Source organism: Coleofasciculus sp. D1-CHI-01 (assembly GCF_040218875.1).
GTDB lineage: Bacteria > Cyanobacteriota > Cyanobacteriia > Cyanobacteriales > Coleofasciculaceae > Coleofasciculus.
Genome location: NZ_JAVJQP010000125.1, coordinates 1 through 52,527 on the forward strand (window position 1 = coordinate 1; position 52,527 = coordinate 52,527).

43 protein-coding genes are annotated in these 52,527 nt (G+C 46.2%); 28 read left to right on the forward strand and 15 right to left on the reverse strand.

Annotated elements, in window-relative coordinates:
* On the forward strand, positions 1 to 460 hold a 460-nt coding region (locus RIB93_RS22240; RefSeq protein WP_446375713.1), incomplete at its 5' end, for an REP-associated tyrosine transposase.
* Positions 461 to 622: 162 nt separating this feature from the next.
* On the opposite strand, the gene RIB93_RS22245 is transcribed toward RIB93_RS22240, so the two are convergent.
* The 4 genes from RIB93_RS22245 to RIB93_RS22260 all read right to left on the reverse strand — a co-directional run bounded on the left by RIB93_RS22245 (position 623) and on the right by RIB93_RS22260 (position 4,608).
* Entirely contained in the window at positions 623 to 1,579 is a 957-nt protein-coding gene (locus tag RIB93_RS22245; protein ID WP_446375715.1) for a polyprenyl synthetase family protein, read from the reverse strand.
* A gap of 66 nt (positions 1,580 to 1,645) precedes the next feature.
* Complete coding sequence (locus RIB93_RS22250) at positions 1,646 to 2,758, reverse strand: WG repeat-containing protein (protein WP_446375717.1); 1,113 nt, start codon at positions 2,756 to 2,758, stop codon at positions 1,646 to 1,648.
* Between the two features lie 2 nt (positions 2,759 to 2,760).
* Positions 2,761 to 3,837 (reverse strand): eCIS core domain-containing protein, encoded by a 1,077-nt coding sequence (locus RIB93_RS22255; protein ID WP_446375719.1) that lies wholly within the window; start codon positions 3,835 to 3,837, stop codon positions 2,761 to 2,763.
* Positions 3,838 to 3,852: 15 nt separating this feature from the next.
* Positions 3,853 to 4,608, reverse strand: coding sequence for a hypothetical protein (locus RIB93_RS22260; RefSeq protein ID WP_446375721.1), 756 nt, complete (start codon positions 4,606 to 4,608; stop codon positions 3,853 to 3,855).
* Here RIB93_RS22260 and RIB93_RS22265 point away from each other — a divergent pair.
* The 3 genes from RIB93_RS22265 (at position 4,607) to RIB93_RS22275 (ending at position 7,329) form a co-directional block, all read left to right on the forward strand.
* Positions 4,607 to 4,750 carry a hypothetical protein gene (locus tag RIB93_RS22265; RefSeq protein WP_446375723.1) on the forward strand — a complete coding sequence of 48 codons (144 nt, stop codon included), beginning with the start codon at positions 4,607 to 4,609 and terminating at the stop codon, positions 4,748 to 4,750. The two genes, RIB93_RS22260 and RIB93_RS22265, sit on opposite strands and share 2 nt — an antisense overlap.
* Before the next feature lie 184 nt (positions 4,751 to 4,934).
* Positions 4,935 to 5,129: a hypothetical protein gene (locus tag RIB93_RS22270; protein ID WP_446375725.1), complete on the forward strand. Its 195-nt coding sequence runs from the start codon at positions 4,935 to 4,937 to the stop codon at positions 5,127 to 5,129.
* A gap of 88 nt (positions 5,130 to 5,217) precedes the next feature.
* Positions 5,218 to 7,329 carry an ATP-binding protein gene (locus tag RIB93_RS22275; RefSeq protein ID WP_446375727.1) on the forward strand — a complete coding sequence of 704 codons (2,112 nt, stop codon included), beginning with the start codon at positions 5,218 to 5,220 and terminating at the stop codon, positions 7,327 to 7,329.
* 536 nt (positions 7,330 to 7,865) lie between these two features.
* Here RIB93_RS22275 and RIB93_RS22280 read toward each other — a convergent pair.
* On the reverse strand, positions 7,866 to 12,731 hold the full coding sequence (locus tag RIB93_RS22280; protein WP_446375729.1) for a WD40 domain-containing protein: 4,866 nt from the start codon (positions 12,729 to 12,731) through the stop codon (positions 7,866 to 7,868).
* 490 nt (positions 12,732 to 13,221) lie between these two features.
* On the reverse strand, positions 13,222 to 14,550 hold the full coding sequence (locus RIB93_RS22285; RefSeq protein WP_446375731.1) for a P-loop NTPase fold protein: 1,329 nt from the start codon (positions 14,548 to 14,550) through the stop codon (positions 13,222 to 13,224).
* A gap of 126 nt (positions 14,551 to 14,676) precedes the next feature.
* On the opposite strand from RIB93_RS22285, the gene RIB93_RS22290 reads away from it, so the two are divergent.
* The 5 genes from RIB93_RS22290 (at position 14,677) to RIB93_RS22310 (ending at position 19,205) form a co-directional block, all read left to right on the forward strand.
* Entirely contained in the window at positions 14,677 to 14,811 is a 135-nt protein-coding gene (locus RIB93_RS22290; RefSeq protein ID WP_446375733.1) for a hypothetical protein, read from the forward strand.
* Between the two features lie 115 nt (positions 14,812 to 14,926).
* Positions 14,927 to 15,751, forward strand: coding sequence for a cell division protein FtsQ/DivIB (locus tag RIB93_RS22295; protein WP_446375735.1), 825 nt, complete (start codon positions 14,927 to 14,929; stop codon positions 15,749 to 15,751).
* A 190-nt stretch (positions 15,752 to 15,941) separates the two neighbouring features.
* Positions 15,942 to 17,210: a cell division protein FtsZ gene (gene ftsZ / locus RIB93_RS22300; RefSeq protein ID WP_446375737.1), complete on the forward strand. Its 1,269-nt coding sequence runs from the start codon at positions 15,942 to 15,944 to the stop codon at positions 17,208 to 17,210.
* A 149-nt stretch (positions 17,211 to 17,359) separates the two neighbouring features.
* Positions 17,360 to 18,160, forward strand: a complete 801-nt coding sequence (thiD, locus tag RIB93_RS22305; protein ID WP_446375739.1) for a bifunctional hydroxymethylpyrimidine kinase/phosphomethylpyrimidine kinase — start codon at positions 17,360 to 17,362, stop codon at positions 18,158 to 18,160.
* Positions 18,161 to 18,596: 436 nt separating this feature from the next.
* Entirely contained in the window at positions 18,597 to 19,205 is a 609-nt protein-coding gene (locus RIB93_RS22310; protein ID WP_446375741.1) for a hypothetical protein, read from the forward strand.
* Positions 19,206 to 19,279: 74 nt separating this feature from the next.
* Here RIB93_RS22310 and RIB93_RS22315 read toward each other — a convergent pair whose 3' ends face one another.
* Positions 19,280 to 19,684 carry an NIL domain-containing protein gene (locus RIB93_RS22315; protein ID WP_446375743.1) on the reverse strand — a complete coding sequence of 135 codons (405 nt, stop codon included), beginning with the start codon at positions 19,682 to 19,684 and terminating at the stop codon, positions 19,280 to 19,282.
* A gap of 70 nt (positions 19,685 to 19,754) precedes the next feature.
* On the opposite strand from RIB93_RS22315, the gene RIB93_RS22320 reads away from it, so the two are divergent.
* The 5 genes from RIB93_RS22320 (at position 19,755) to RIB93_RS22340 (ending at position 23,398) form a co-directional block, all read left to right on the forward strand.
* A complete protein-coding gene (locus tag RIB93_RS22320) occupies positions 19,755 to 20,354 on the forward strand; it encodes a thioredoxin family protein (protein ID WP_446375745.1) in 600 nt (199 codons plus the stop codon).
* A gap of 194 nt (positions 20,355 to 20,548) precedes the next feature.
* Positions 20,549 to 20,842: a hypothetical protein gene (locus RIB93_RS22325; RefSeq protein WP_044211150.1), complete on the forward strand. Its 294-nt coding sequence runs from the start codon at positions 20,549 to 20,551 to the stop codon at positions 20,840 to 20,842.
* A 925-nt stretch (positions 20,843 to 21,767) separates the two neighbouring features.
* A complete protein-coding gene (locus tag RIB93_RS22330) occupies positions 21,768 to 22,283 on the forward strand; it encodes a hypothetical protein (RefSeq protein ID WP_446375747.1) in 516 nt (171 codons plus the stop codon).
* Positions 22,284 to 22,425: 142 nt separating this feature from the next.
* Entirely contained in the window at positions 22,426 to 22,761 is a 336-nt protein-coding gene (locus RIB93_RS22335) for a hypothetical protein (protein WP_446375749.1), read from the forward strand.
* Between the two features lie 91 nt (positions 22,762 to 22,852).
* Positions 22,853 to 23,398, forward strand: coding sequence for an EF-hand domain-containing protein (locus RIB93_RS22340; protein ID WP_446375751.1), 546 nt, complete (start codon positions 22,853 to 22,855; stop codon positions 23,396 to 23,398).
* Between the two features lie 166 nt (positions 23,399 to 23,564).
* Here RIB93_RS22340 and RIB93_RS22345 read toward each other — a convergent pair whose 3' ends face one another.
* Positions 23,565 to 23,951 (reverse strand): hypothetical protein, encoded by a 387-nt coding sequence (locus RIB93_RS22345; RefSeq protein ID WP_446375753.1) that lies wholly within the window; start codon positions 23,949 to 23,951, stop codon positions 23,565 to 23,567.
* Between the two features lie 401 nt (positions 23,952 to 24,352).
* On the opposite strand from RIB93_RS22345, the gene RIB93_RS22350 reads away from it, so the two are divergent.
* The 3 genes from RIB93_RS22350 (at position 24,353) to RIB93_RS22360 (ending at position 28,010) form a co-directional block, all read left to right on the forward strand.
* Entirely contained in the window at positions 24,353 to 25,504 is a 1,152-nt protein-coding gene (locus tag RIB93_RS22350; RefSeq protein WP_446375755.1) for a nucleotide-binding protein, read from the forward strand.
* 268 nt (positions 25,505 to 25,772) lie between these two features.
* Positions 25,773 to 27,287: a glycerol kinase GlpK gene (glpK, locus tag RIB93_RS22355; protein WP_446375757.1), complete on the forward strand. Its 1,515-nt coding sequence runs from the start codon at positions 25,773 to 25,775 to the stop codon at positions 27,285 to 27,287.
* A 423-nt stretch (positions 27,288 to 27,710) separates the two neighbouring features.
* A complete protein-coding gene (locus RIB93_RS22360; RefSeq protein ID WP_446345749.1) occupies positions 27,711 to 28,010 on the forward strand; it encodes a ferredoxin in 300 nt (99 codons plus the stop codon).
* A 384-nt stretch (positions 28,011 to 28,394) separates the two neighbouring features.
* Here RIB93_RS22360 and RIB93_RS22365 read toward each other — a convergent pair whose 3' ends face one another.
* From RIB93_RS22365 to grxC, 4 genes are all read right to left on the reverse strand, one after another.
* Positions 28,395 to 28,652: a hypothetical protein gene (locus RIB93_RS22365; RefSeq protein ID WP_446375759.1), complete on the reverse strand. Its 258-nt coding sequence runs from the start codon at positions 28,650 to 28,652 to the stop codon at positions 28,395 to 28,397.
* Between the two features lie 686 nt (positions 28,653 to 29,338).
* Positions 29,339 to 30,466 carry a Gfo/Idh/MocA family protein gene (locus RIB93_RS22370; RefSeq protein WP_446375761.1) on the reverse strand — a complete coding sequence of 376 codons (1,128 nt, stop codon included), beginning with the start codon at positions 30,464 to 30,466 and terminating at the stop codon, positions 29,339 to 29,341.
* 91 nt (positions 30,467 to 30,557) lie between these two features.
* Complete coding sequence (gene gshB, locus RIB93_RS22375; protein WP_446375763.1) at positions 30,558 to 31,526, reverse strand: glutathione synthase; 969 nt, start codon at positions 31,524 to 31,526, stop codon at positions 30,558 to 30,560.
* A gap of 227 nt (positions 31,527 to 31,753) precedes the next feature.
* On the reverse strand, positions 31,754 to 32,032 hold the full coding sequence (gene grxC, locus RIB93_RS22380; protein WP_446375765.1) for a glutaredoxin 3: 279 nt from the start codon (positions 32,030 to 32,032) through the stop codon (positions 31,754 to 31,756).
* Positions 32,033 to 32,726: 694 nt separating this feature from the next.
* Here grxC and RIB93_RS22385 point away from each other — a divergent pair.
* The 5 genes from RIB93_RS22385 (at position 32,727) to RIB93_RS22405 (ending at position 40,241) form a co-directional block, all read left to right on the forward strand.
* Complete coding sequence (locus RIB93_RS22385; protein WP_446375767.1) at positions 32,727 to 33,632, forward strand: MBL fold metallo-hydrolase; 906 nt, start codon at positions 32,727 to 32,729, stop codon at positions 33,630 to 33,632.
* A gap of 116 nt (positions 33,633 to 33,748) precedes the next feature.
* Entirely contained in the window at positions 33,749 to 34,726 is a 978-nt protein-coding gene (locus RIB93_RS22390; RefSeq protein ID WP_446375769.1) for a bifunctional riboflavin kinase/FAD synthetase, read from the forward strand.
* 52 nt (positions 34,727 to 34,778) lie between these two features.
* Positions 34,779 to 38,315 carry an AAA-like domain-containing protein gene (locus tag RIB93_RS22395; RefSeq protein ID WP_446375771.1) on the forward strand — a complete coding sequence of 1,179 codons (3,537 nt, stop codon included), beginning with the start codon at positions 34,779 to 34,781 and terminating at the stop codon, positions 38,313 to 38,315.
* A 112-nt stretch (positions 38,316 to 38,427) separates the two neighbouring features.
* On the forward strand, positions 38,428 to 39,336 hold the full coding sequence (locus RIB93_RS22400) for an AAA family ATPase (protein ID WP_446375773.1): 909 nt from the start codon (positions 38,428 to 38,430) through the stop codon (positions 39,334 to 39,336).
* Positions 39,337 to 39,695: 359 nt separating this feature from the next.
* Positions 39,696 to 40,241: a cytochrome C gene (locus RIB93_RS22405; RefSeq protein WP_446375775.1), complete on the forward strand. Its 546-nt coding sequence runs from the start codon at positions 39,696 to 39,698 to the stop codon at positions 40,239 to 40,241.
* A gap of 287 nt (positions 40,242 to 40,528) precedes the next feature.
* Here RIB93_RS22405 and aroF read toward each other — a convergent pair whose 3' ends face one another.
* On the reverse strand, positions 40,529 to 41,371 hold the full coding sequence (gene aroF / locus RIB93_RS22410; protein ID WP_446375793.1) for a 3-deoxy-7-phosphoheptulonate synthase: 843 nt from the start codon (positions 41,369 to 41,371) through the stop codon (positions 40,529 to 40,531).
* Between the two features lie 607 nt (positions 41,372 to 41,978).
* Here aroF and RIB93_RS22415 point away from each other — a divergent pair.
* The 4 genes from RIB93_RS22415 to RIB93_RS22430 all read left to right on the forward strand — a co-directional run bounded on the left by RIB93_RS22415 (position 41,979) and on the right by RIB93_RS22430 (position 48,841).
* The gene (locus RIB93_RS22415) at positions 41,979 to 43,109 is read left to right on the forward strand and encodes a tRNA (guanine-N1)-methyltransferase (protein WP_446375777.1); all 1,131 of its coding nucleotides are present in this window, start codon (positions 41,979 to 41,981) and stop codon (positions 43,107 to 43,109) included.
* A gap of 255 nt (positions 43,110 to 43,364) precedes the next feature.
* The gene (locus RIB93_RS22420; protein ID WP_446375779.1) at positions 43,365 to 44,102 is read left to right on the forward strand and encodes a peptidylprolyl isomerase; all 738 of its coding nucleotides are present in this window, start codon (positions 43,365 to 43,367) and stop codon (positions 44,100 to 44,102) included.
* A gap of 57 nt (positions 44,103 to 44,159) precedes the next feature.
* Positions 44,160 to 47,210, forward strand: a complete 3,051-nt coding sequence (locus RIB93_RS22425) for a peptidase domain-containing ABC transporter (RefSeq protein WP_446375781.1) — start codon at positions 44,160 to 44,162, stop codon at positions 47,208 to 47,210.
* Between the two features lie 89 nt (positions 47,211 to 47,299).
* Positions 47,300 to 48,841 carry an HlyD family efflux transporter periplasmic adaptor subunit gene (locus RIB93_RS22430; protein WP_446375783.1) on the forward strand — a complete coding sequence of 514 codons (1,542 nt, stop codon included), beginning with the start codon at positions 47,300 to 47,302 and terminating at the stop codon, positions 48,839 to 48,841.
* 265 nt (positions 48,842 to 49,106) lie between these two features.
* Here RIB93_RS22430 and RIB93_RS22435 read toward each other — a convergent pair whose 3' ends face one another.
* The gene (locus RIB93_RS22435; RefSeq protein ID WP_446375785.1) at positions 49,107 to 49,397 is read right to left on the reverse strand and encodes a hypothetical protein; all 291 of its coding nucleotides are present in this window, start codon (positions 49,395 to 49,397) and stop codon (positions 49,107 to 49,109) included.
* Between the two features lie 344 nt (positions 49,398 to 49,741).
* Here RIB93_RS22435 and RIB93_RS22440 point away from each other — a divergent pair, with 344 nt between their 5' ends.
* Positions 49,742 to 51,598: a protein kinase domain-containing protein gene (locus tag RIB93_RS22440; protein ID WP_446375787.1), complete on the forward strand. Its 1,857-nt coding sequence runs from the start codon at positions 49,742 to 49,744 to the stop codon at positions 51,596 to 51,598.
* 227 nt (positions 51,599 to 51,825) lie between these two features.
* Here RIB93_RS22440 and RIB93_RS22445 read toward each other — a convergent pair whose 3' ends face one another.
* Positions 51,826 to 52,062, reverse strand: coding sequence for a hypothetical protein (locus tag RIB93_RS22445; protein WP_446375789.1), 237 nt, complete (start codon positions 52,060 to 52,062; stop codon positions 51,826 to 51,828).
* A gap of 248 nt (positions 52,063 to 52,310) precedes the next feature.
* Here RIB93_RS22445 and RIB93_RS22450 point away from each other — a divergent pair.
* The coding region (locus tag RIB93_RS22450; protein WP_446375791.1) for an ISAs1 family transposase at positions 52,311 to 52,527 on the forward strand (217 nt) is incomplete at its 3' end.

The following is a 52,527-nucleotide window of genomic DNA, read 5'->3' on the forward strand; positions in this document are numbered from 1 at the left end:
GATCGCGAAAATGCGTCAAGAAAAACCCTTTGACATCACCGCCGCCGTTGTTTTACCGGATCATCTTCATTTTATCTGGACGTTACCACCCAATGATTCTGATTATTCTCAGCGTGTGTCTCGATTGAAGGTGTTATTTACACGCTCTTTACGGGAAAAATCGGCATTTTCTGTCGAGATTTCTGCTTCTCGCCGTAAGCACCGAGAAAGTGATGTTTGGCAACGTCGGTTTTGGGAACATACGATTCGTGACGAGGATGATTTAAACAAGCATTTAGATTATATTCACTATAATCCGGTTAAGCATGGTTTGGTGACTTGTCCCCATTTGTGGACATATTCCAGTTTTGACAAATGGGTGAAAGCAGGTCGGTATCAAGTAGATTGGGGGTGTTGTTGTGGTGGGAATTTACCACAAGTTCCGGATTTTCGAGATTTAGAAGATAAAGTAGGCGAGTAGGGTGGGCAAATGGATATAATTTCTGGTGAAATTGTTAAATTAACGTAATGGGTCCCACCCTACCAGATCGGGCGATCACACTTGGAAAACCCAGAGCAGGTTAGTGGTGATCCAGAGTTATCCGGTTTCAGGTTGCTGATGGCAAAGATTTGGTGATTTGGGTTAAGTCTTGTAACCTTCTGGTTTTTCCAGTAATAAATCAATATCTCCAAACATCCCAGTTATATAGGATTCCAGAACTTCTCTTCCTTCAGCATTGGGACAAATTTTTATAGCTTCTAAGGCTTGTTCCCGTTCTTTTAAAGCTGCCCATATCAAGAAGCTTTTCGTGTCAATTTTGTCTAATATTTCTTTGATTCGTTCTGCATGAGTAGCGATTTCATTGTCTGTCACTAGGGACAATAGCTCATCTCGTTCTGAGTGATGAGATTCCAACCCATAGAGCAAAGGGAGAGTAATTTTTCCCTGCTTTAAGTCAGTTATACCATCAGGTTGCCAAATGGATTCCATGTCGTTAAGAATTTGTAGAGCAAGCCCCAGATGATGACCAAAAACACCACAAGATTGAATCAGTTCAGGGTTATCTGTTCCCACCATAGCACCAGTAGCACAAGCTGTAGCCACAAAGCCAGCACTTTTCATTTCTACGGTTAACCAATAGTCTTCAACAGTTCGAGTAGTTCCAACTAGCTCTCTATCCTGACCTACTGATATACGAAAAAAGGCATCAATATAGGACTGATTAATTTTGTGAAATATTTTGGGTTCAAGAGATGCTTTGCTCAGGATTTCAAAGGAAAGAATATGAATAGCTGAAGCATAATTCCAAGCTCTAGTGGCGCCGACCTCCTTCCATAGCTGTCCATCTCGATCTTGATCTTCCAAATCATCCAAAATGCGTAGGCATAGACCCAGAGCTAGAAGTGCAGCACAAACATGAATAGCCTCTTTGGCTTCTCCATCAACAGCTTGACAGGAAGCTAATGGTAATATCGCCTCTGGAATCATTGGTTCTTCAAACAATTTGGCTAGTACCACCTTCAATTCTGTCCAAAAATTGGGAATTGAGTTTTGAAAAACCTCTCTAATTTCTGGATATAATGATTTTAAAGAATCCATGTCAATTTACTCAAAATTTACGACCAATTGAGGCTGTGATGGAGCCCTCAACTATTGCATAATTCGTCAGTTTGTGGGATTCCAGACATACTTTCCCTTTTTGTCAATATAGCCTTGCTTTTCACCAATCTTTACCCATGCCAGCCCTTCGATGAAGATACTAGCCCAATCAAACTGGGGTTCTATAACTATCTGCCCAGTTTTGTTGATATAGCCCCACTTATCCTCAATCTTTACTGCTGCCAACCCTTCAGAGAAATTAATAGGTCGCTCCTTAAACTGTGGATCAATAACCATTTTCCCAGTTTTGTCAATATAGCCCCATTTGACATTAGTCATGTTTGGTGGTTTGCTCTCAGCAGAGATCATACCAGTTGCGACGACTGCAAGTCCTTCAGAAAAGTCATAACCTTCATCAAATTGGGGTTCAATAACTATCCGACCAGTTGTATCAATGTAGCCTACTTTGTCTCCAACTCTGACAGCAGCTAATCCTTCAGAGAATTCCCTAACCAAATTTGAAGATGGATTGATTACTATCTGCCCAATTTTGTTGATATAGCTTACTCGCCTATCGAGTCTCACCAATGCTAGCCCTTTAGAAAACTCCCTAGCCTCATTAAACTGAGGCTTGATGACTATTTGCCCCGTCTTATTGATATAGCCCATTTTGCCATCAATATCTACAGCAGCTAATCCTTCAGAGAACCTATATGTTAAATCGAACTGGGGAGGAATAACTAATTTACCCGTCTTATTGATATAGCCCATCTTGCCATCAATATCTACAGCAGCTAATCCTTCGTAAAAGCTATAAGCAGAATCAAAATCAGATTCAATAACAATTTGTCCAGTTTTATCGATATAACTCCACTTATCACCTATTCTGACGGTTGCTAGTTCTTCAGAGAACTGACCAGTTTCATCAAATTTGGGCTTGATAAGAATTTGCCCCGTAGAATTAATATAACCCCACTTACCATTCTGACTGATAGGAAACAGTTGGGAAGGCTCTGAGATTGGCATTTGTGAATGGTTTGATACCTGCATTGCCTGTGGAGAAGTACTCAATATGATTGTCGGACGTTGAGTGCTACAAGATAGCAAACCTAAAATAGCCTGGCATAAAAGCAAAAAAATGATTCGGTTCACCATAAAATTTTTGATATAAAACATCATTATTAGTGGTTGATTCTTTTAATTGTTCCTATATGTTGGGTGCCGCTCCGTTTGTTAATTAGATGTTTGTAAATAGATGGCCAACTGTTATCTGTAACACTTACGCATCCCCAAGAAACGTCTCCACGGTGTAAATACTCATCTCCTTGGGGTCCACCTTCAATTCTAAACCACGTTTTGGCATAATTTCCGTAATTATCACCCCCAGCATGAGGGTGATCAGGAAGCCGAAGAGGATATTCTCTATCAAGGGCTATTTTAGGAGCACTCGGATCGTTGGGATTAGTATCTATTGTTGCTCTGGCAGTGCCACCACCATAATCTAATATCCCAGTTTTTTCATTAAAAGTTACCGCTACGGCTCCTTCCCAATTTGTCAAACCAAGGTATCCTGGTTTCAGGCTTGCTTTTGTTCCCTCCCAGGGTCCTTCCAAAATAGTAAAATAATCTCGTTCCCCTTTTTGTTCTTGATATTCAACTTTCAATTCATCAGGAAAACTCCGCTGATTATTTCCTATTAGTCCAACCACCCAACCCTCTGTATTTCCAGAAGAGACACCCAGTATTTCCCCCTTCTTAAAAGTTGTTTGGGGAGTACATCCAGAGATACACCTTCTCAGGGTGTGGGAGTTATCTTTTTTCTGAATATCTACAGCCTTTGGTTCCTCCAAAACCTGTTGCTGAGAAGCTACAATTTTATCAGCCGAATTTTCCCGTTGAAACTGAAGAATCTCCTTGCGGTAAACCGAGGAATCATGACCAGTAGTTCCTCCCAAGGATTGCAGATGGCTCAATACATCACTCTTAGGTGCTATCCCTTCCAGAATCGGTACTTCTTTTAAATTGATTGCCGGTTTCTGAGGTTTCTGATTCTGCCGCTGCACAACACCTATTTGCTGCACCACATGAGTCAACTCATGCGCCGTCAACTCATTATTCCCTGGCTCTTTCCCCGCCCCAAAATACACATCACTCCCATGAGTAAACGCCTGAGCGCCCAACTCCTGATTCATCTGCACCGCTTCACCACCCGTATGCACCCGCACTCCACTAAAATCAGCCCCAAAGCGCGGTTCCATAAACCCTCTCACGCCCTACGATAACGGAGAACCCCCACCCTTAGACGCATTCAAACGACTCTCTAAATCCCCAGATGCTTGATTTCCATCTATTTGATGCGCCCGTTGTATCATCTGGCGCATTTGCACACGCGGATCAATTTGCCTCTGCACCACAGGTGTAATTGACTGCGCTCGTTTCCATATCTGATGGGGGTGATGGGGATGATTGGTGTCCAACTGACGCTGAACTGACGCTGAACTATCAGGAGGCGCTGACATTGACATTACCTGAGACGCTACTCGGTCAGCTTCTTGCTCGTAAGCATCTCCTGGCGCTCCTACCGTCAACTTGGTTTGAATGCCAATTTCCTCTAAATCTTTCCCGGCTTCTCCCGACTGTTCCTTCTCTTGGTTGGCACAATCAGCACATTGGCGTTGAATCGGGTTCTGTGATACTGGGGCAAAAGCACCTTTTAATTTGGAAGCAGGGCTTTGTGGTAAGGGTGGGGGTGGCTCAAACGTTGGTGCCCAGGGTGATTCAGATTTACGCTGTAGGGTTGACTCTTCGGCTTGCTCCTGTTCCTTGGCTTGGATTCCTCGCATCACATTCGCGGCGAGTCTATCGGCTGATGCTCTGGAATACTCCCCGATTTCTTGGGATGGGGCAGATGATGGGTTTGACTTAGGTTGAATCGAAGAATGTCCCATTTTACCGGGACTCTTACCCTTTTTCTGTACTGGGGTTGGAGTCCAGGACGAATTTTTCTTTTGTACGGGTTTATACTCCATGATGCCGCCTCAGTTGCCCGATAATGTTTGGAGCCGATTCCCTCAAGAATTCTGGGTGATTCTTCGAGAAGCCAATGCCTGTCCATTCCCAGAAAACGCTGGACAGCAGCTTGACCTAAGATATCTTGAGATTGTTGGCTAAATCATAAACTATTTTGTCTAAACCGAATTAAACCAGAAATATGTTTTAACATAAGAGCCAGAAAACGGGAGCAAGGGGAGAGACTGTTAAGTTTGGCGGTAAGCGTTAGCGTAGCCATGCCCGAAGGGCTATAGCTATCCCGGAGGGAATCGCTCTTCCCAACCCACTTGAGCATTAAGCTGTTATGCATTTAAATTGGGTATTAGTAGCGAGCAAGATGCTTGATGTAGCGAGCAAGATGCTTGATGTAGCGAGCAAGATGCTTGATGTAGCGAGCAAGATGCTTGATGTAGCGAGCAAGATGCTTGATGTAGCGAGCAAGATGCTTGATGTAGCGAGCAAGATGCTCGCACTACGGCAAGGATTGCGCCATTATTGATATTAAGGTTTAAATGCCGAACAGTTTACCCCCTTTCACGCTCCAAACAGACGATAAATTTTAACACCATTAAAACATATAAACCTATATGAATATTTACACACCCATCACCTGGTATCAAGCCAACTTTGACTATCTCCAGATAGCCGTTAATCAAGTTCGTCAGGTTTTGGAAGATTACCTCGCTTACCAGCAAAATCAGCCCAACTTAGCCAAATTGGAAACAACGTTATCCCCAGATGCCGCAGCCGTTCTCGACTATGCACCACCAGCCTTAGATAAACTCTGCGCTTTATTTCACCTCTCCCAATTTGATCGCTATATTCTCTTATTATGCGTTGGTATGGAGTTGGATAATGAGTTTGAAGTCTTATGTGCCAAAATTAACGGCAATCCTAAACAAAATTATCCCACGTTGAATTTAGCCTTATCTACGTTTCACCAGTCTGATCTGAGCATTCTTTCCTCCCAATCTCCCTTACACCAGTGGGAACTGATTGAAAGGGTGGAAGGATTATTCTTTACTCAATCACCTCTACGCATTAATCAGCGGATTCTCTGTTATCTGTTGAGTGAACCTTGCATCGATAAAGACTTGGCAGGTATCCTTTTACCTGTACCGCCTTCATCTTCCACTCCTCTGCCCCCTTCGTATCAACAAATCGCTGACCAAATTATCGCCACTTGGTCTACACCACTGGCAAATTTTGACGATCCCGTTGTTCAGTTATGTGGTTCAGATATAGGGGCAAAGCAATCCATTGCTACTGTCGCCTGTAGCGCAGTAGGCTGGAATATGCAGATGATATCAGCCTCTGTTATTCCCTTTAATCCCAATGAACTGTATCAGTTGATGCAACGCTGTTTACGGGAAACTTTATTAAACCACAGTTTCTTGTTCCTGAATGCTGATGAAATGACTCAAGGTGATCCTCGGCGAGAATGGGCAATTGCCGAGTTTGTTGAACAATTAAAAGTGCCATTAATTTTCAGCACCCAGGAACGACAACCGCAACATCAACGCCCGATGATTACCTTAGAGGTGGGTCAACTGAGTCATGCTGAACAACGGGATATCTGGAAGTCCCATCTCGGTTCACTAACAACAGAACTGAATGGACAACTTGATACCATTGTTTCCCAATTTAATCTAGATGCGGCGACAATTCAAGCTGCCTGTTTATCGCTGAATAGTAGTGACTATACGCCTACACCACCGGATAAACAACAGGAAGACAAACAAACCGATAAAGAACCAGCCAAAACATCATCATCCTCAACCCGTCGTCGCTCATCAAAAACTCAAAAGACTCAACCTAAAATAGAAAATCCCTTATCTCCCGTGCAAACTCATTTATGGGATTTCTGTAAGACTCAAGCACGTCCCCGTTTAGATGATTTGGCGCAACGGATTGATGCTGTCGCGACTTGGGAGGAGTTGATTCTACCCGAACGAGAAAAAGCTACATTACATGAAATTTCGACTCATGTGCGACAACGAGCAAAGGTTTATCATGAGTGGGGATTCGCGGGAAAAGGAGGACGCGGTTTAGGGATTAGCGCTCTTTTTTCCGGACCCAGTGGAACCGGAAAAACTATGGCGGCGGACGTATTGGCAAAGGAGTTACGCCTTGACCTTTATCGGATTGATTTGAGTGCAGTGGTGAGTAAATATATTGGGGAAACGGAGAAAAATCTGCGGCGAATCTTTGATGCAGCGGAAACAAGTGGGGCAATTTTATTGTTTGATGAAGCGGATGCTTTGTTTGGTAAACGAACACAAGTTAAAGATTCTCATGACCGCCATGCGAATGTGGAAGTCAGTTACTTATTACAACGGATGGAAGCGTATCAAGGATTAGCGATTTTGACCACAAATCTGCTCGACGCCTTAGATCAAGCCTTTATGCGTCGGATTAATTTTTCGGTGAAGTTTCCCTTTCCCAACGCCCCAGAGCGAACCGAAATTTGGCAGCGCATTTTCCCCCAAGAGACGCCAACAAAGAAGTTAGATATGCAAAAGTTAGGCAAACTGAATATGGCAGGGGGAAATATTCGTAATATTGCTTTAAATGCGGCGTTTATCGCGGCAGATGCGGGTGAACCTGTGATGATGAAACATCTTTTACAAGCGACGAAAAGCGAATCTCTTAAGTTGGGGAAAATTTTAACGGATTCCGAAATTAGGGGCTGGGTTTAAAACTTAAGCCCTCAACTAAAGTTGGGGCTAAAAGCTTAAACCCGTTGAAACGGGTTCCAAGGCTTCCCTAGTAAGCTCGATTCTTACTTTAGGGTTTGCTTCAGGGAGTCTTGTGGTGAGGGTAGGGAACTTCTTAACAGGGAACAGGGAACAGTTTCATCTCCCTGTCTCAGGCAAATTCTGCTTACACATCCTCGAAAAATGCCAGGATTTCCAGCCCTATTCAGAAATATAGCAATAGACACATCGATTAGGACGTTCGGCACCATTGTAGAGACGTTGCATGCAACGTCTCTACATAAATTATGTGTCCTAACAGCCATGGCGGTTGCTATAACCTTTCCACAAAATCCGCCCTTGGTCAAAACCGGGGATGCTGGGTAGAATAAGTTACCCTTTTTAAGGAGCGCATCAATTTCGATTACTGGACTGTTTGAGTGAGCCAGTAATACCGTTTCTGACGTTATCCCCAGATGCTTCAGCTATGCTCAAATGCACAGTTTTTAACGATACATTATGACATTAGCTACGCGAAATTAGCTGTTTCCTTTTTCACGGGCAATGGGTTGGCAAAGCTCACGGTTACTCTGTTTAACATCGGGATTATGATTGAGATAATCTTGCAGCCAATTGCAACTTTTTGCTAACAGTTCCTCCAAATCTAAATTCCAAACAATTGCCGTATTATCTTCAGTGCCGACAGCTAATGCCTGACCATCCTGACTCCAATTTACACTGGTGACTCGTCCCTTCTCGGCTTCCCAGGTTTTCACTAAAGTGTCATCTAGTCGCCAGATTTGTACCCGATTATCCCAGCTTGTTGTTGCCAGAATATTTCCCCTAGGACTGAACTCAACCCGCGCCACACTATCAGTAGATCCTTTCAGAGTTGTTTGCAGTTCACCCTGGCGATTCCAGAGTTTTACAGTATTGTCATAACTGGCTGACGCTAATAACTGGGAGTCGGCGGAGAAGCTGACATCTAACACCCAATTACTATGACCTTTCAACGTTTTCACCAATTGTCCCTGACGATTCCATAGTTTGACGGTTTGGTCATCACTAGCTGATGCTAATAACTGACCATCGGGACTAAAAGTTACCCCATTGACGCGAGATTGATGTCCTTTTAAGGTTTTAATCAAAACTCCATCTCGTGTCCAAAGTTTAATCGTTTTATCTCGACTGGCGGAGACAAGGGTTTGCGAATCAGGACTAAAACTGACATCCAACACCCAATCCTGATGACTGCTCAATACCTTAATAAACTCTCCCTCTTGATTCCACAGCCGAATCGTACCATCTCGACTGGCTGAAGCAAGGCGTTCCCCGTCAGGACTAAAGCTAACACTATAAATTCGTTCCGTATGTCCGGTTAAGGTGTGCAATAGCTGACCAAAACGATCCCAAATTTTGACGGTTTTATCGTTACTCGCTGTAGCTATTCGTTCTCCATTGGCAGAAAAGGTCACATCTCGCACATCATCGTCATGCCCGCGTAAAATGAGCTGAGACTGTTGACGCAGTTCCCAAACTTTGATGGTTTTATCATAACTGGCAGAAGCGAGGACGACGGGGGTTGCTAATGCGTCTGCGGTTTCTTTTGCTTGTTTTGTGGGACTAAAACTGACAGCGGTTACTCTATCGCTGTGTCCTTTAAAGGTTTTCAGTAGTTTGCCATCACGATTCCACAGTCTTACCGTATTATCGGCACTGGCGGCGGCAATTAACTGACTGTCAGCGCTGAAGGTTACGTTCAATACCCAGTGTTCCGGTTGGGAGAGGGTTTTAATGAGTTGACCCTGAGTATCCCACAGTTTCACGGTGCGATCATCGCTAGCTGAGGCAATGAATTGACCATCGGGACTAAACGCCACACTGTTAACCTTACCCTGATGTCCGGTGAGAGTTTTCCATAATTGACCGTCTTTTGTCCATAGTTTGATGGTTTGATCGCTTCCGGCTGACGCTAACATCTCACCATTGGGACTAAAGCTAACCCACTGCGCTGCTTTTTTATGGGCTGAAAGGGTATGAATTAACTCGCCATCGACTCGCCACAGTCGCACTGTACCATCTGCACCTGTGGAGGCTAGGTGTTCACCGTCGGGACTAAAGCTAACGCTATAAACATAACCTTCATGCCCGGTCAACATGCGGACAAGGGTGCCATCCCGACGCCACAGCTTAACTGTACCATCCCAACTACTGGATGCAATTAGCTGACTATCTGGACTAAAGGAAACACTGGTAATGCTATCTTGATGCCCTTGCAGAGTAGTGACTAATGTACCATCAGGACGCCACAATTTTACCGTGCGATCGCGGCTGGCTGAGGCAATCAGTTCTCCATCGGGGGAAAAGCTGACATCCCAGACAATATCACTATGTCCTTCTAATCGATTTCGCTCGGTTACGGAGTCTATGGCTTGGGAAAGAGCAGCAATCACTTGCAGGTGAGTATCGGGTTTAACCCCTGCGCCACCCTGCTTAAGCTGTCTCGCGCCTCGGAGCGCTTCCAGCAGCGCATCAAATTCCTTTCCGGAGGCAAATAGGGCTTCTGAGGAGGCACTAATCGCCGCTAGTTGGGCATTAAACGTTAAAGTCGCGGCGCGTCGGCGTTGCACCTCAGCCCGCCATCCTAACCCCCCAGCCGTCACCGCCAGCACTGCCATTGCTGTACCGACTGCGATCGCCCGGAGTCGCTGTTTGCGAACTCGTAACAGTTCCATCTGACTATGCTTCAGCCGTGTCACCAGTGTCTGCTTGCGGCGTTTTTTGTAATGGTGACGGATGGGGGCAACTAAGTAATCATGAACCAGTTGATATTGATCCTCGGGTTCGTCAGGTAAGCGAAATAACAACCCTGAGCCAACTAAAATCTCCAGAATTAGGGAAAGTGAGGATGGCGATTTGACAACGGATGGTGTATGTCCCATATCTAAGTCTTTTGTCCCCGATTCCAACTCAGTTTGAGTTTTCAAAGGACGAGTCCCTCGGTCATCTGTCAGGGAAAATAAGACTTGCCAAACTGTCTCTTGATTCTCAGAACCACAATCAGCAATAGCATTCAACAGCCAGCGTTCAACTAAAGTGGCTTTCGGATTCGTGCCTAAGGCTTGGTATTGCGCCAGAGTGGTAATTTTTTCCGTTTGCAGTTGCATACCCACCACCTGTAATTCAATCAGGCGCACGCTTTCGGTAGGTGAGGCTAAATCCTTAACTAGGGCATCAATTAGGGCGTCGTCTAACTTAAACTGAGAACCTGAAGCCAGAGTGGAAATGACATTTTTCGCTTCCCCTGGGGACAGATCCCCCAAGTGATAACGAAGTTGTCGATCCAGAATATTGTTGTTAATCGCACTCAAATTGGTATAGCGTTCGCATTCAAGCAGGTAATGTAGGTAATCTTCCCGTAGGGATAAAATCACTTTGACAAAGGGCAGATTCAGGCAATGTTCCAAAAATTCATAGAACTGGCGTCGCTGTTCTAATTCCGTACAGACGAAAAAAAATTCTTCAAACTGATCGAAAATTAGCACGATCAGGATATTGCCATCAGCCGCCTGCTGTAATTGATTCACACAGGTTGCCAGTTGGTTCAGGGGTTGGGGATCTAACGCCGTATCTGATGAGGGATTAGGGGTACAGTCTAAGGCATGGCTGAGTTGTCGAGAAAACTCTCCTCGCCAATCGCTGTAGACTTTCTGCACCACGGGGATCACCTCTCTCGCGCTAATCGTGCGACTCGCTAAGGCAGGGACTAATCCAGCGTGAATCAAAGAACTTTTACCCACCCCTGATGAGCCATGAATCACCGTTAGTTTGTGATCATTGCGGCTGAGGCGTTCCAAGAGTCGATTCACATCCGGCAATCGCCCAGCCGCTGCTATTTCCAGGGGCGATAATTGGTGATCCTGTCGCCCAGAGAGTAAGGGTGCTGCACCCAGAAAGGTAAAAAAGCCATACTGTTGTTCGAGGGAGCGCTGTTTTTGCTTGAGTTCAAAGGCTCGTAGGTATTTCTGGTGATCGAAGTAGAGCGATCGCAGTTCTTGGAGAATGTCCAGATAAAGCTGGGGAGACTGATGAGGCGCGTTTGGGAGTAACCCCTCTACTCTTAACGCCGCCTCTAAATCCGCGATCGCTGCTGCCGATTGCCCCAGTTGACGCTGGGCTTTGGCACGGATCAGTAAGTACCATCCCTGATGCTGAGGCTGACATAATTGGGACTGATCCAAAATATCTAACGCTGTTTGGGCGAAGACTTTGGCATCCTCCCAGTGGGATTCTTCTAATGCCACCGCCGCCAAAAAACCATAAGCTTGGGGTAATTGAGCTGCGTTGTCTTGGGTTTGAGACTGCGCCAACGACTGAAGTGCCAGCGCTTGTAAATCTGCCCAATTTTGCAGGTTTTGCAGGACTTCACCCAGTTGAATGGTTAAGTGGGCAACCCAATCCAAGCGTCCCGCCGTCGTAAAGGCGTCAATCCCTGCTTGCCAAAATTCTCTAGCTTTCTCCCAACTTCTATACTTGTGACTTGGGTGTAATTGAGCTTGACGACAATAACACCAACCCAGATGGCACTGTAAGATGCCAATCCGTTCTAATAATTGCTGATCAGTGCCATCGGAGACAGCACAGGTAATCTGTTGCCAAACATCTAGACTCCGTTGATACTGTTCCAGAGCCACCTCAATCAAGTCATGTTTAAAGGCATCTCTGGCTAAAATAAACTGCCATGTCGCATAGTGGGCAGGTTCTAGACTCACACCACGCCCCTGCAAATCCCGTAATGCGGATTCGAGTTCTTGACGACGCTGACATCCCGGCGACAGCTTGAGCGCTTCGTTGGACAAAAATTCACCGACACTTTTCTCTAAAAGCGTGGTAAACAGTTCCTCAGTTGTGTGTTGCCATAAGTCCAACAACTCGACGGTTGCCAGTTCAAATTTAATCGACGTTGCCGCCCAACTCTTAAAATCAGGAGCAAATCGGGCTAATTTGTGGAGTAGTTCATCAGTGACCCATAAAACGATAGGAAAGCTAAAACTTTTCGGAAATTCGTCGCGTACCTGATTGGTAGAGATTAAGACTGGATCAATTGCCGTGACGGATTCTAGACCAAATACGAGCAAGGCAGATACATCCTCTTTCGCGATCGCGTCTAGGATAACGGTATATAAGGTTTGACTGGATTCTTGCAGCACCAACTGTTTCAAGGCAATTCCTGTCAGCCCTTGGAGTTGCTGCCACATCGGTTGTTTGCAGCACTCATAGTTGCAGCGGACTAAAATCAGGGCAAATTGTCCTTCCGACAGGGTGATTGCCCGCGCGAGGGTAGATAGTGAACGCTCATTGGCTAAGACTATTTCTTCGGCTCTCTCTCTCTTTTTCTCCTTCATTCCTATCAAAATCTGACTACTCCTAGGTGGCTATCGTCGAGTAAGCTAGTGTTAATAAGGGACTTTAAATACAAAGGCTAAAAAACAGAAAACCAACCAATAAGACCTCTATTGGCTTCGGCGGATGGATCTGCTTTTTTGATGACAGATCTTTTATTAAAGCGTATCTTTGATAAGATAAAAGCTATTTACTAAGAAATTCAACCCACTTCTAAAATCACAACTTAGACCCAGACAATTTAACAAGTTTCAATAGAATTAAGCAGTGAGATCAACTGATAAAAATCGTGACAAAATTTTATAGTAAATGTGACCCAGATCACTGATTTGTCCTTCGTCATTTGTCAGGCAATAGGCAATAGGGTAATGGGCTATAGAAATTTTGTCTCCCATCTTCCCCAGCTCCCCCAGCTCCCCCGGCTCCCCCAGCTCCCCCAGCTTCCCCAGCTCCCCCAGCTCCCCCGGCTCCCCCAGCTTCCCCAGCTCCCCATCAAGCACTCACATCAGCAACCGATTTAAACCGAGCAGTCTCGGCTAAAGCTGGGTTTACTCCAAACCAACGACCCAAGTCATCGCGGTATTCATAGACAAACATACTGCGTAACAGAGTTTGATATTCTTTTTCGCCGCGAATGGACTGCTGCTGAACCACCTGAAAGAGTAACTGCCATTCTGCATCCTCAACCGCTAACGCCAGATCGTCTCGGTATCCCTTAATCACACTCTCTAAGCATTCGCGAGAAAAGGGTGGATCTTCTTGTTGCAGGCAATTATATAGCAGTCCCAACAAGTTGCGAATGTGACCCCCACTAATCCGACAGATGCGATCCAGGGTTTCGGGACTGTCAAAAACCTCTGGGATTAAATTTAAGCGCTCTTCTGGAGGAACTTTGGGAAACGCACGGGCTAAAACCAGTTGTCGGAGTAATGCCATTCCTTGAGAAAATTCACGACCATCTCGATACCAGATCGGTACCATAGGCAATACTTTGGGAGCCACACCCCCGCCCAAGCGATTCTTCAGGGTTTCGTACTCGTTAGAGAACATCAGCGCTAAGGGGACAGTATAAACCAGATGACAGCGTAAACGTCGCAATTGAGAGCCGCGATCGATAAACAGGTACTCAGGCTGCGATCGCCCCGCATGAACCGGTCGGGGATCAACTCGATCCAAATTGTCGATAATGACAACTAACCCTTGTTTACCTCGTTGTTTGAGCTTTTTAATCGCCGGTTCAATGATTTCAGTATTAATCGCCTGCAGAATTCCTTGAGTACGAGGCTCTAGGTGTTGTCTGAGCTGTTCGCGCAATTGAGGACTATCTTTGGTTTTGGCAGTGACTTTGGCAATACCGACGGACAGTTCAGCCGCTACATCCACATCGATAGGCGTCTGTAAAAAATCATTAATCTCGTTGAAGAGTTTGTTAAAGTACCGGGGTTGGAGACGAATCCCGATCGCTTCGAGATTTTCACTCACCGACCGAGCGATACTGAGTAAAATATCGCTAATATCAACATCTGCCATGTCCAAGTCTTGAGATGACTCAAAATAGACAACATGAAATTGTTCCGCCTCTAACTGAGCCTTCAAGCGAAACAATTCTGTAGACTTACCACAGCCAATATGTCCCGTAAAAAGCTGACAGGTAGGTTCATCCGGCGAAAGTCGTGCGATCGTGCGTCCTAAGGCTTCGATAATTTTGCCGCCCCGCACAGACGAAAAATTAATATAGTACTGACGATCCTCTGGATTGCCCATCACTAGAGTTCTAGCTGGGTTACAAGCTTTGAAAAAAGTAGGTAGATGCAGTTTCATAAAGCAAGACTCTTGAGTCACCTGATTCAAGTAGAGCGTAAATCATTGACCGAACCCTTATACGTAGGGGTAATACCCCCTTTAGGGTTGAATGGCTTGGATTTGATCCCTCAGGTAGAGTAGAGGATGAGTGAGATAAGGGAGATGGGGAAGGTGAGGAAGATGGGGAAGGTGAGGAAGATGGGGAAGGTGAGGAAGATGGGGAAGGTGAGGAAGATGAGGGAGATGGGGAAGATGGGGGAGATAAGGGAGATTATGTAGGGGCGGGTTTCACTACTATCTTTTCGGTTACACCCAGATGTAACTCGCGCCCGCCCCGACTGTACGTAGCTTCTCAAGGGAGCGAGTATGACGAATGACAAATGACAAATGACGAATGACGAATAACATTGCATCAGTTTCCCAAGCCCAAATCAGTAATCGGCGACAACAGCTAAAACGTGCCCGCCGAGTTAAATTTTTTCAGGCGCTGTGGCGATCGCTTATGGTAGGCGGTATGGCTAGCGGTTTGATTTGGGCGATTACCTTACCCGATTGGGTAATTCGCCAACCGGAACAAATTGACATTGAGGGCAATCAGTTTCTCTCAACTCAGGCGATTCGATCGCTGCTCCCCTTATCCTATCCTCAATCACTCTGGCGAGTGGAACCCCAAGCGATCGCAGAGTCTCTCGAAGATGCTGCACCCATTGCTGAAGCCACAGTCACCCGTCAACTTATGCCTCCGGGGTTGATCATTCAAGTCCAAGAACGCCAACCTGTTGCGATCGCCCAGGGGCAAACTCAGACAACCTCAGAACCGGGCTTTTTGGATGAACGAGGCGTCTGGATGCCCCAGAGTAGCTATCGTTCTCTCAAAGCCAATGTCGAGTTACCCACGCTGCAAGTGCGGGGTCAGAATGAACACTATCGTCCATACTGGTCGCAAGTGTATCCGGTTGTCCATCACTCTCCCGTCAAAATCCTGGAGATTGATTGGCGCAACCCAGCCAATTTAATCTTGAAAACCGAATTAGGAAATGTGCATCTAGGATCGGATAGTTCCCAATTGGCGGAACAACTGGCAGTTTTGGATCGCATGAGACAATTACCCACTCAGCTTCAACCTAGTCAAATCGCCTATATTGATCTCAAAAACCCAGACCGTCCCGTGATTCAGATGAAGACGGCAAGTGAAACCCCTAAACCGGATCATGACTAACCATGGCGGTAAGAGTGCTATAAAAGAAAATTCAGCTATGCCCATTTGAGTAAATCTTGAGGAGACTACCCTTCAAGAGTATTTACAACAAACCGGGGTGTTCGTTGGTTTTTCAATCGACTTACCCTATAGTTGACTCAGATTGTTACATATAACTGATAAAGTTGATTATCAACCCTGACCTATTCCAATGACGCTTAATAGTAAACTAGGGCTTGTCCATCAAAGCTCTCCGATAACGCTGAATACCGATCTTTCAGTTGGAGCGGAGAATACCCATCCCTTCAGCAACTCTGGGTTGCAGTTTAGTCAACCCCATGATTATGATTCCAAAGGGATTCCCAGGGAAGACGCGAGGAGCGACAACATTTTGCCAGGTAGTGTTGCCAGAATTAAAGTTGTTGGTGTTGGTGGTGGAGGCGGCAACGCTGTCAACCGGATGATTGCCAGTGAAGTGGCTGGGATCGAGTTTTGGTCAATTAATACCGATTCTCAAGCCCTTTCCCAAAACTCCGCCGCCAAACGCTTACAGGTGGGTCAAAAGTTGACACGGGGACTCGGTGCGGGGGGAAATCCCGCCATTGGTCAAAAAGCAGCAGAAGAATCTCGCGATGAAATTGCCCAAGCCTTAGCCGAGTCCGATTTGGTTTTCATTACAGCCGGGATGGGCGGCGGTACAGGAACGGGTGCAGCACCGATTGTGGCAGAAATCGCCAAAGAAATGGGCGCGTTAACGGTGGGCGTAGTCACTCGTCCGTTTACCTTTGAAGGACGCCGCCGCACGTCTCAAGCGGAGGAAGGGATTGCCGCACTGCAAAGTCGCGTCGATACTCTAATCGTGATTCCCAATAATAAGCTGTTGTCGGTGATTTCTGAACAAACACCGGTTCAAGATGCGTTTAGAGTTGCCGATGATATCCTGCGTCAAGGTGTACAAGGGATTTCAGATATTATCACCGTTCCAGGGTTAGTGAATGTCGATTTTGCTGATGTGCGAGCTGTTATGGCAGACGCGGGTTCAGCGTTAATGGGAATTGGTGTAGGTTCCGGTAAATCCCGTGCTAGAGAAGCGGCGGTGGCGGCGATTTCCTCGCCCCTGCTGGAGTCGTCGGTGGAAGGCGCTAGAGGGGTAGTTTTTAATATTACCGGGGGTGGTGATCTGACGCTACACGAAGTTAATGCGGCGGCGGAAACAATTTACGAGGTGGTTGATCCCAACGCTAATATTATTTTTGGTGCTGTGATTGATGACAGGCTTCAAGGTGAAATTAGAATTACGGTGATTGCCACGGGATTTAGTGGTGAAGCGCCACCGCCCCCACCTGTAAATGAAGTTCCCCGTTATACACGACCGATCACACCGAGACCTAATCCGCCAAACCCTGCACCAGAACCGAAAACCCGACCGGGGTTAGATATTCCCGAATTTTTGCAACGGCGTCGTTTTCCCAGAAGCTAGTAGGAGAAAAGAGCCGGGGGAGCTGGGGAAGCCGGGGAAGCCGGGGGAGCCATGTAGAGACGTAGCATGCTACGTCTGGGAGCTGAGGGAGATGAGGAGTTAACTCAAAATGCTTGTTGTTAACTGTTAATTGTTAACTGACGAAACTGATGCGAGTACCAGTAGCGCTGACAATAGCCGGATCAGATAGCGGCGGTGGGGCAGGAATACAGGCAGATTTGAAAACCTATGCCTTCCACCGGGTTCATGGTGCGAGTGTCCTGACTTGTGTCACCGCCCAGAATACTCAAGGGGTCAACCGCGTTGATGCTTTGCCAGTCGCCGCCGTTGTTGCTCAAATTGAGGCAGTGGTGCGCGATATGGGGACTCAGGCGACCAAAACGGGTATGTTACTCAACGCCGAGATTATTAATGCTGTGGTGTCTCAGGTTAAGAGTTTCCAGCTTGACCCCCTGGTGGTTGATCCGGTGATGGTATCCCGCACAGGAGACCAACTGATTGATGATCAGGCGGTAACGTCTTTGCGAGAAGGTTTGATTCCTCTGGCAACGATAGTGACACCCAATCGTTATGAAGCTCAATTACTCAGTGGTTTAGAGATTCATACCCTTGATGATATGCGATCGGCTGCTCAACGCATTTATCAACTGGGAGCAAACACTGTTTTAGTTAAGGGCGGTGCGATGAAGGGTGATTTATGTGGGGTCGATATCTGGTTTGATGGTTCTCAGTTCTACACCCTGAAAACGACGTTGATCGAAACCAAGAATAATCACGGCACAGGCTGTACACTCAGTAGTGCGATCGCGGCGAATTTGGCGATGGGCAAAAACCCACTCACCGCCGTGCAGAAGGCAAAGGAGTATGTGACAACAGCACTCCAATACGCCCTCGATATTGGTCAAGGATATGGACCTGTGGGGCATTTTTTCCCATTATTGCCCTCTTGATGACCGGAAATGGCAAAACCATGAAGTTAATGTTAAACAGCATAGGCTTCTTTCCTAAAGAGGCGAATAGTGTAAGATAGGCGTCGTATAATTAATGCCACAGTTTTCAACAACCCCACGCTACTAACGTGGAGCGTGGGGATTGCCAGGGACAGGACTGGTGACGTAAGAGTTGAATAGACTAACGAAGCCCCCAACTGATACACACTTCCAGATGCTTCCCCAGTCTGGACAAACTGTAAGTCTACTTGTCATAGACACTTTAAGAGAGGACATTTTGTTGGTGGTGGTCGAGGGGACTTTGTACTTTGTGCTGAAACCTTGATCAGTCAATCTTTTCCCTTCTACCTTCTGCCTTTTGCTATAACTCTACCTAGATCGTTATCGATCTTGCCCCTGCTAATCCCATAAACAAACTATCCAGTCGCGAATTAAGATGTATTCTAATTCCCCAATTAATCCTTCTATGCAAAATCCGCCAACCGACCGTTATACCCCGTCAACCCCTGTTAATAATTATTGCCCTTCCGTGCCAATCTCTGTATACCGGGAACTGGCGGCTGAGTTACAAGCAGCCCAAGCGATGTTGGATTCCCTCAATGGTCAAAATAAGCAGTTGGTCAAACAAAACCAAAAACTGCGCCAAGAAGTGGAAAAAGTGCTGCAATCGAGCCAACATCTCCAGCAGGTAGTGGATTCATTGACACCCGTCACCGGGGTAGAAATGCCTCGACGCCAATCGATTCCCTCAGAATCCCATCCCATGCCGTCAATCCCTAAATCACCTAAATCACCTAAATCAGCTCCCTCTAGGGTAGGGGTTGAGGTTCCCCTTCCTCATCCCCGGTTAGACCCCCTTTCCTCGCCTTACAGAGAAAGTTTCGTCATTGAACAGGAAGACTCTCGTTCCCGGCGTACATCCGCCTCTGAGAGTCACAGAGAGGTCAATGGTTGGTTTTTAGTCTTAGCCATCGTGTTGATTGTACTCAGTGCCTTTGGTGCAGGTTTTCTGATTGTACGACCCTTATTAAATAACAATCGTTAATTGTCCAATGACAAATGACAAATGACGAATGACGTAGCTTGCTTCTCAAGGGAGCGAGTATGACGAATGACTAATTAAAGATTCGTAGAAATAGCCTGAACCGGACAAGTGGGGATACACTGCTCACAGACAATACAACGCGATCGCGTAAAGTTGAGTCGAAAGTCATCGGGATTGAGGGTTAAGGCTTGGGTGGGACACACACCCGTACACAATCCACAATCGACACAACTTGTTTCGTCAATCAAGATTTCCCGGTCAATCAGGGATACATTGACATCGTGCGATCGCATCCACTCAATGGCAGCATCAAGCTGATCGATATCTCCTGAGAGTTCCACCACAAGTTTGCCAATTTGATTGGGGGCAACTTGAGCGCGGATAATATTGGCGGCGACATTGAAATCCTTTGCCAGTCGGTATGTTACTGGCATTTGGACTGTGCGTTTTGGAAAGGTGAGGGTTAGCCGTTTTTTCATGGTCTTGTTAGTCTATGGACAGCATCGTTTTGATGAAACTTGACAAGTTGTAACTTAAATTGCGTTAAACATGACCGCGAATTCCCCAGACTCCGGCTCTCCATCTCCCCAGACACCTAAAGCAAGTCTCAGCTCTCGGCTGAGAAATTTTATAATTGCCCTAGTCGCCATCATTCTCGGCGTTGCTCTATTCTTAGGATTACAAACACAGACGGGTTCGGCTTCTCTCGATGCCCAAGCTGAGGAATCCACGCCCCTAGAAGTTGCCATGAGTAATGGCAAGCCAACCTTAATGGAGTTCTATGCTAACTGGTGTACTACTTGTCAAGCCATGGCGCAAGACTTGGGGGAATTGAAACAACAGTACACCGACTCGGTTAATTTTGTGATGCTGAATGTGGATAACAGCAAGTGGTTACCCGAAATTCTCAACTATCGAGTCGATGGTATCCCCCATTTTGTGTTTTTAGACGCCCAAGGCGAAGCCATTGCCCAAACGATTGGGGAACAACCTCGCCCAGTTTTAGAGGCGAACATAGAAGCCTTGGTCGCTGACCTACCTTTACCCTATACTCAAGGCGATGGACAAGTCTCTACATTTAAAGCGCCTGTGTCATCGTCAAAGACGTCTCCAGATGATCCTCGGAGTCATGGCAGTCAGGTTAATTAGTCAGCACCGTTTAACGTGAACGGTTAGGATCATCATTTGTCCTTTGCCTTATGTCTTATGTAGGAGTTTGAGGAAAACCCTTGCCAAGAAAAAATCTACCAATAGTAAAGTTTTCGTTACAGAGTTTTGGAGGCAGAGGCTTCACTCTATTATCTTGGAGATGGGAGAGCTATTAGGCTACTAGGAGGATAAGAATGGCAGATCAACACTCCCCAGCCAATTACACCAGCGCAGACTTAGAGAAGGCGGCACTCAGCCGATTTCGTTCTCTTATATCATTTCTACCTAAAAATTGTAAATTATTTCGAGAACTCTGGAACCGTTCCACAGTATTATGCTTAGACTTTGAAAATTGCCCTAACCTTCTTGATCAGGTTATGGGTCAATCTTTTTTACTACTACTCGTCGCCCATTACTTAGGATTAGCGGACTCTGTACTTTTCCGCAGAGGGAAAAAGGTAATGGGATGGATGACTATGATGACCTAGCGCATTCATTCAATCACCCCAGTTAGGCGGTTACGCTGTTGATTAGCAAATCAAGCGTTGTGTCAATAGGTGGCAGGTTAAATCTGTAAAAATAATGTTTTTTTGTAGCCAATGTTACGATTATTGAGTGGCGTTTAATTCCTGTAAGCGGTGGTTTAAATGTTAAGGTAAAGATGTTAAGGTAAAGAGATGCATCGTCCGAAAAGGCTCCTATACAGGAATCTCTGAACCTGTAACAATTGCCATCATGCTACATCTGAGTTTAATGAAGCAGATACTTGATTTATTCCTTCCGTAGTTTTATGACGCTGATACTTTGGTCAATAACTTTACTGATTGCCTTAATAGCCTTCTACCTCAGCATTAAAGTTACTGAAGAAATAGAACGAGTGGCTGCTATACTCACTGCCTTAATCTGCCTAATATTTTGCTTGTTTTTTGCTCCGTTGCCGATAAAAATAGCAATTCTACTCCTTCTCCTCCTTAGTCTCAACTACACAGTTAACTTGATTAGTCGATATATTTCATCTGACTCTGATTAACACAACTCAATCTGGGTTAACTACTCCCTGTTGGAATAGGGAGAACGGAGAAGGCTCCAAGGCTCCAAGGCAGGGGGTAGAGGGTAAGTAGGGGTTGCTTCAGGGAGTCTGGTGGTGGAGGTAGGAAGCTGGGGGAGCTGGGGGAGCTGGGGGAGCTAGGGGAGCCATAGTACATTTTCCCTGATAGCGGTGCAAGGGTGTCAAAGGGTTTAACCCTTTTTCCTTGAACTATTTTGTCCGACTACTTAGAGGAGAGAAGGCAGAGAATAAAAGGGTAATTCTTTCTTACGCTAAAAATCCAAAATTTTCCTGACATTATTACCTGGTACTGTTAATGATAATATTGACGTGACGTAAATTAGGTAAAACGTTCAGGAGAAATCATGAATAAGAAAAATCTGCTTCGCAATATTCTCATCGGTACGGGTGTGGCTGCGGTTGGTGGTATTGGGACGAAAATGGCGGTTGATTATTTACGCAACCGAGACCAAGAAGAAGTGGTTGATGAAAGTCAAGAAGAAGCAGAACCTGCATCTGAAGAAGAAGTTGCTTATGCGACAGTCGCCACGGATTCGGTACAAGGTTTCCTCGATGCTAGCTTTGGTGATGAAGGTCGTTATACGCCCACTCGTCCGCCTAAGGTTTTTGAATATCAGGGACAACAATATATGGTGATTTGGGCTTACGACAATCAGAAAGATAAAAATCAAATGTTGGCGTTTGCTTACACCGATGAAGGGCGGAAAATGATTGCTAGTGTGGGGTATACAGCAGACACAACAGATTATAATGTTAACCTGGAAGATACACCATTCTGTGTTGATGTAAATGGAGAACAAGTTACATCAGGACAAAGTGAAACCTCTGGCGCTGAAGACGTGGACTTTGTTTTAGCTTAAGCTGAATTGAATTGGGTTTAATATTACCCGTTGTGGTAGGATGAGGTGGTTTAAACAGCCACCTTATTTTAATTTATTTGTCGTTATCCCAAAAATCGAATGACCAGTGATTTGCAACCCACCCTAAACGTACAAGCTGCTATTGACCAGTGGTGAGCTTAATGCTTCGGGTACAGCGACCTACTTAGGAAAATGGACTCAAACTGGAAACTTGACCTTCACACCGACTCATAGTAACCCTGATATCATCCTAACTAGTGGAGATTCCAAGTTCATAGGAGCGAATGGTGATGAACTCCAGGCTGAAATCAAGGATAGTGAATTAGACACCACAACGGGGATCGCCACGGGGACATTTCTGTTTATCGGTGGGACGGGACGTTTCGAGCAAGCGCAAGGTAGCGCCGACTTTACGGTGACCCAGGATCTAAATTCAGGAACTTTTGACGTTGTTGCTCAAGGTAGCATCGATTATTAGCTCTTCCAACTACCCATAAGTCTCTGTGACCTAGAGAAATGATATTGTAGAGACGTTGCCTGTAATGTCTCTACTCTCAGAGAGGAAACTTATGCTGACTAAACTACAAACGCGCAAACTGACTAAATTTTTCAGTATGCACGATGCCAAGTTTGATGGGGCTTTAGCTTATCAAGATTTTGAAAATATTATAAAAAAGTTAGCCGCATTAAGACACTGGGGTTCGCGCTCCCCTAGGTATCAAATTTTACTAAATAACTGTAATCGCAACTGGGAAGAATTGAAACGAGATGCAGATATAACCCACAATAAAAAAGTTAGCTTAGAAGAATGGTTATCCTATTATTCTATTATTTTAAATGATGAAGAGAAATACCTGCACAACATCCATTTTTTTATGGAATTAGTTTTCGAGGTGTTTGACAAAGATGAAGATGGAAAAATTAGCCAAGCAGAGTGGGCAGGGATTTTAAGTGTTTACAATGTGTCGCCTGTTTATGCTCCACGAGTATTTCCTAAATTAGATACCAATCAGGATGGTTTTTTAAGCAAAGAGGAAGTCCTGCAACTCATTCGTGAGTTTTTCTACAGCGACAATCCAGACGTGCCAGCTAACGAGATGTTTGGACCTTATTGATGTAGAGGTGTGGGGGAACAGGGGAGCAAAAGTTTATTGCTGGTACGTAGTTGTTTCAGCCTTTAAATCTCTCCTAAACTTTATGACGACAGCTATAATTCAAACCTAAAAACACAGACGTAGAAGGCTACGTCTGTACTTAATTTGTCTATTTTGCCTATCTATCCTAGACAGCGCCGGGTCCTCGACCACGCTCATCTTTTTCCATCGTCAACTCGCCTTGGCGTTCTTCATCGAGTTGTTGCAGTTCTTGGCGGCGTTTAGCCGTCTCTTGTTCTTCTTTTTGGCGCAAGTCACCCGGTTCGTTGACATACATTTCCGGCTCAACGGCAAAGTTATTTACCAAGCCTTCGTTGTCTACGGTATATCCCTCAGTGGTGTTGATACTATCAGGATTCGTTTGCTGATCTTCCGTAACCTTCGTCTTATAGTTATCTCCTTCCCGTTCATGACGGGCGGCTGTTTCCGCCGGAACAATATTTCTGTCGTAGGTTTCGGATTGAATTTGCTCTTTTGTCTTGGCTTGGCTATCTGAAGGATTTGTCGGATTCATATATAAGTCCTCGAAAAGCATCAATATGTATGTATTTCACTTTCCAAGTTACAGAAGAATTAATTGACGCACATCCCTCTGGCGAGTTAAATTAAGTTCACTTTACAGGTGTTTAGCACAAATGCATCCCTCTATGGGCTTAAACTTTAAAGAGAGATGGGGTTGTAGAAACGTGCCATGGCACGTCTGGGAGATGAGAGTGGGTTGAGTAACATCAGGCTCAATGATCAATCAGCAGAAACGTGGGGCAATTGGTGATAAAAGTTACAATAGTCCAGAGAGTCGGTCAAAAATAAGGGTTGACGTATCGGACAAGATGTGTGTAAGTAAAAACAACACTTTATTTGCTCTGCCATCCCCGTTTTGACTTATTACTTATTACTTATTACTTAATCGTAGTTATGTCATCATCTCGAAAGCCGCCTTATATGAGAGACTTTGCTCAGTTTGAGCAACATGTGGCAACGATTTTTCAGAACGAGGGGTGGACTGTTACCACTCCCGACCCCAAGCCGCCAGAGTATGATTTAGTGGTTAGCAAAGAGGGTCAAACGGGTGCGGTTCATCTGAAATGGTTGATCAGTAATGTCCAAAAACCCCAAATACTCCGATTCTTAGGCTTTTTAGAATCGAAAGCGGGTCAAGACTTTAACTGTGGTTTTTTTATCACGACTAAAGGCTATGGTGCGCCCGCCAATGCTTTAATTCGCTCTTGGGGGTCAGACGCTAAAATCCAATGTGGAATTGCAGCAGACACCCAAATTCTCTGGGTGAATGAGGATGAATTACCGCCGCCAGAACCCCCGAAACCGGGTAAAATTTATGTTGGCGTTTTTACCTGTAAAGGTGGCGTCGGCAAAACCACCGTATCTGCTCATTTAGCGGGTGCATTTGCCCTAGAGGGATTTAATGTGGCGCTCGTCGATTTAGACCCAGAACAAAACCTGCAAAAGCTACTAGGCGATGGGGTGGATGTTCCCCGACCTAGAGGTGTTGGCGCGAGTACCTATATCGCGGTCTATGATTGGCGTGAGTGGCACGAAGATGCTGCACGGGATTGTAAAGTGGTCGTTTGTGATTGTTCCCCTGCCTTAGAACGTAATCCCAAAGAGCTGGTGAGTCAATTTGACTATTGCATTATTCCCACCACCTTAAATCCCTTGGGACTGAACAAACATGGTCAAGTGATTAAGGATACGGTAAGAGGAATCCGAGAACTTAATCAACAAGCTCACCTATTTGTGCTAGTCAATAATTTTAAGTATCCCGGCTCTAAACGGCGATTGCGGTTGCTCAGAGATACGTTTCTGAATACGTATAATGAGGTCAAAGCCATCGATCATAAGTTTCACTGCATTGATCCCAAATACGCTTGTATTCGCTCTAGTGATCAATTGTATTATTGGGGAATTCATTTACTCGAAAATCCCGACGAAGCTCGCAGTGAGTTAGCGTTTAAACTGGTGGGCGGAATTTGTTATCCCCGCGATGATTTTATTAACCTTGCCGATTATATTGAACGGGAAGCAGGGTTAGGGATTCTCCGGAATTAAGAGCAGGGGGCAATGTAGAGACGTAGCATGCTACGTCTGGGAGCAGGGGTAGCAGGGGTAGCTGGGGAAGATGAGGGAGATGGGGAAGATGAGGGAGATGGGGAAGAGAATTTACAAAGGACATAAGACGAATGACATAAGACGAATGACATAAGACATTTGCTGTCAACGCAAAGAAAGACTACAGAGAGTAGCCGAGCGATCGCATAACCTGGTAAATCTGTACTCAACCCTATTTGGGGTTTAGCTGTAAATTTATAAGATTGCGATGACGACTAACGCGAAATACGTCCTAGCCCTTGACCTCGGTACCACGGGGAACCGAGCCATTCTATTTGACAAACAGGGTGCGATCGCGGGACAAGTTTATCAGGAATTCACCCAACACTACCCCCAACCCGGTTGGTTGGAACATGATCCCCAGGAAATTTGGCGGGATACTCGTGACTGTATGCAGCAAGTCTTAAAGGATAAGGGGGTTTCGGCTTCGGAAATTGCGGCGATTGGTTTAACCGTACAGCGTGAAACCTGTTTACTCTGGGATAAGACCACTGGTGAACCGTTGCATAATGCGATCGTTTGGCAGGATCGACGCACAGCTGACCGATGTCGGGAGTTAAGCCAACAGGGACATGATGCAGATATTCAAGAACGTACAGGATTAGTCCTGGATGCTTATTTCTCAGCCACGAAGTTAGAATGGCTGCTGAATTGGGTGCGCCAGGAAAAACCGGATACGAATTTCGATAATGTTTTAGCAGGCACCATTGATACCTGGATTCTCTGGAATCTCACCGGGGGCAAAGTCCACGTTACCGATCACAGTAATGCCAGCCGCACCATGCTGATGAATCTCGCCAATCAAGATTGGGATCACAGCCTTCTGGATTTATTTGGCATTCCGGCTCAGATTTTGCCCCAAATTCAACCCAGTATGGGACTGTTTGGCAAAACGGAATCCAGTTTGCTAGGGGAAGAAATTCCGATTATGGCGATTTTCGGTGACCAACAAGCGGCACTGTTTGCCCACGGTTGCGATCGCCCGGGTATGCTCAAATGTACTTACGGTACAGGCTGCTTCTTAATTTCCTATACGGGCAAAGAACTGACGCGATCGGGCAATCGACTCCTTTCCACCGTCGCCTGGACAAATGCAGCAAATGGCAGTGGCACTGATGTGGCTTTTGCCCTAGAAGGGGCGATGTTCACCACCGGGGCTTGTATTCAGTGGCTGCGAGATGGTTTACAACTGATTGAGTCGGCTGCCGAAACTGAACCCCTAGCCCGTCAAGTCGAGGATACCAATGGGATCTATTTTGTTCCCGCTCTCAGTGGTTTGGGTGCCCCCCACTGGGATATGAGTGCCAGAGGTGCATTCCTCGGTATTACAGGCGGTGTCAAGCGGGAACACATGGTACGGGCGGTATTGGAATCGATCGCCTATCAAGTCCGAGAAGTCGTTGATGCCATGAACAAAGATGGCGACACCCCCATCGAACTCCTGAAAGTAGACGGTGGTGCGTCTCAGAATGACTTCTTAATGCAGTTTCAAGCCGATGTCCTTAACATTCCCGTCGAACGCCCCGCCGTTCTTGATGCGACAGCGCAAGGTGCGGCATTTGGTGCAGGGTTAGCCGTTGGGTTCTGGGATGATTACCATAAGCTCGTTACCCAAACCGCCATCGAACGGACATTTGAACCGGGAGATGGCACAAAAGCTGCCCAGGATAATTTTATCGATTGGCAGAAAGCCGTTGAACGCGCCAAGAATTGGGTGGAGTGACATCTTCCCACAGTGGCTGATTCAGCTTACTTAGGCTTCCCCGCCCTCACAGTCGGCGGGGTGGTTCATGTCTAAGTACAAATCATCGAACTTAATCATAAATATAACTAATGCTGATTAATCAGGGGTTTAATCCGTCAATAGCTCTAATCACAAACCGGGCAAACCCTTATTAACAATGTCATTGACTGGGATATTCATGCCGCACATATCTGGACACTAACGGCTTGATGTACATATAAGAATAACTGATTTAATATTCAATTAACACTTTCATTCCTAATCCTGTTTAAACTTTTTAACTTTTTTTCGTAGTATCAGAAGTGAAGCAGAAAAAGTTGCCCCCATCAGCTTAGGCTCGTTGGGTCAGTATACTACAGCACAATTGATTCTGCTGCTTCAGATTAATAGAGAGGAACACAAATGGCAAGTTACAAAGTCACCTTAAAGAGCGAAGCTGAAGGCTTGGATACAACTATTGAAGTACCTGATGACGAGTACATTCTCGATGTGGCGGAAGAGCAGGGTATTGATTTGCCCTATTCTTGCCGTGCTGGTGCTTGTTCGACCTGCGCTGGTAAACTCGTCAGTGGTGAAATTGATCAGTCTGACCAGTCTTTCTTAGATGATGATCAGATTGAAGCTGGATATATTTTGACCTGTGTAGCTTATCCTAAATCTGACTGCACCATCACCACTCACCAAGAAGAAGAACTGTACTAATTCTGTCAATATTGTTCAGGCGTTAACTCAATCGCCTAATCCATCAATAAGCCTACTAACTATGTTAGTAGGGAAAGCAGGAACACAAAAAAACGGTGTTCCTGCTTAAAGTATATATAGCGTTTTCATTTGCGATGTGGAACTCACGATAGTAGACAAAGGGAATAGGGAACAGGAAACAGGTGTTTTTTTATGTGATGAGAAACTAGCATTGGATTCCATAAATGATTTGGAATTGTTCTAGAATAAGACACCACTTTCCCCTACATGACGTGAGGATAAAAACCGTATTATTTTTGCTGCCAGCCAGACTCAGGTTAAGCTGTAGAGAGACTAAAACATCTCCAAACAGCAACCCATGAACCATTAACAATGAACAATTATTTACCCTCCTAGTTGTAACTGTGTTTCTGTTCTAGGATGAGGTATTGCTTGAGGAATGGGTAACTCCAGGCTTCTCGGTGATTTCTTCTTGAGTTGCTGAAGTTTTTTTCGACTCGCTTTATCTTTGTTAATAAAACGATTATTGAGAGTTTGAATCTCCTGGAATTCACTTTCGGCTGACTTAAATAACCACTTATCATCCGAGTCAAACTCAAACATCGAGGTTAAGTGACATTGAGTAGGATGACTATATCGCATACATCCGCTATCAGAAGAGTTGGCATCGCAAAAAGGGCATTGAATTTGGGAACACGTATTCATAGTAGGCTGTGACATAGGTGAATTTTTCTTCAACCTCAACAGGCACGGAAATCAAGGCATTTCATCCTTACCTTAACATTTCTAGACTCATTAAGTGAGGCTTAGGTTCCGAAGTCCTCAAGTCTCCTGCCATAAACTCCCTCTAGGGAGGATAGCCATAAATCCCTTATTCTATAAAAACTTCATGAACATCCCCCTAGTAGGGATGTGGCTATAAGAGCTTGTAATCCCTTCTCTTTATGAAAGATTCACAGGATTTTACCGTTATTTTTACTCATACTTTAAATAAATTATTACAACTAATTATTCTTTTGATCAATTAAATTAAAAATTAAAACGCCTCAATTATTCTCTCAAGCTATTAAATTAATTGGGTAAATTTGATGCCCAAGTAAAAGCATTAATCATTTTATTTTGTGACTATAAAACCTAAGAAATGTAACAATCGCTACCGAACACTCGTCCATTATAACTCTTACTTTTAACAAGAGCTGGCTGAATGAAGATGAGGAAGATGGGAAAAGTCGGAAAGAAGTCAATTTATCCTCCTCATTTAGGGGTTAAAGTTATGAGAACACTGTTCCCTATTCTTTCCCCTCACCCCAATACTGATTCAGCAACCCCTAAGCTAAAAAACTGGATAAACTAGGTACATCTACCCAACTGTTCTCTTGATGCGATTGATGGGTTAAATCCATTAATAATTGGGAATAGACTCCTTCCGCTAGCGAAGGACTTTGATGTTTATCCGCATCAATACTTTGTACCCACTGATCCACAACCCGAATAAAGGGTGCTAAACGTCCATCCGGGTAAACTTGGGGAAATGCTAGTCGTTTGGGAATATCTACTTCTGACAGCGATTCTCCAGCCGGGGCTGCCCAAAGCTGAAATCCATGGACATAATCGTTTTGGTTGGAACTGCCCAAAACCAACGTTCCGCGATCGCCATAGACTTCGACAAAATGCCCCCGCCCATTATAAGTAACGGAACTGATGCAAAGTTGGCAAGGTGTACCATCAGCTAATTCCAGCATCAGCAGACAGGTATCATCGGCGTCCACGGTTTGGAGTTTTCCCCCTTGACTGGGATCAGGGCGTTCTGGAATTGCCGTACTCATTTGGGCGCACAACCGACGCACCGAACCAAACAACCAATTAATGTAATCAAAAGCGTGAGACCCCACAGCGCCTAATGCACCTCCACCCTTTTCCTTTTGGGCGTACCAGTTCCAAGCCCGTTGCGCGTTGGCACGACTGGAGACTAACCAGTCAATTTTAATCAGACGCTTCTGACCAACATAGCCGGATTCTAAATGTTCTGCCAAGAGTTGCCATGGGGGAACAAAGCGAAATTCAAAATCTGGCATCGCCACTACCCCTTGCTTCTTGGCGAGGTGATAGAGATCTCGCGTTTCGGTAGCTGAGAGGGTCATTGGTTTTTCCAATAACAGATGTTTTCCGGCTTGCAAAACCTGCTGCGCCATGTCGTAGTGAAGAAAGGGTGGGGTAGAAATACTCACCGCTTGCACATCTGGCATCGCTAGTATATCCTCCAGGCGATCGCTCGCTTGGGGAATATTATGAGATTCAGCTACCGCCTTGGCTTTATCCAGGTGAGGGTTATAAACCGCTACCACCTTTGTGCGGGGGTGAATCTGAAAACCTGGGATATGAATTTTCTGTCCAAATCCGGTACCGATTACAGCAACTCCAATTTGATTTGTCATTTGTTGTTCGTCATTCGTCATTCGTCATTCGTCATTCGTCTTATGTCATTCGTCTTATGTCCTCAGACAAGCAAGAAAGAGGGAATGCAAATGATCGGTGATCACTCATATATTACGAGTTACTTGAGTTTTCAACCCAGGCAATCACGTCTTTGCCTAAGCACGTACCATTAAGCTGATCAATCTCGCGGATACCCGTGGGACTGGTAACATTTACCTCGGTGAGATAGCCACCAATGACATCGATTCCCACAAAATACAAGCCATCTTGTTGTAACTGTGGCTTGAGTAAAGCACAAATTTTTTGCTCTTGCGGTGTAATTTCTGTCGCCGCCACTCGACCCCCAACTGCCATGTTGCCGCGAAATTCGCTGCCTGTAGGAATGCGATTGACTGCCCCAATCGGGTCACCATTGAGGAGGATGATCCGCTTATCTCCCTCTTTAGCCGCCGGAAGATAAGTTTGCACCATGACGGGTTCATATCCCCATTTAGTGCTAATTTCGACTAGGGAATTAAAGTTGCGATCGCCTGCTTCCAGAAACAGAATCCCTTCCCCAGCTTTACCGCCCAAGGGTTTCAGTACGGCTGCTCCTTGTTTCTCGACGAATTTCTGGATGGTCAACTTATCCTGGCTAACAATGGTTTCCGGAATCACTGCTTTAAACTGAAGGGCATACATTTTTTCGTTTGCCCGTCGCAAACCTGTCGGTGTATTGATAACCTGAGTCTTTTTGGGGTTGATGTAATCAAGAATGTACGTCGCATACAGGTAGGGAATAGTCACGGGTGGGTCAGTCCGCATAAAAACGGCATCCATATCCTCTAACGGCAGGGAGACAGTATCCGAGATTGCGTACCAGCGTTCACTGACCACCCAACGCCCCTCAACGAGTTCGGCTGGGGTTAGCTGCACTTTCTCTAGATTTGCCCACGCTTGATTATTGACAACTGTTAGCTTTTGAGCTTGAGTAATCCAAACGTCATGACCTAAGGCTTGAGCAGCTTCCATGAGTGCCACACTCGTATCATGACTGGGATTAAGCTTTGAGAGCGGGTCAATGATAAACGCAAATTTCACGCTGGAATCCTACCTCGGTGATTAATAATCAAGTTGCGGCTAATAGTACCATTTTGAGGTTTGTAGGGGCGGGTTTAGGAACTTTCGTTTCACTATTGACGATAACGTTAGTTCAAAACCCTCCCCCAGCTCCCCCAGCTCCCCCAGCTCCCCCAGCTCCCCCAGCTCCCCCAGCTCCCCCAGCTTCCCCAGCTCCCCCAGCTTCCCCAGCTCCCAGAACTCCCCTATCAATGACTTGCCCCTGCTCCGTCTTGCAGTAAGGTATCTAGTTCACCTTGTAGTTCTAACCCATACAGGTCGTCGCAACCCCCAATATGGTGGTCATTGATAAAAATTTGTGGCAGAGAACGGCGTCCATTTGCCCGTTGTGCCATTTGCTCTCGCGTCTGTTCATCACCATCGATACAATATTCGGTAAAGTTAATGCCCTTTTCATTGAGCAACCCTTTAGCCCGCATACAATAGGGACAACGGCTCCAGGTATAAATTTCGACCTTGGGTTCCATTCTCTTTTCTCAACGTCAGCAACATTTCTTAAATTTTAGCTTTCTTTGCCGGAACGTCTGCACAAAGTCATTAAGTCATTCAAGCTCAACTTGAGCTAAAACGTGATCAAAATCACATATTGGTGTTGCCTCAAATGCCTAACCAGTTTAGCTAAACTTGTTAGGCTATGGAAAATAGTAGGTATAAACTAGAGGTAAAGCATCTCAGACCTGATGCTAATCCGTGAGGAGCTAGCATCAGATATAGTAGCTAGACCCCTTAACCTAAAAAGGAACTGGATCGCTCCCGTGCAACTACCTCCCTCAGACCACTACTGCTGAATAGCCTCGAATGATGAGCGGTGTGAGCAACTCAAAAGCGTCAGGAACGGATTTATCGCGATCGCGGAAGTTATTCCCTGGTGATAAATGCCGCAGGCGTTAAATGTTACTTGACGTCCCTAAGCTCATCCATCCACAATCAAAACAACTGGTTCAAATCAGCTTAAACAAAAAAACTCCTAAATTACCATGACTATTCTACTTAAATCCCTCCGGGAGTTTTATTGGGTTGCCTACCGCTAGCAAGGATATGTTGATGATTACTCCGGGTCGGTGGAGATGTTAAGACTGTGGAAATTGGATGAAAAAGACTCCTCATCAACCTGAAAAAACGAACAAATGGACTGTCTGAAAAAGCCTGCAAGGAAAAATTATGTCTAGTCAGCACAACGGATTCACAATTCACTTTTGGGGCGTTAGAGGAAGTATTGCCTGTCCGGGTCCAGAAACGGTTCGCTATGGCGGAAATACTCCTTGTGTGGAAATGCGAGTGGGTAGAGAACGATTAATTTTTGATGGGGGTACGGGCTTGCGGGTGTTGGGACAGTCCATGCTGTCACAAATGCCAGTGGAGGCTCACATGTTTTTCACCCACTCCCACTGGGATCATATTCAAGGGTTTCCGTTTTTTGTTCCCGCGTTTATCAAAAGTAATCGTTTCCGTATCTATGGAGCGATCGCACCCAATGGTTCTACAATTAAGCAACGCCTCACCGACCAAATGCTCCATCCCAATTTTCCCGTCCCGTTGCAAGTCATGCAAGCTGATTTGCAGTTCTATGACCTAGAGGTTGGTGAAAGCGTTGAGCTGGGCGAGATTACCGTCGAAAATACCCTGCTCAATCATCCCGGTGAAGCGGTGGGATATCGGGTGAATTGGCGGGGACATTCAGCCGCCTACATTACCGATACCGAACATAGACCTAGTGGTTTAGATGAAAATATCTTAAAACTGATTCAGGATGTGGATGTGCTGATCTACGACGCCACCTACACGGATACCGAATATTATTCTCCAGCAACGAGCAAAGTGGGGTGGGGTCATTCGACTTGGCAAGAAGGGATTAAGTTAGCCAAAGCCGCTAACGTGAAAACTTTGGTTATCTTTCATCACGATCCGTTACACAATGATGATTTCTTGGATCGAATTGGCGAAGAAGCCATTCAACACTTTCGCAATACCGTTATGGCTCGTGAAGGCTTGTCCATTTCTTTGGTGGAGTCGGCTGTCTCTGATCCAGTACCCCTGCAACAAGAGGCAAAAGCTTCTATTCGATAATATCCCTCCTACCCGATCCCTGACGTCTTGAAGAAGTTGGGGATCTAATTTAACTTAAAGCCAACGAGTTGGTCAAGATCTAGCCACGACTCCGAGAATGTGTAAAAATGTAAAGCGTGTGGGTTACTTCTTCTCTTGCCACTGCTTTAACACCAACTGCTGTTGCCCTAGGAAACTTTGACGGCATTCACCGAGGGCATCAACAGGTCATTCATCCTATTTTGCAGCACTCTAGCCTTTTACCCGGTCAGTCTGAGCCGATAAATCCTCAAGAGAGGGTTAATCGGGAAGGAAAGCATATTTATCCGACTTTGGCAACCTTTTATCCCCATCCCCGTGAATTTTTTTCCGGTCAACCGTGGAAGCTATTGACGCCAAAACCCGAAAAAGTAGACCAGTTAAAGCGCTTGGGCATTGAACAACTGGTGCTGCTGCCCTTTGACCGAGAACTGGCGGCATTAAGTCCAGAACAATTCGTGGACAAGATTTTAATTGAACAATTGCGAGCCACCCATGTCAGTATTGGAGAGGATTTTCGCTTCGGATATCGCCGGACTGGAACCGCGAAGGATTTGCAGGCGATCGCAGCCACTTATGGGGTTAAGGTTACCATTGTTACTATCCAAACCTGTCAAGGTGAACGAATCAGTAGTTCCTTAATTCGCCAATCCCTAGAGGAAGGAGATATCCTCAAAGCTAATCGCTTATTGGGTCGTCCGTACAGCATTATGGGTCAAGTGGTCAAAGGGCAGCAATTAGGCAGAACCCTAGGCTTTCCCACCGCCAATCTAGAATGGTTCCCCGACAAGTTTTTACCCCGCAACGGGGTTTACTGTGTGCGCGTCAGTCGTCCCTCATTCCCGGATCAATGGGGTGTAATGAATATAGGAGAACGTCCTACCGTCAAAGGAACCTGCTTGACAGTTGAGATTCACCTGCTAAATTGGTCTGGTGATTTATACGGACAGACGATAACCGTGAGCCTAGAGCAGTTTTTGCGACCGGAACAAAAATTTGCGTCCTTAGATGACCTAAGGACGCAAATCCAGGCTGACTGTGCGGCGACGATAACTTTTTTTGAACGAAATAGTTGAGCGCAGTCCCCATCTAGAATCTTTGATTTAGTTCTATACCGGAGACACCAGCATGGCTCAACCCATTTACCAAGTGGGAGGAAGTTTACCCACTGATGCGGCAACCTACGTGGTTCGGCAAGCGGATCAGACTCTCTATGAAGCCGTCCTAGCTGGAGAATTTTGCTACGTCTTTAACGCCCGCCAGATGGGTAAATCCAGCCTCAGGACTCGCGTTCAGCAGCAGCTAGAAAATCTGGGTCATCGCTGTGTTTATTTAGACATGACTCAACTGGGCAGCGAGCAAGTAACCCATCAGCAATGGTATCGCGGCGTTATGCTAGAGCTGCTGCGGGATTTGTACCTGTTGGGCAAAATCAACATTAAAGCTCACTGGCAGAGTTGGGCAACCTTGCCCCCGGTACAGCAGCTACAGCTATTGATTGATGAAATTTTGATTCATCTACCCGATACCCGGCTGTTTATTATGGTCGATGAGATCGACAGCGTTCTCAGTCTAGAGTTTCCGGTCAACGATTTTTTTGCCTTTATTCGTGCCTGTCATGAGCAGCGGCAAAATCAAACAAAATATGAGCGGTTGACCTGGGCTTTATTTGGGGTGGCTACGCCATCGGATTTGATACGCGATCGCAAACGCACTCCCTTCAACATTGGTCGCGCCATCAACCTACAGAATTTCCAGCTAGAAGAAGCTCGCCCTCTGATGATCGGCTTTAAGGAACAGATGCCCAACCCCGAAGCCATCCTCAATGCCATTCTGGACTGGACGAACGGTCAACCCCTCCTCACCCAAAAACTCTGCCAGTTGGTTACTCAAAAAAGCCAGGTTGCTCACGATGCTGATCTCAGCCTGCCCCCAGGAGCCGAAACCGCTTGGATTGATGATCTGGTTAAAACCCATATCATCGACCACTGGGAAGCCCAAGATAACCCCGAACACCTGCGTACTATTCAGAATCGGCTGCTGATGGATGAGCAGCGCACCCCCCGACTATTGGGGTTGTATGAGCGCATTTTAAAGCAGGGAGGAATTCCTACCGATGGCAGTCTGGAGCAGAGCGAACTCCTCCTATCCGGTCTGGTCAACCAATGCCAGGGCAAGCTTCGGGTTAAAAATCGCATTTACCAGACCATTTTCGACATGACCTGGATTCAAGAGCAGCTGGCTAAATTGCGACCCTACAGCTCCATGTTGCAGGGGTGGCTGGCTTCCGGCAAGACTGAGCCATCCTGGTTATTGCGGGGACAAGCGTTGCAGGACGCTCAGGTTTGGAGCCAGGATAAAAGTCTGGATGATGCTGACTATCAGTTCTTGCAAGCCAGTCAAACGGCTTACCAACGAGAAGTTCAGCAGAACTTGGAAGCAGAACGTTTGCAGGAAGTCAATGCGCGGCTATTGCAAGAGCGCAGAGCCGCTCGTCTTAAATCGGTTCTCCTCGGGGTTGTTTCTCTCGGTTTTCTCAGCACCCTGGGACTAAGCCTATTTGCGGGCTGGCAGTTTTACGCCGCTAAACTGAGCGAGGTTAAGGCTTTGGTATCCTCATCCCAGGGGCAATTTGCGTCTAACCAACAGATCGATGCGATGGTAGCGGCGATCAAGGCAAAGCAAATTTTGGAGCGCTATCAATTTAGAGATAAAAAAGTCCAGCGTCAGGTCGCTCAGGCACTCAATCAGGTCGTATTTGGCAGCAACGAAGTCAACCGCTTGACCGGACACGAGGGGGCTGTTATTGGCATTGATATCAGCCCAGATGGTCAATTTTTCGCCACGGCGAGCAATGATAAAACGGCGAAGCTGTGGTCTCGCGAGGGTCAACTGCTGCAATCTCTACCTCATGAGAGCACCGTCTTGAATGTGGCATTTAGTGCGAATAGTCAGCAGGTGGTCACTAGCAGTCTTGATGGTCAAGTGCAGGTTTGGAACTTGAATGGGACGCTAGAGCAGCGGATCTCCGCTCACAGTGGTCCGGCTTGGGGGGTTAGATTTAGTCCTGATGGTTTTCTGATTGCCTCTGGCGGTGGGGATAAAACCGTCAAACTCTGGCGGCGAGACGGTACCCTGGTGGCGAAGCTGACGACCCCTGATCCAGTCTGGAATGTTACCTTTAGCCCCGATGGGCAAATCGTGGCGGGGGCAGTTCTGGATGGTACGGTTCATTTATGGTCTCGTCAGGGCGAACAACTGCACGTTCTGGATGGTCATCAAGGGGTCGTGTGGGATGTGGCGTTTTGTCCTCACAGCGATGACCCAACATCACGGTCAAAAGAATATCGCCTCGTCTCCGTTAGTGCTGATCGGACGACAAAAGTATGGAATACCCAAGGGAAGTTGTTACAAATCCTGCAAACGACCGAGGCACCCATGAGGGGGGTAGATTGCAGTGATAACGGACAATACATCGCCACTTCAGGGCAGGATAATCAAATCCATCTCTGGACTCCTGATGGGACTTTCCTTCGCACCCTCAAAGGGCATCAATCCTCTGTGCGCGATGTCGCGTTTAGCCCAGATGGATCAGAACTTGCTTCCATTAGCCAGGATGGCACTGTGAAAGTATGGCGACGGAACGCCGACTTTATGCGATCGCTCAACGGTCCGACTGACAGCGTTTGGAGTATTGCAGTCAGTTCCGACAGTCAGAGGATGGTGTCTGCATCTGGATATGTCAATCAAATCATTCTCTGGAAAAACTTCCAGCCGCAATTAGAGTTGCGGGATATTCCCCAAGCGAACCTTGTTTCGGTAGCCTTTTTCCCCAATCAGCCCCTGTTGATTGGGGGCGGCAGGTCAACTATCCGCCTCTTACAATTCGAGGACAGCTCACCGCCGAGCTGGACGCAGATTTGGGAGCGATCAATCCCTACTACAGGGGTAATTTTGAGTGTGGCAGTCAGTCCCAATGGACAGTATATTGCCTCGGGTTCAGACGAAGGTCAAATTAGTATTTGGAATCGCCAGGGTGACTTGCTGAAACGACTGGATACCGGGAATGACCGGATTTGGCAAATAGACTTTCAGCCTGTGACCGATGAATCTGCGATCGCAAAGCCCCCTTTGCTGGTTTTAGCAGCGGCAAACGGTGCGATCGAACTCTGGCACATGGATGGTACTCAGGTGGCTACGCTCAAGCCAAGCGGCACCTCTGCCAATTGGGGGGCTGTATTTAGCCCCGATGGTTCTCTTGTGGCTGCTGCGAGTTATGACGATAAGCTACGGCTCTGGCAGAGTGATGGCACGCCTGTTTTTGAAGTGGAAGGGAATGGGCGTGGGTTGACGCGAGTGGATTTTAGTCCCGATGGCAAAACCATTGCTACGGGCGGTCTTGATGGAATGGTTAAATTGTGGAACCTGGATGGCACCCTGCAAAACACCTTGGTTGGTCATCAAAGCTTTATTACTAGCCTAGCCTACAGCCCTGACGGTCGATATCTATATTCAGGGGGAATGGATAGCCAGTTGATTACCTGGGATCTGGAGAAAATTGCAGATCTTGATCCCCTAGAGTATGCCTGTCAATGGATGCAGGATTATTTGCGGACGAATGTGGCGGTGGACGAAGGCGATCGCTCTGTTTGTCAGAAACCATAAGTCAGCGTGATTGTGTTCGAGGACTTGTCCAACTGGAAAGCAAAATATTGGTACGCTGTACTGACAGATAGTAAATGTGTTCAAACCCAGTAATAAGGAATGGGGAAGGGTAATGAGAGAACGGATTGAGCAACTTAAAGAAAATCTGGCTCGGACGATTGTGGGTAAAGCCGATGCTATTCGTTTAGTCTTGGTTGCTTTACTCTCAGGCGGTCATGCTTTGCTAGAGGATGTACCTGGGGTGGGGAAAACGCTGCTGGCAAAATCCTTAGCACGTTCCATTGATGGGCGATTTCAGCGCATTCAATGTACACCTGACCTCTTACCAGCGGACATCACCGGGACGAATATCTGGAATCCCAGTAGCCGTGAATTTGAATTTCTCGCTGGTCCAGTCTTTGCCAATATTCTACTGACGGATGAAATTAACCGGGCAACCCCGCGCACACAGTCAGCGTTACTCGAAGTGATGGAAGAACGGCAAGTGACTGTGGATGGGGAATCTCGTAACGTTCCCCAACCCTTTTTTGTGATTGCCACTCAAAATCCGATTGAGTATCATGGCACGTTTCCCTTGCCAGAGGCGCAAATGGATCGATTTACCCTATCTTTATCCCTGGGTTATCCGACGCCTGAGGAAGAACTGCAAATGCTGCAACTGCATCAGGGGGGGATGGTGCTTTCGGAGCTTAAACCCTGTATTTCAACGGAGGACGTTTTGGAATTACAGCGTCTTTGTCAACAGGTGCAAGTTGAACGAGAGTTACAGCAGTATATTCTTAACTTGGTACGGGCATCTCGCGAGACGGAAGATGTAGTATTAGGAGTCAGTCCACGGGGTACTTTAGCCTTACAACGGGCTGCACAAGCCTTCGCATTTTTGGACGGGCGAAATTACGCGATTCCTGATGATGTGAAGATGCTGGCACCTCATGTTCTGTCCCATCGTCTCATGGCAGCAGGGGGGCGACAGGCAAAGCCGATTGTTGAACAGTTATTGCGTTCTGTGGCAATTCCTTAAGAGGATATTGTGGAAAATTGTCATAAAAGCTACAAAATTATCTCGGTTAGGACGAAGGGTGGGTTTTACTGTTCCATTATCGGTGGGGAGGACAGGTTTTGTTGTTGATTTAGTTGATTTATCGGTGAGGAGGGCGGGTTTTGTTGAACATTTATTGGTGGGGAGGGCGGGTTTTGTTGTTCCGTTATTTCAACAATAGCTGACCTTAGTCCCTAAACCCGCCCCTACAGTCCCTAAACCCGCCCCTACGATTTGTCCCTAAAGGGAATTCCTAAAATTGACCCTGATACATTTTTGGAGGGTCAGAAATAAAAAATGACAAATGACGTAGCTTGCTTCTCGCTTAGCGAGTATGACGAATGACAAACTATAACAATATGCGATCGCACGCTGTTTTATTTGTACTTGTACTGGTTTGGAGTGTTCTCCTAGGCGGAGGTATGGCAGGGGTTTTAAGAGCCGCAGAAATACCCAAACCCCCTAATTCAGAAACACTGGTGGCGATTGGAACGATTGACCCAATTCCAGAGCGCTATCAAACTGGATTAAAACTGTACCTGGAAAACTGTGGCAGTTGTCATGTTGCTTTACCCCCAGAAGTCATGCCAACTCAAACCTGGGAAACTTTGCTATTAGAACCCGAACAGCATTATGGACAACGGTTAGAGCAGATTCCGCGCCCGTTTATCTTTATTGTCTGGAATTATTTACGAACGTTTTCTCGTCCTGTAGGGGAAGATGAGCAAGCACCCTTTCGGGTGACTGAATCACGGTATTTTAAAGCACTTCATCCTCGTATTGATTTACCTCCAACATTAACGGCGGCTGGGTGCATCAGTTGTCATCCAGGAGCAAGAGATTATAACTATCGGCGTTTAACACCAGAGTGGGATGATTCACCGTAGGGATGTGGAAAGATGATGGATTTGATGGTCATTTTTACACTGATAGAGCCTCTGATAACGAATCCGCTCAAATAAATAGTTTACCGGAGTATCAGGGGATGGGTTTTTTACCCCGATTGCACCCCCTATCTCTCTTGATGGAGGTTGTCATCTGATTCCTTGACATCATTTTGCTCAACCACCAGCGACGAGGGAATCGACCTGACCAAACGACAACATCCCGGACTTGGAAACAGTTCCGGGATGAGGCGATCGCATCAGCCGAAAACTCAATTTAAAATTAAACCTTAAGCTGACACAGCCGCTAAACTGGCTGGAATTTTTCGCCCGACGGCGGCGGCGACGGGGTGTAAGCTGTGAACCAACTGCACCATATCGTCTAACGATAACGCTTGACGGGCATCCGATACGGATTTTTCCGGTTCGGGATGACACTCGATGATTAATCCATCTGCACCCACTGCGACAGCCGCTTTCGCTAACGGGGAAATTAATTCCCGTTTGCCTGTGGCATGGGAGGGATCTACAATCACAGGCAATGAAGTCATCTGCTTAAGTGCCACAACTGCTCCCAAATCTAAGACATTCCGGGTATAGGTATCGAAACTGCGAATCCCTCGTTCACACAGTACCACCTGAGAATTCCCATGACTGAGAATATATTCGGCTGCCATAACGAATTCTTCTAGAGTCGCCGCTAATCCTCGCTTCAGCAGAATCGGTTTATCAACTTGACCCAAGGCTTTGAGTAAATCAAAGTTTTGCATATTACGACTGCCCACCTGAAGCATATCAGCATGGGCAGCCACTAACTCGATTTGGGTAATGGACATGACTTCCGTCACCACGGGAATCTGATGACGCGATCGCACTTGGGATAATATTTCTAATCCCTCTACCCCTAAACCTTGGAACGAGTAAGGAGACGTGCGAGGTTTGAAAGCACCGCCGCGTAACGCCTGAACCGGGGCGCGTTGCAGTTGAGTGGCGACGGTTTCCATCTGCGATCGACTCTCCACCGTACAAGGACCAGCAATTATCACCAATTCCTCACCCCCGAAGGCGATATGATCCGACAGATGAACTAGAGTTTGGCGATCGGATTGGGTGGCAAGTGTAGCATTCAACATCAGACTAATTCCTTTAAACAACAAGTGAACAATAAAAAACCCGGTTCCTTGTGGGTTCCGGGTTCTGACAACATTTAAACGCAGCATTACCTACCCGGAACCGCTTCCGAACCAAAAAAAGTAAAACAAGGTAAACCAGTTACTCAGGTAGGTTGTCATCAGATACTCCTTAAAAAACAAAAAGACCGCAGCTTTCGCTCTGCGGTCCACCGGGGAGGTTCCATGAGGAACTCTGCTCACCTCCGGTGAACCTCCGTAAACCAAAAATAAAAGTAGTTGTTGCAGTTGAGCATAGCTGAGGGCTTTTTATGAAACGTTAATTAGATGCCTGTTACTGGACACGATAGCAAGCTGTTGTGGCTAAGTCAATACCTGATCTGGATCAAGTTTCTGTTTTCCACGGGTGTGATCATGCACCTGGGGGAGCTGGGGGAGCTGGGGAAGCAGGGGAAGCAGGGGAAGCAGGGGAAGGATAAAGTTATATCTTTGAATGCAACTTGGTATAAAGTACAGTCTATCCAAGCAAGATCCCCGACTTCTTTGAGGAGTCGGGGATCTGTTTACATCACTTATTTGAAAAATAATATAAGACTCAAAAGCGCAAACAATGAACCGAAATTTAACCGAACATACAGAAGGCAAAGCCACATTTAAAATTGGTAATGCGTTTTATCGCCCAGAGACGCAAGTGGTGCGAGATTTAGGTATTTTAGCTGCAACAATTTATAAGTCTCAAATCGGTCACTTACGAGTAATTGATGCGATGAGTGGCTGTGGAGTGCGTTCTCTACGCTATAGTTTGGAGAGTCAAGCCGATTGGATCTGGGTGAATGAGGGAAATCCTGAGCTTAACCCGATTTTACAGCAAAATTTAGCAGGGGCGATCGCCACCCATAAAGCCACCCTTACCCATCTCGACGCCAATCAGGTCTTTTTTGAGTGCTATAACCGCCGAGACTACTACGATTTCATCGATGTGGACTGTTTCGGTTCCCCTACTCCCTATCTGGATACCAGCCTCTGGGCGCTGAAACTGGGCGGACTTCTCTATCTCACCAGTACCGATGGGCGTAAACTAACAGGTCATGCTTCAGAAAGCAGTTTGGGGATTTATGGGGCGTATCCCCGCAACCATCCCGCCGCCCAGGAACAAGGATTGCGAGTGGTGATTGGTAAACTCCAGCAGCAAGCCATCGCCAAGGGTTTGGGGATTGCGCCGATTTTCTCCCTGTTTACAGGTCAAACCTATCGCCTGATGGTGCGTTTGGTTAAAACTCAGCCGTTGACGCTGCAAAATTACGGATTTTTGGGTTATTGTCATCACTGTGGCAATTATCAAACTGTGTCCTGGCGTCAATTAGGGCGCGTGGTTTGTGCTTATGACCAAAAATCCCTCACTCTGAGTGGTCCACTGTGGCTGGGTGTGTTGCACAATCAATCTTGGTTAAGACAGATGCAGGGATTAGCTCAAAAGTGGAACTGGTCAAAACGGGTACAACTCCTCAGTCTCATGGAAGCCGAAGCCGATTTCCCGCCCTACTTTTATAGCTTGGCGGAAATTGGACGCCGAGGGCGTTTGGATATCCCCAAACGAGAATCTCTGATTCAAGCGTTGCGCGATCGCGGATATTTCGCCTGTGCTACTCATATTACACCGGGAGCGATTAAAACCAATGCCGATATTCACACTTGTATCGCTGTCGCCCTAAATTCTGTACACTGTACTAAGAAATGTTAACAAGCTTCAAACCCTTACAAAGCGAGGTAGCTTGCTTCTTTTCGGGAGCGAGTAGGGCAATGACAAATGACGAATTATTACCGTTTCACAAAAAAATCAACAAAATTCTCGCCCCAAGGAAAAATCTTAACTTTCATAAACTTTTAATTCATCGTGGTGCTAGAGTATAACGCTGAGTTGAAGCAAGATGTTATCTTGGAAATCGCCCAGTCCATTACCTATTGAAAACACTACCTTGAGAGGCTTCTCACCACGATGACTGCCATTTTAAAGGTTGGCGACCGAACCATCACGGCTGAAGAAGTAATTCCCCTGTTAGCCAAATATCAATTACTCCCTCAGTTATTGCGGGAAATCATTATTGATCAAGCCATTGCCACCCTAGATTGTACCGACGAAGAAAAAAATGCTGCTTGCGAGCAGTTCTATACTAAAAATCAGCTAACTTCCGAGGAAGAGCGTCAAGCTTGGCGATCGCGCCAAGACTTAACCTTAGAACAAGTTGAAGAGTTAGCGGTTCGGGGACTGAAGCTGGAAAAATTTAAACAGGCGACCTGGGGACATAAGATTGAATCTTATTTCCTCAAGCGCAAAGGACGGTTAGATCGAGTAATTTATTCTCTGATTCGGACAAAGGAGGCGGCGATTGCCCAAGAACTCTATTTTCGTATCCAAGAAGGAGAACAATCGTTTAATGAACTTGCCAGGGATTATTCCCAAGGACCAGAGGCGCAAACGGGTGGATTAGTCGGACCTGTGGAACTGAGTACACCCCACCCCACCTTGGCGCAAATGTTAACCGTTAGCCAACCCGGTCAACTTTTGCCCCCCACCCGTTTAGGGGACTGGTTTATCGTCATTCGTTTAGAAAAGTTTTTACCCGTACAACTAGATGATGCCATGCGTCAGCGACTCCTAGATGAAATGTTTACCACCTGGTTAAAAGAACAACTGCGACAACAAATATCCTTAGGTACACCCGTTCAATCCTAAACCCTGTCCAGACGTGCCATGGCACGTCTCTACAATGCAATTCCCTGAGGCTTGCCCATGACCTACACAAAGACAACGATTCAGGATTTTCTGGCGGATATCATTCCCTTCAATCAACTTGAAGCCTCGACGCTAACCAAGTTGGCGGGAAAAAGTCAACTGTTGCGCTATCGCATGGGTCAACCGATCCTGGTGCGAGACAAAATGCCCTCTCAAATCTCGATTCTCTATGAGGGAAAGGCGCGTCTTTTAAGCTACGAACAAACCACGCAAAAACCCGTCACCTTGGACTTGCTGAAACCGGGCGCGATTCTGGGTTGGATCAGTATGATCCGGGGTATCCCTTGTGAAACCGCGATCGCATCAACAGAGGCAGTCTGCTTAACCATCCCCACGGGTCAGTTTTTAGCGCTGATGGCACAGGAACCCACCGCTACCGCCGCGTTCCAAAACCAGTGCAGTGTGATCGAAGCCTTCGAGTTAATTGGTGCGGAGTTGGTGCGCCAAGCCAGTGGGATTATGAATCTCAAAGAACTGGCGAAAAACGCTTACCAAGATGCCCAGGTGCGTTACCTCTATCCCATGACTGACGCCACCGAACTCCTGACACCCGATCGGGTGTGGTTTGTCAGTGGCGGGAGTGTTGTCAAAGATTTTCCCGTAGGGAGTCGGCTGACGCCAGAAGCAATTTCTCAGGGATTGGACATCCAAGGGTCTACCCCCGCCCGGATTGTCGGCTTTCGCGAATCGGATTTAGTCGGGGAAACTGAAACCGAACCCCCAACCACTCCGGTTACAGTGGTTGGCGAACCAACCCCCCTCACCACTGATGATGATCCCTGGCTGGATGATAACAATGGCAACGAGAGTATCCCCTATGCCCCTGATAAACCGCCAGAAGCAACAGAGGACGTAGATCAAACCTCTGACCAACGCCGCAAATATCCCCATGTCCGAGGGAAAGGACTCCTCGATGGTACCCTAGCCTGTTTCCAAATGCTGAGTAAGCATTTAGAAATGCCTTTTCGCCGCGATGTGATTCGTCGGGTACTTAATGAACAGATGCAGCGCACCGGGGGGCTGTCGTTACCCCTGTGCGGGGCGGTGGCGGATTTAATCGGTTTACATGCCCAATTGGTAAATGTACCGCCCCAATCGATTAGTCGCCTACAAACCCCCGCCCTGGTTCCTTGGTATGAAGGCTTTGCCGTTCTCTATGAAGCCAAGCCACGGGAATTGCTGCTGGGCGTGCCAGAATTGGGGATTGTCCGCCGCAAACCTGCTGATTTACTGGATAGTTTACCGAGAAGCGAAGACGGGCAGTCACCGGAAGCGATCCCAGTGTTGCTGGTACAACGGACTAAGCACACGCCGAAGCAACGGTTTGGTTTGCAGTGGTTTCTGCCGTCGCTGGTACGCTATCGCCGCGTCTTAATCTTGGTGTTTATCGCCTCCTTTTTTGTGCAGTTATTTGGACTGGCGAATCCGTTGATGATCCAAGTGATCATCGATAAGGTGATTGTGCAGAACAGTATTGATACGCTGCATGTGCTGGGGGCGTTCCTGGTGATCATTGCCGTTTTTGAGGCGCTATTAACCAGTTTCCGAACGTATCTATTTGTGGATACGACGAACCGGATTGACATGCATCTGGGGTCGGAGATTATTGACCATTTAGTCCGCTTACCGTTGCGGTATTTTGAAAAGCGTCCAGTGGGGGAACTGGCGAGTCGAATTAATGAGTTGGAAAATATTCGTCAGTTTCTGACGGGAACGGCGTTGACGGTGGTGTTAGATGCGGTGTTTTCCGTGTTGTACATCGTCGTCATGTTTATTTATAGCTGGGTGCTAACCATTGTCTCGTTGGGGATTATTCCCCTGTTTGTGTTGTTAACCGTAATTGTTTCACCGATTGTCCGTCGCCAACTGCGAACTAAAGCCGAACGGAACGCCCAGACGCAATCCTATTTAGTCGAAGTCATGTCCGGGATTCAAACCGTAAAAGCGCAAAACATCGAATTGCGAACGCGCTGGCAATGGCAGGAACGCTATGCCCGGTATGTATCGGCAGGGTTTAAGACGGTGCTAACGTCCACAACAGCGGGTTCAGCGAGTAATTTCTTGAATAAACTCTCCGCTTTGTTAGTGCTATGGGTGGGTGCTTATCTGGTGTTAGATGGGCAGTTAACCTTGGGACAATTAATCGCTTTCCGAATTATTTCCGGCTATGTTACCAGTCCCCTACTCCGATTAGCCCAACTGTGGCAGAATTTCCAAGAAACGGCGCTATCCTTAGAACGGTTAAGTGATATTGTGGATAGCCCCCAAGAAGCGGATGAGGCAGATCGCTTAAATATTCCTATGCCGGCGATTCAAGGGGAAGTGGAGTATGAAAATCTATCCTTTCGCTTTGGTACGAGTGGTCCTTGGCAATTAACCAATATTAACCTGCATTTTCCGGCTGGCTTATTTGTCGGAATTGTCGGTCAAAGTGGTTCGGGTAAGAGTACATTAATGAAACTTTTACCCCGTCTCTATGATGTTGATTCCGGCAGAATTCTGATCGACAACTACGATATCTCCAAAGTGGAACTCTATTCTCTGCGTCGTCAGGTAGGGATTGTACCCCAGGATAGTCTACTGTTTGATGGTACGGTACAGGATAATATTGCCCTGACTAATCCTGATGCTAGCGCCGAGGAAATCATTGAAGCTGCTAAAGTCGCCGCCGCTCATGATTTTATTATGGGGTTGTCCAGTGGTTACAATACAAGAGTCGGGGAGCGGGGATCATCCCTATCAGGAGGACAACGCCAGCGAATTGCCATTGCCCGCACGGTACTGCAAAATCCGCGACTTTTAATTCTAGACGAAGCCACCAGCGCCCTTGACTATGACACCGAACGGCAAGTTTGTTTAAATTTAATTGAAGCCTTCAAAGGACGCACTGTCTTTTTCATTACCCACCGTTTAACTACCATTCGCAACAGCGACATCATTTTAATGATGGATAAAGGATCAGTCGTTGAACAAGGAACCCATGACGAACTGATGGCACTGCAAGGGCGCTACTACTGCCTCTATCAACAGCAAGATGCTCAACTTTGATGGTCATTCACAATGCTTATGTTGGTAACCAGTAAGCGAATAACGAATGACAAATGACGAATGACGAATGACGAAGGACTAACCATACCATGAATCAACGCAACGGATCATCCAGCCAACCCCTCGCCGCGCGATCGCCCGCACAGTCGGTGAAAACTACCACCAAAGCCGGAACCACCCGTCGAACGAATCAACCCCCGGAATTTGATCAACCCGTTATCCTGCAACAATCTCCCCTGTGGCCCCGCATGATTGTGGTAGCGATTATTGGGGTGACGACATTAAGTGTCACCTGGGCGTGTTTGGCGAAAATTGAAGAAGCCATTCCCGCCCAAGGGAAACTCGAACCCAAAGCCGCCGTCAAAGAAGTCCAAGCGCCTCAAGGTGGGGTGGTTAAATCGGTGGAGATTGAAGAAGGCGATCGCGTCGAAAAAGGCGATACCCTGCTCACCTTTGACCAAACGGCGGCTCAAGCTCAATTTAAATCCCTCCAGCAAATTCGCGCCGCTTTAATCCAAGAAAATCAATTTTATCAAGCTCAGATGACGGGCAAAGCCGTTGCCATTGATCCGGAAAATCTGCCAGAGAAACTCCCGCCCCAAATTGCCTCACTTACCAAAAATCGGGCGGCTTTAGTGGCAGAAAAGAACTTTTATCAAGCCCAACTCACCGGAAATCCAGCCGGATTAACTCTGGCACAACGGCAACGCTTACAGGCAAGCCAAAACGAGTATAACTCTCGCGTTGCTGCTGCCGAGTTAGAAGTCGAACAACTCAACCGACAACTGACTCAAACCCAAATCCAACTTGCCGATGCTGAACAAGTGTTAGCCTTTAACCAACAAATTACCGATCGCCTAGAAAAACTGTGGCGAGAAGGTGCATTCGGCGAACTCCAGTATCTGCGTCAGAAACAAGACACCGACAGCAGCGCCGCCGAAGTAGCCCGTTTGAGACAAGAACAGGAACGGTTAGAGAAAGCGATTCAGCAAGCCCAGGAACGCAAACAAAACACCATGGCGCTCTCGGAAGAAGAATTGCGAACGCAAATTGCCCAAAACGAACAACGGATTGCTGAAATTGACAGCCAACTCACCAAAATTATTGTTGAGAACCAAAAACGTCTCCAAGAAATCGAGAGCCAACTCAGCCAAATCCAGGTAACGTTAACTAATCAGGAATTACAGGCACCTGAAGGCGGCATCGTGTTTGATCTGCAAGCCAGCCCTGAATTTGTGGCAAACACCAGTGAGCCAGTGCTGAAAATTGTGCCAAATGACACACTGGTTGCCAAAGTTTATATCACCAACCAGGACATTGGTTTTGTCAACGAAGGAATGCCCGTGGATGTCAGGGTTGATTCCTTTCCCTATAGCGAATTTGGGGATGTCAAAGGTAAGTTAGTCCAGATTGGTTCTGATGCTTTACCGCCCAATGAAGTCTACCCGTTTTATCGTTTTCCCGCCGAAATTCGCATGGATAGACAAACCATATTTGTTAACGGTAAAGAAGTGCCCTTACAATCGGGGATGTCGATAAGCGCTAATATCAGGGTACGCAAGCGCCCTGTGATTAGTATCTTCAGCGACTTGTTTATGCGGAAAATTGATAGTGTGAAAACGGTAAGGTAGTCGTTTGTCGGGGTGAGCCAAAACCCTGTAGAGACGTTGCATGCAACGTCTCTATAATCTGTCTGTATATTGATAACTATACATTTTTCTATCCAGATAAATTTCTACATAGACAAATTCTCGAAAATGCAGTGATGAATTATCGTTGAAGTCAATTTTTCCTCTAATAAAACTTTCATATATTCCTCTTTTGTCTCGTTCAAGATTAAATAATTGTACGATTGAAGAGGATTCAATCAAAAGCTGAATTTGCTGAAAATACTCTTCAATCAACAAAATCAATTTCCTCTATAGACTCTTTGTTTTTTTGTAGATGTGTCAACATTCGAGATTCTCCAATCCATTCATCAAAGTCAAAATTATGGGCAAATTCATCATTATTAAATCGGGTGATAAATTCCTCTGTCGATAATTGATACTTGGTTTCAAATGCTTGAAGACGTTCTTGTGTTTTTTTTATGCCTGCGTTAATGCTATGTAATCTTTCCGACAAAGCACTTTGAATAATTTGTCTGAGAGAATCTGGATCTTTTGATCTAAGTTTGAGTTCAGCCATCCTCTTTTGTTTAGATTTTGAAGGAGTTGTTTAATTGTATCGTAGTGCGATCGCGGATTTTGTCGCGGGATTTCCTTGATAAAGCTTTAACCTGAAGTTCTCCCAGCAAAAAGAACGAAACAGCCTCACGGTGAGGCTTTCCGCGATTTTTGAGCCACCCTGCTTATGTACAATCGATGAAACTTATCTCGTTGATGTGGCTCAACCCGCCCCGACTCAATTCAATCGGTTATCCCTAGCGCTAGTATGAAAGGCAGAGCCTCCCTAAAAGCATTCCCTTCTCAAGCCTGGAAACGAGGCGACGAGGCTACGGAGAGCTTCCCTGTTCCCTGTTCCCTTAACGCATGAGTTACTGTATCAACCTCACCTGTCAATCTCCCCAAAACCAGAAGGGGAGTAGGGTTTGTCAAAGCTGTGGGGCAAAATTACGACTAGGCGATCGATATACACCCATTCGCCCAATTGGTCAAGGGGGGTTTGGGAGAACCTTCTTGGCAGTCGATGAATATAAACCCTCGAAACCCCATTGTGTAATTAAACAGGTTTTTCCTCATATTCACGGACATCAAAACCGACAAAAAGTAGCAGAACTCTTTGAACAAGAAGCCGTGCGCCTGGATGAATTAGGTAAACATCCTCAAATTCCGGAACTCTTGGCGCATTTTGAAGCAGAGGGTTGTCAATATTTGGTGCAAGAGTTTATTCAGGGACAGACTTTAGCTGAAAAACTGGCTCAAGAGGGTAGTTTTGATGACACTCAAATTATTAACCTGTTGCAGGATTTATTACCCGTCTTACAATTTATCCACAACCAACAGGTGATTCATCGAGATATTAAACCCGAAAATATTATTCAACGTATTCCATCTTCTCCGTCTCAACTGACTCAAATTTCAGCAACCTCTCAGACAGAATCTGTCACCTCTTTCCAGACTTCTGCCCCCAAACTGGTACTGGTCGATTTTGGTGCCTCTAAGTTTTCCCCTAGAACCGCCCTATCGGTTACCGGAACCGTGATTGGTAGTGTCGGCTATACCGCCCCGGAACAAGCCGCCGGGAAAGCCGTATTTGCTAGCGATATCTATAGTTTAGGTGTAACTTGTATTCATCTTTTAACCAAAACTGATCCCTTTGATCTGTATTCATTCGATGACGGGGTTTGGGTATGGCGAGATATTCTTAACCATCCAATCAGCGAACGGTTAGGTCGCATTCTGGATAAAATGTTGCAAGGTGCGACAAAGCAACGTTATCAGTCAGCGACAGAAGTCCTCTATGACTTAGATGCGGTGACAAATCCATCGTCTTTATCCTTGTATAAAACACCTTCCTTACTTCCAATAAAAAAAGAACTGATTGTCGCTAAACTGGGTGAGGCGAATTATCGACGTATTCGGGATGCGATTAAACAGGCGGAACCTCAGACGCGAATTGTCGTGCGTCCAGGTTTCTATCAGGAAAGTTTAGTAATTGATAAGGACGTGGAGATTGTCGGACAGGGACAACCAGAGGATATTATTATCGAAAGTCGATACCAACCTTGTCTGCAAATTCAGACCGAACAAGCCGTTGTTCGAGGATTAACTCTGCGTCATCAAGATTGGTTTAACGTACAACAGGCAAATGGGATGGGGCGTTTAATTGGTGAACCCTTGCTGAAGCCTTATGCCATTGATATTCCTCAAGGGCAATTAATTTTAGAGGACTGTACGATTATATCCAACGGTATTGCCTGTATCTATATTCACGGCGCGATCGCGAATCCGCAAATCCGCCATTGTCAAATTCAGGGAGGGGCAATGTATGGGATTTTAGTGAGTCAGAATGGTCAGGGATTAATAGAACACTGTACCCTATCAGACCATAATACGGGCGTGTATATTCTTAAAGGCAGTCATCCCACGCTACAGAACTGCAAAATTTATAGAATGCAGCAGGATGGCGTATTTATTGGTTCGGATTGTAAAGTGACGTTAACCGCCTGCGATATTGGCGCAAATGGGGGAGTTGGCGTCACGATTAAAAAAGAGGGTAATGCTAAAATTTGGCAATGTCAGATTAATCGGAATCAGGCACAAGGAATTTATATAGAATCCAATGGTGCCGGTCCGATTGAGGCGTGCGATTTGAGTGGGAATCGGGGTGGGGCTTGGTATATTGCGCCCCAGTGTTCGGTAAATCGGCATGGGAATCGAGAATAGAAGACGCGCCATATTCATGCAGCAAGCCCTACATAAAGACAATGGTAGGGGCGACCCGCCGCATTCAATTCACACCGCCCAGCCCTTAATGCGATCGGGTCGCCCTGGGCTGAGTATCGGGAATGATCAGAAACCACGTACCCTTAGAAAAGGGCGAGTCGAGATAGGTTAATTCTCACACAGGCTACGATATGCAGCGACTCGCCCCTACAACCGCGATAATTCCTCTAACTTTCGTAAGCACGCCCACCTCTAGACAGCGCTGTTGCCAAGGCGATTCCGGGTAAGGTGATCAAGATAGCCCAAGGCGATCGCAACCAGTCTAGCTGTGCCTGTTTTTGCTGATAAGACTCAGACTGCTTATACATACAGGATTGGGCGGAACTAGCTGAACCTAGCACCACACCCGTTGCGATCGCGCTCGTCGCCAAAACAGCCGCTACTACTACTTTAGGTTTCATCATCGTTAAATCTTAAAGGACTTTACTAGGAACGATCCCTGTTCGCACCCATCTTGTCTAGATTTTATATCATGTCAGGCTATTGCAAGTTCTGTTGTTAGCCCTCCCCTTGACAAGCAGGGGGTTTTCAAAGTCCGGGGGAATCTTTAAAATAAAAGTGAACTTTTCCCGGTAAAATTAAGAAAAGCTCACTTTTTTAACTTTCAAAAAAACCATGCTTACTCGCCTAATTGAAGAATTCAAAAAAGTCAATGATTTTCGCAACAAGCGAGGAAAAGCATCCCAATCTTCACAGTGTAATTCGTGTAAAAAGAAAAGGATGGCGGGACAAAAAAGAATGGAATGAGACCTTATATTATATAAGCAGCAAAAAATTACCCGCTCAACTATTCGCCGAAAGAATTCAACAACATTGGGGAATTGAAAATCAAGTACATTGGGTAAAAGATGTAGTTTTCCAAGAAGATA

Bases quoted from the DNA above. Each gene is read 5' to 3' on its own strand.
- RIB93_RS22360 (WP_446345749.1), top strand. From the start codon at position 27,711: ATGGCAAGTTACAAAGTCACCTTAAAGAGCGAAGCTGAAGGCTTGGAT.
- RIB93_RS22280 (WP_446375729.1), bottom strand. From the start codon at position 12,731: ATGAAGGAGAAAAAGAGAGAGAGAGCCGAAGAAATAGTCTTAGCCAAT.
- grxC (WP_446375765.1), bottom strand. From the start codon at position 32,032: ATGGAACCCAAGGTCGAAATTTATACCTGGAGCCGTTGTCCCTATTGT.
- RIB93_RS22385 (WP_446375767.1), top strand. From the start codon at position 32,727: ATGTCTAGTCAGCACAACGGATTCACAATTCACTTTTGGGGCGTTAGA.
- aroF (WP_446375793.1), bottom strand. From the start codon at position 41,371: ATGTTGAATGCTACACTTGCCACCCAATCCGATCGCCAAACTCTAGTT.
- RIB93_RS22395 (WP_446375771.1), top strand. From the start codon at position 34,779: ATGGCTCAACCCATTTACCAAGTGGGAGGAAGTTTACCCACTGATGCG.
- RIB93_RS22440 (WP_446375787.1), top strand. From the start codon at position 49,742: ATGAGTTACTGTATCAACCTCACCTGTCAATCTCCCCAAAACCAGAAG.
- RIB93_RS22285 (WP_446375731.1), bottom strand. From the start codon at position 14,550: ATGAAACTGCATCTACCTACTTTTTTCAAAGCTTGTAACCCAGCTAGA.
- ftsZ (WP_446375737.1), top strand. From the start codon at position 15,942: ATGACGCTTAATAGTAAACTAGGGCTTGTCCATCAAAGCTCTCCGATA.
- RIB93_RS22425 (WP_446375781.1), top strand. From the start codon at position 44,160: ATGACCTACACAAAGACAACGATTCAGGATTTTCTGGCGGATATCATT.
- RIB93_RS22315 (WP_446375743.1), bottom strand. From the start codon at position 19,684: ATGAAAAAACGGCTAACCCTCACCTTTCCAAAACGCACAGTCCAAATG.
- RIB93_RS22295 (WP_446375735.1), top strand. From the start codon at position 14,927: ATGACGAATAACATTGCATCAGTTTCCCAAGCCCAAATCAGTAATCGG.
- RIB93_RS22350 (WP_446375755.1), top strand. From the start codon at position 24,353: ATGTCATCATCTCGAAAGCCGCCTTATATGAGAGACTTTGCTCAGTTT.
- RIB93_RS22415 (WP_446375777.1), top strand. From the start codon at position 41,979: ATGAACCGAAATTTAACCGAACATACAGAAGGCAAAGCCACATTTAAA.
- RIB93_RS22435 (WP_446375785.1), bottom strand. From the start codon at position 49,397: ATGGCTGAACTCAAACTTAGATCAAAAGATCCAGATTCTCTCAGACAA.
- RIB93_RS22420 (WP_446375779.1), top strand. From the start codon at position 43,365: ATGACTGCCATTTTAAAGGTTGGCGACCGAACCATCACGGCTGAAGAA.
- glpK (WP_446375757.1), top strand. From the start codon at position 25,773: ATGACGACTAACGCGAAATACGTCCTAGCCCTTGACCTCGGTACCACG.
- RIB93_RS22365 (WP_446375759.1), bottom strand. From the start codon at position 28,652: ATGCGATATAGTCATCCTACTCAATGTCACTTAACCTCGATGTTTGAG.
- thiD (WP_446375739.1), top strand. From the start codon at position 17,360: ATGCGAGTACCAGTAGCGCTGACAATAGCCGGATCAGATAGCGGCGGT.
- RIB93_RS22325 (WP_044211150.1), top strand. From the start codon at position 20,549: ATGGCAGATCAACACTCCCCAGCCAATTACACCAGCGCAGACTTAGAG.
- RIB93_RS22275 (WP_446375727.1), top strand. From the start codon at position 5,218: ATGAATATTTACACACCCATCACCTGGTATCAAGCCAACTTTGACTAT.
- RIB93_RS22445 (WP_446375789.1), bottom strand. From the start codon at position 52,062: ATGATGAAACCTAAAGTAGTAGTAGCGGCTGTTTTGGCGACGAGCGCG.
- RIB93_RS22340 (WP_446375751.1), top strand. From the start codon at position 22,853: ATGCTGACTAAACTACAAACGCGCAAACTGACTAAATTTTTCAGTATG.
- RIB93_RS22245 (WP_446375715.1), bottom strand. From the start codon at position 1,579: ATGGATTCTTTAAAATCATTATATCCAGAAATTAGAGAGGTTTTTCAA.
- RIB93_RS22370 (WP_446375761.1), bottom strand. From the start codon at position 30,466: ATGACGAATGACGAACAACAAATGACAAATCAAATTGGAGTTGCTGTA.
- RIB93_RS22260 (WP_446375721.1), bottom strand. From the start codon at position 4,608: ATGGAGTATAAACCCGTACAAAAGAAAAATTCGTCCTGGACTCCAACC.
- RIB93_RS22290 (WP_446375733.1), top strand. From the start codon at position 14,677: ATGAGTGAGATAAGGGAGATGGGGAAGGTGAGGAAGATGGGGAAGGTG.
- RIB93_RS22310 (WP_446375741.1), top strand. From the start codon at position 18,597: ATGTATTCTAATTCCCCAATTAATCCTTCTATGCAAAATCCGCCAACC.
- RIB93_RS22250 (WP_446375717.1), bottom strand. From the start codon at position 2,758: ATGATGTTTTATATCAAAAATTTTATGGTGAACCGAATCATTTTTTTG.
- RIB93_RS22405 (WP_446375775.1), top strand. From the start codon at position 39,696: ATGACAAACTATAACAATATGCGATCGCACGCTGTTTTATTTGTACTT.
- RIB93_RS22345 (WP_446375753.1), bottom strand. From the start codon at position 23,951: ATGAATCCGACAAATCCTTCAGATAGCCAAGCCAAGACAAAAGAGCAA.
- RIB93_RS22330 (WP_446375747.1), top strand. From the start codon at position 21,768: ATGAATAAGAAAAATCTGCTTCGCAATATTCTCATCGGTACGGGTGTG.
- RIB93_RS22430 (WP_446375783.1), top strand. From the start codon at position 47,300: ATGAATCAACGCAACGGATCATCCAGCCAACCCCTCGCCGCGCGATCG.
- RIB93_RS22400 (WP_446375773.1), top strand. From the start codon at position 38,428: ATGAGAGAACGGATTGAGCAACTTAAAGAAAATCTGGCTCGGACGATT.
- RIB93_RS22270 (WP_446375725.1), top strand. From the start codon at position 4,935: ATGCATTTAAATTGGGTATTAGTAGCGAGCAAGATGCTTGATGTAGCG.
- RIB93_RS22255 (WP_446375719.1), bottom strand. From the start codon at position 3,837: ATGGAACCGCGCTTTGGGGCTGATTTTAGTGGAGTGCGGGTGCATACG.
- RIB93_RS22320 (WP_446375745.1), top strand. From the start codon at position 19,755: ATGACCGCGAATTCCCCAGACTCCGGCTCTCCATCTCCCCAGACACCT.
- RIB93_RS22265 (WP_446375723.1), top strand. From the start codon at position 4,607: ATGATGCCGCCTCAGTTGCCCGATAATGTTTGGAGCCGATTCCCTCAA.